The following is a 42067-nucleotide window of genomic DNA, read 5'->3' as shown; positions in this document are numbered from 1 at the left end:
ACCTCCGGCGAACACTACGGCGCGGTGCTCAATCTGGATTTCGATTATATCAACTACCTGGACGAACTGAAAACCCACGGCCTCAATCTCACGAGAACATGGACAGGTACTTACCGTGAAACCACTGCATCCTTTGAAATCACGGATAATACTCTCGCCCCCCTCCCCAACCGTTACCTCTGTCCATGGGCACGCAGTACCACACCCGGTTACTTCGATGGTGGTAACAAGTTCGACCTCACAAAATGGGATGACGGCTATTTCAAACGCCTGAAAGACTTCCTGACCCAGGCTTCAAAGCGGGGCATAGTGGTCGAACTGAACCTCTTTTGCCCTAACTACGACGATACCCTCTGGAAGGCGAATCCAATGAACGCCGCCAACAACATCAACGGGATTGGAGACTGTCCCGGCACTGAGGTCTACACGCTGAAACACAAGGACCTTGTTGCCGTCCATGAGGCGGTTACCCGGAAGATTGTGCAGGAGTTGCGCGGCTTCGACAATCTCTATTATGAAGTGTGCAATGAACCCTACTTTGGTGGAGTATCTTTGGAATGGCAACACCATATCGTGGACTTGATTGTGGAAACAGAAAAAGAATTCCCATACAAACACCTGATATCAATGAACATCGCCAATGGCCGGGCGAAGGTCATGAATCCTGACCCAAATGTTTCCATTTTCAATTTTCACTACTGTGTTCCCCCGGACGTTGTTGAAATGAACTACGGTCTGAACAGGGTTATCGGAGAAAACGAAACCGGGTTCCGGGGGAAAGCGGATGTAACCTACCGTACAGAGGGCTGGGAATTCATCATTGCCGGTGGGGGCTTGTATAATAATCTGGACTATTCCTTTACACCCAGACATGCCGACGGATCGTTCCTGGATTACAAGTCACCCGGCGGCGGCAGCCCTGAATTGCGTAACCAACTCAGTATCCTCAAGGACTTTATCAACAGTTATAATTTCATTCGCATGGCCCCAGAGAATGATGTCATTAAAGGGAGAGTCCCGGAGGAAGCATCCGTCCGGGCATTGGTTGAACCGGGTAAACAGTATGCGATCTACATCAATGGGGGCAAACAGGCTGATCTTACACTGGACCTCCCGGTGGGAACGTATGCCATCGAATGGGTGGATACCAAAACCGGAAAAATAGTCGGAAAAGAGAAGCTGCGGCATACAGGAGGAGAGACAGTAATGCGATCACCGGAATACTCCGAGGATATTGCGCTTCGAATAAAGGCGCAGCAATAATTATAATCGCACATAACCTGAGTAGCTCGACGGATACAGGGATGGCTTGAAACCACTTAAAAATATGGGGGGATAGTAATTCACTCCACGAGGCTCTCTTGACATATCAGGTTATTTTCAGTAAATTTCAATAGTCTTATTTCCGATGTTTTTTTCAGGGAGACGATACGTGGACGGTCGGTATTCAATGGGCATTTTACTCGTTATTGCCGGTCTTGTGCTTGTTTTTGCCGGACTTGTCGTGCTGTTCATCGATAAGATTCCCATAATCGGGCGACTTCCGGGAGATATCAATATTTACGGTAAAAACTGGAGTTTTCATTTCCCTGTCGTTACCGGTCTGATCATCAGTCTCATTTTAACCATCATCATCAACATCCTTTTCAGGCGATAGCTTTCCTTGAACCTTGCTGAATACGACTATAATCTCCCTGTGGAACTGATTGCCCAGAAACCGCCGGAAGTCCGGGACCAATCACGGCTCATGGTTCTGCCGGAGGGAAATCATCCCGTCCTGCACACCACATTCACCAACCTCCCGGAGTTTCTGCGAAAAGGCGATCTTCTCGTTGTCAACGATACCCGTGTTTTTCCCGCCCGTCTGGTCGGCACCAAAGAAAACACCGGCGCGGAGATAGAAATATTCCTGCTCCGTCCGTACGGAGACGGTACATGGGATGCTCTTTCCCGCCCTGCGAAACGACTCAAGGAGGGTACGGTCATAGATTTTGGTAACGGAGCTCTTCGGGCCGTAATCGTTGAAAAAGGTGCGGATGGCCGGGTACGGACAGAGCTTTCATCGGATATGGATATCGACGAGGCACTGGAAAAACTCGGAAAAACTCCTCTGCCTCCTTATATTAAACGTGAGCCGGAGGATTTCGATCGTGAACGGTACCAGACCGTATACGCGAAAGAACGCGGCGCAGTGGCTGCTCCCACGGCTGGTCTGCATTTTTCAGGGATTCTCCTCGATAAACTGGCTTCGATGGGTGTCGAAAGAGCCGCTGTGACGCTTCATGTCGGTATCGGAACATTCAAACCCTTGACCGAAGATGAGGCACGCAGCGACCGGCTCCATAGCGAGTACTGTATCGTTACGGAAACCACGGTCGATAAAATCAGGAGCTGCCGCTCCGGAAAAGGCCGCGTTGTTGTCGTGGGCACAACAACCGCACGAGCGCTTGAAACGGCATCTTCATCCGGGGCGCCGGAGTCATACGAGGGATGGACCGATCTTTTTATCAAGCCTCCTTACCGTTTCAGGTCGGTTGATGCACTGATAACGAACTTTCATCTGCCCCGATCGAGCCTCCTGGTTCTGGTGAGTGCTTTTACCGGAAGAAACCGTATTTTAAACGCCTACCGGGAGGCCGTAAGTAAACAATACCGTTTTTATTCATACGGAGATGCGATGCTGATTTTCGGAGGGAAAGCATGAAAACCGGTGCGGTCATTGTCGCCGGTGGGCGCGGAACACGCATGGGATCGGATACTCCCAAGCAGCTCCTCAACCTTGGCGGGATACCAATTCTGGAACGAACGCTCCGGCCTTTTATCAACAGCCCGGAAATAAACTGCATTGTTATAGTTGCAGAAAAGAGCATTTTTGAGCATATTAGAGGATTCATCGGAACAACTTTACCGGTTAACAAACCGGTAATGGTCGTGCAAGGAGGCCCGGAACGTCAGGATTCCGTTTTAAACGGCATACAGGCGCTCGATGAGGATACCGACATCGTGGTGATTCACGATGCGGTGAGGCCGTTTATCACCGAGGACCTCATCTCGGCCTGCATTCACGGCGCAGAATCGTACGGAGCGGTTTCTGTCATGAGACCTCTGAAAGAAACGGTGAAAGTAGTGCAAGACGGCATGGTTGTAAAAACGCCCGACCGATCGACGCTCAGGATTACCCAGACACCTCAGGCATTCAGGAAAGAACTTATTACAGAAGCGCACGCCCAGGCCGGCGAGGACGGTTTTATCGGAACCGACGATTGCATGCTTGCGGAGCGTATGGGAATTCCGGTTTATATTATCGAAGGAAACGACATGAATATTAAAATAACGACTCCGGCTGATCTTGTCATAGCGGAAGCCATGCTGAAACTGTTTGAAAACGGGGGAATATCATGCTGAGAATCGGTCATGGATATGACGCCCACCGGCTGGTCGAAGGAAGGGAGCTGATCCTGGGCGGAGTGCATATCCCCTGGCATACGGGCCTGCTGGGACATTCGGACGCCGATGTGCTTTCCCATGCAATCGGTCATGCGCTGCTCGGCGCAATGGGCCTCGGCGATCTTGGCGAGAATTTTCCCGATACCGATCCATCGCTGAAAAATATACGCTCAACAGAGATTCTGCACCGGATTGCCGGCTTGATTTATGAACATAATGCCGAAATCATTTCTATCGATTCGACAATCGTCGCCCAGGAACCAAAACTGTCGCCATACAAGAAAGAAATGATCCATAATATCGCTGTCGCCCTCGGCATCACGGAAAACCAGGTTTCGGTAAAAGCCACAACAACCGAAGAAATGGGTTTCACCGGCCGTAAAGAGGGTATTGAAGCCCATGCTGTCTGTATCGTAGAGGATATTTCATAATGAATATTGCTGTCTTTAAAGGGGGCTCGTCCAGAGAACGAGAGGTTTCCCTCATGAGCGGGGATTCGATATACGCTGCCTTGCAGCAGGCGGGACACACGGTAACGGCCTATGATGTGGCATGGGAAGGTAAAAACACCCTGCTACCCGCCATCGATGAAATAGTACGAAAGAGAATCGATGTCGTATTTCTTGCGCTTCACGGCGGTCTCGGGGAAAACGGGGGCATTCAGGGTCTCCTCGAAGCCGCAGGAATACCGTATACCGGCTCAGGAATAACTGCGAGCGCTGTCGCCATGGATAAGGATTTATCAAAAGCCATCTTCAGGTATCACGATATTCCGACAGCTCCATGGATTGCGGGAAGTCCGGAAACCATCACGCCCTCTCGCGTTTTAGCGGATATCGGTTATCCCTGTGTTGTCAAACCTGCTGATCAGGGCTCGACAATCGGCGTTGTCGTGGTTCGTGACCCGTCCCGTCTCGAAGAGGCTATCGCCACGGCATCGCCTTACACGGAAAAAGTCATGGTCGAGCAGTATATTTCGGGTAAGGAGCTTTCGGTTCCCATTCTCGGTGAAACAGCGCTGCCGGTGATCGAAATACGGCCATCGCACGAGATATACGATTACACATGCAAATACACATCCGGAATGAGCGAGTATTTTGTTCCGGCTCCCATACCTGCCAACCTTGCAGAGGAAATCACCGGATACGCATTGAAAGTGTTCGCTGTCCTTGGGCTCCGTGATATTGCCCGGATCGATTTCCGTCTCGACGCTGATGGCCGGCCTCTCTGTTTCGAGGCAAACACGCTTCCCGGAATGACAAACACAAGCCTTGTTCCCAAATCGGCGGCAAAAGCGGGAATCGACTTCCCCGGCCTTGTCACCAGAATTACTGAACAGGCTTACCAACGGAAAGGGAAAGCCGCAGATGGCGCTTAAAATATTCAATACGCTCAACCGGAAAAAAGAGGATTTTATCCCGATACACGGCAGAAGGGTCAATTTTTATGCCTGCGGTCCGACCGTATATGATTATTTCCACATCGGAAATGCGCGCCCGCTCATCATGTTCGATGTTTTCAGGCGGTATCTGGAATACCGTGGGTATGAAGTAAATTATATCGTCAACATCACCGATGTCGATGATAAAATCATCAACCGGGCTGCAAAGGAAGGTGTCAATTTCAAGGCGATAGCCCGCACCTATACGGACGCTTTTTTCGAGGGCGCAGAAAAACTCGGCGTAAGACCGGCGACTGTCCACCCGCGCGCGACCGATAACATCGACGGTATGATTCATCTTATCCGACTTCTTATCGACAACGGTCATGCATATGTGGTCGATAAGGACGTTTATTATGATATCTCGTCTTTTCCCGGTTACGGTAAACTGTCGGGCCGTGACATCGAACAGATGCAGGCCGGAGCCCGCGTCGATGTGGACGAGCGGAAACGAAATCCCCTCGATTTCGCTCTCTGGAAGGCGGCAAAACCCGATGAGCCTTCATGGGACAGTCCATGGGGACCGGGACGCCCCGGCTGGCATATCGAATGCTCGGTCATGTCCATGCGGTATGGTGACGGTACGCTCGATATTCATGGGGGAGGGCAGGACCTCATCTTCCCTCATCACGAAAATGAAATTGCACAGTCAGAAGGGGCCACAGGGAAACCGTTCGCCAAATACTGGATTCATAACGGCTTTCTCGATATAGAAGGCGAGAAGATGTCGAAATCGCTCGGCAATTTCCTCACGGTGAAGGATATACTCGTAAAATACGATCCCATGGCTATCAGGGTGTTTTTCCTGCTCAAACATTACCGTTCTCCGATCGATTTTTCGGAAGAACGTATCATGGAAGCTCAGGCGGCGCTGGAACGGTTGAGGAATGCATATCGCAGGATGAACTATATTCTGGATAAATACAGCGGCGGTGCAGCGGAAAAAAAAGAATCTCCCGAAGAAATCACCCTGCTCAGGGCCGGATTCGAGGATGCGATGGATGATGACTTCAATACGGCGCGTGCGATGGGATACCTGTTCGATATAGCAAAAGGCGTCAATTCGGTCGATGAAGCTGACACTACAGTTCCGGCTTATATGAAAGCGGCAAAGGAAGTGTTCGATACCCTCGGTACCTCAGTATTCGGGATTACCTTCTCCGAAGCCGGTGTCAATGCGGATTCTAAAGTTGATGAGCTTATCGGTCTGGCGGTCGAGATACGCCCCGGAATACAAAAGGACTACTTCGATAACCGTAGTATCGATGATATCATGAACTCCATCATTGAAACCCGCAGCGAAGCCCGTAAGCAGAAAAACTGGAAGCAGGCGGACATCATCAGAGACCGGCTCAGGGATATCGGTATCGTTCTCGATGATTACGCCGGGGGTACTTCGTGGAAATGGAGCTGATCGATTATCCGACAGATTCTCCGGAATAATCGCAGTAAAGCAAAGAAAGGGCGGCATCTGGAGGTGTCGCCTTTTTCTTTTCCGGGAATACCGAATAAAAAAGGGACGGCGTAAAAAACCGTCCCTTTGAATTTCATGGAACATGCTGATTACTTTACAGCTTTTTTCTTCTGTGTCACATGGAGGTACCACTCGCAGAGAAGCGGAGCCGCCACATAAATTGACGAATAGGTACCCGTTACGATACCGACAAGCATCGCGAACGAAAAATCATGGATCACCGCACCGCCGAACATGAAAAGTGCCAAAACGGTCAGCAGTGTTGTAAATGCTGTGATAACAGTACGGGACAGGGTTTCGTTGATCGCATTGTCAATTGTGGCAAAATAACCCTCCTGAACACCCTTGCGCAATTTCTCCCTGATTCTGTCATAAACCACAATGGTATCGTTGAGCGAGTATCCGATGATAGTCAGGATAGCCGCAACGATGGTGAGTGAAATCTCCTTCCCCAGAAGAGAGAACAGCCCGATCGTAACGAGCACATCATGAATAAGAGAAAGTATGGCGCCGATCGAGTACTTGAACTCAAACCTGATGGACATATATATGACGAGCATGATGAGTGAGAAGAAAATCGCCCATAATGCCTGTCCTTTCAACTCTGAGCCTATGCTCGGTCCGACCATCTCCTCGCGGAGAATCCAGTCCTGCATGTTCGAGGGGAGACTGTCTTTTAAAGAGGTACGGAGCGATTCCTTGACCTTTTCAGATGTTTCATGCATATCGCCTACTTTAACAATCCGTATAAGCACATCTTCTTTCTGATCGCCAAGAAATTTGATCTCGCTTGTTGAAAGATCGGTGCCTTTTACATCAACGGTCCCGAGAGCATCACGGATTGCGGCAACAGTAACCGGTTTGTCGAAATGGAGCTCAAGCAGCGAACCGCCGAGAAAATCAATGGAGTATTGGGGCCCGCCATGGGCAAAAAGCGAAATAATTCCGGCCAGTATAACAACACCCGACACTATATATGCTTTTTTCCGGAAGGACACAAACGGGAAGCTGGGTTTACTGAACAAAGCGAAAACACCAAATGTTTTTCCGGAAAAGTTAAACTTGTGGGAAAGAATATCATATATAACTTTTGTAATAAACAGACAGGTAAACACGGAAGCAACGATACCGACCATGAGCGTCAGTGCAAATCCCTTGATCGGACCGGTGCCGAAATTATAGAGGATAATACCGGTAAGAAATGTGGTGATATTCGAATCGAGAATCGTCCAGCGGGCGCGGAGAAAACCGTTATTAATCGCAACCCGCGCGGTATTTCCGAGCCGCAGTTCCTCGCGGATGCGCTCATACACAAGTACATTTGCATCAACCGCCATACCGATAGTCAGGATGATGCCTGCAATACCGGGTAGTGTAAGAGTCGCCCTGAAATACGCCAGATAAGCGATAATGAACAACATGTTGAGGATCAATGCGAAAACCGCAACTACACCCGCAAAATAGTAGTACACTATCATAAAAACAACTACAGAACCGAATCCGATAAGAAGCGCGATGCGGCTCTGACGGATCGAATCAGCTCCCAGTGATGGCCCGACAGTCCTGTCCTCGATGACATTTACGGAAGCGGGGAGAGAACCGGCACGAAGAACAATCGCAAGGTCACGGGCTTCTTCGTTGGTAAAACTGCCCGATATCGATGAGGTGCCGCCGTAGATTTTTTCACGGACGACAGGAGAGGAAAACAGGGTATTGTCGAGGACAATCCCTATCCGCTTGCCGACATTATTACCGGTAATCCGCGCCCATTCCCCGGCGCCTTCGCTCGTCGATTCCATCTGAATTTGAGGTTGACCTGCCTGAAGACCGCCACCCATGACAACACGGGCATCCGCGACCATTTCGCCGGTCATCTCATTAGCCGCATTAACCACATAAAGAGCACGCATGTCATCCTGGCGTTCATTCTCGGGTCCCCATAACAGCATTACCCCGTTTTTCTCAAGTATTTTCTGAACTTCAGGATCTTTCAGGTACGCTTCCACCCGCGGAACATTATCCATATCAACAAGGATATTAAAACTTGGAATACCGCCAATCTGCTGATATTTAAACAGACTGGTGAATTTTTTGGTTTCTGTCCCGGGCTGTTTTCCCTCTTCGAACAGACCCGTTTTGGTAGTGTCCGCAACAGCCGTCGAATCGTGTGCTCCGGAAAGGTAGAGGTCCAGCTTGTCAGTGATGAATTTGATATCTTCGTCTGACTTGAGGAGCTTGAATTCGAGCCGGGCCGTTTTCCCGATGAGATTTTTGGCACGTTCCACATCACTCATACCGGGAAGCTCGATAATTATTCGCTTTTCCCCCTGCTTCTGAACGACGGGCTCGGTCAGACCGAACTGGTCGACACGGTTGGTGATAACTGTCATGACCTTATCGACCGCATCAGGAATGTCTTTCTCTGCCAGACCGGCAGTATCGACCTCCATAACAAGATGAATCCCTCCCTGGAGGTCGAGCCCGAGATTTAACGCCTTGTTTTTCAGCTTCTCCAGTATCCCGGGATCCATTGTGCTCCATGTACTCTTGGAGGAAAAGTAACGTACTGTGGGAACAATCTCCCAGACGGAGAACAGAACAAGTGCGGCTATTATAGCCACTTTCCAGCCGATTGAATATTTCTCCTTGCGGCTTGATCTCAATTTCACGCTTCTTTGAACCATGTTGTCTCAGCCCTCTTTTCTAATTATGAAGCAGTGCCAGCATATCACGCACAGCTCTGTCCAAACCAACATATATGGCTCGCGCCATGATTGAATGACCTATATAATAACCTTTGATTTCATGAATTTTAGTAACCTTTAAGATATTCTTATAGGTAAGCCCATGACCAGCATGAACCTCAAGTCCCTGCCGTTCGGCCCGAACGGCTCCCTCTCTCAGAGCCGCAAGGTGTTTTTCCGTTTCTTCAGGATTTTTTGCAAGAGCATATTCCCCCGTATGCAACTCCACACAATCAGAGCCGACTGTCTTTGACATATCGATCTGCTTCGGATCGGGATCGATAAACATGCTCGTGACGATTCCGTGTGTTTTCAGGTGTTTAACCATCCGTGTCAGTTTTTCCCTGTTTCCGACAACATCCAGCCCTCCTTCAGTGGTGATTTCCTGCCTCTTTTCCGGCACGAATGTAACCTGATCCGGAACGATTTCAACTGCGATAGAGAGCATCTCCTCGGTGGCTGCCATTTCAAGGTTAAACGGAAGATTGACAACCTTCCTCAGGATACGGATATCACGATCGGAGATGTGACGGCGGTCTTCCCTGAGATGTGCCGTAATGCCGTGCGCACCGGCCAGTTCAACAATTCCTGCCGCAAAAACAGGATCAGGCTCATTCGTTTTCCTTGACTCACGTATAACAGCCACATAATCAATATTGACGCTTAAATGCATACCGTATCTCACCTCCGGATTTCACCACGAGTTCATTCAAATCCTCTGGTAAATCCTCTGGTATGACATGTTCAACATGTTTGCGCCGGATCACCGAACAGATCCTGGATCGCCAAAAGAACATCATCGATGGACGGGATTCCCTGTTCCCCTCCAATGACAATTCTGCCATAACGGCCACGGGGTCCATAAACCCTGAAATCACTGGCAATAAATATTCCAATGGTAGGGCGATTGAGCGCCACCGATACATGCATCGGCCCCGTATCGCCGCTTATAAACAGATCACAGTGCTCGATAACTGCGGCCATCTGACCTACGGTCACATTTTCGAGTACATCCAATGAAGTCTGCGATAACTCCCTGATTGAAACAATTGTCTTTTTATCGCCAGGTCCCCCGATAACGACAATCCTTGCCCCCGTCTGCGATACGAGCGTGTCAATAAGACCTGCAAAATTACGGGCGCCCCATTTCTTTCTGCCTCTGCCGCCGGGATGAATTATAAAAAAAGAATCAAACTCGGTAATTTCATGTTCTATCAGCCATTCTTCCGCAAAGGTGCGATCCATATCGGTAATATAATATGCCATCGAGTATTCGGGAATCCCGGGCGCAATGCCCTTTACGATCCCAAGCATCGCATCCGCCATATGAGTCCCTTCCGGGGGAGGCGGTAAAAGGATATTTAAAAACGACTCCGCATCTTTTCTGTCATATCCGAGCCTGTACCGCGCCCCGCTGAAACATGTCAAAAGCACGTTATTCAGGGAAAAATGATGCCCATCGGAAACATCGACAGCACAATCATATCTCATTTGTTTCAGTCGCCTTATCAACTTAATATAATTCAAAGGATTAATACGGGATCTTTTTTTTTCAAACAGGATAATCCGATCTACGCATGGATTGTTTTCAAGAACTTCCTCAAAGCCCTCCGATATTAAAACATCTATTCCTGCATCCGGAAATGCAGCTTTCAAACCGCTGATAAGCGGAGTCATAAGAACAAGATTACCGAGTCTTGAATCCTGTCTGACCAGCAGAATCCGGCTGATCGTTTCACGGTTGAACTCTTCCGGTTTTACAGGATTTGTGTTGATAAACAGCGCAAAGACTTTTCTTATGATGTTCTTGAAAAAAATCTCAAGACGCTTGGCGATTCTCACAGATTCACCTTATCTTTGACACCGGATGACATCACTGCTTCAACTTTACCGTTTTTTTCAAAAAATATGAGCGTTTCAACATTACCGAGACTTTCGGCAAATGCAAGACCTTTCTCAGGTCCCAGAACAAAAATTGTAGTTGAAAGAATATCCGCATCCATTGCATTCTCCGCCCAAACCGTGACAGAAATACACCCCCGTGCGGGGTAACCGTTCGATGGGTCAAGAATATGATGGTAACGAACTCCGTCCTTGATAAAGAATCGCTCATAATCACCCGACGTGGCAACCGTGGGAAACGGCATGGTATCGATCATAATTGTTCTGCTCAACCTCGGATGTCTGACACCGATGACCCAGTCGGCATTGCCGGGTTTCTTACCGAAGTAATAGATATCGCCGCCAGCATTGACAAGACCGGATTTAACACCGTTTTCCTTCAGAACGGCAACCATTCTGTCGACTGCATAACCTTTTGCAACCCCTCCAAGATCGAGCCTGGTTTCGGGATTCCCGAACCTTATATGATGATCGTTTAATTCAACATGGGAAAATCCCACCGACCTGAGTTTTTCCTGTATATCCCGCATGTCAGGAATATGTCCGTCGCCTTCAAAATCCCACAGCCATTTGACCTGGGCAATGGTCGGGTCAAACGCGCCTCCGGATAACTCGTAAAAATACCGGGACCGCTCCAGAACCCGCCATAAATCATCACCGACCGTCCATTCCGAAACGTCCTTCGAAGCGTTTATTTTCCAGAGCTCGCCGCTTCCCTTGAGCGGTTCCATAATGTGTTCGATACGGACGCCCTCGTCAAATGCTTTTTTTAGAAGACTTTCACCTTTCGTCTTGTCGGAATAAAATATCTTGATCGTGACACTCGTGTCCATGAGGAACTGAGTCGCCTCGACAAGCCGGGGTGTTGACCAGAACCATCCCCCGCTCACAATCCCCATAAACACTAAAAAAACAAACAGAAAGCATGTCACTCCTGACTTCATATTTTTAAAAGACACTATATGCATAAACCAGTTTATCATACTACGGAACCATTTCAGAAACGACGATCAATAAGAGCAGCGAGGAAATCACTCAGCTCATCCTGGGCTTTCCTGTTTTCAAACCGCAGTGAAATATCACGCGCCTTGTCAGCATAATCACGGGCACGCTGTACCGCATACTCGATACCGCCGTTGCTCCGGACAAGCGATAAAAGCTCTTTGACGGTTTTTTCGCTGCCGAAAAGCAATTTTTTGATTTTTTCCTGTTTAAAATCTCTCAGCGTATAAATAAGCGGCAGAGTCATTCGACCGGCCATGACATCCATAAGTCCCGGTTTACCCATGACATCGACATCGCCCATATAATCAAGGGTATCATCGACAATCTGAAACGCTGTTCCGACACACTCGCCGAGTTCGCGTCCCCATACACGTTCAATGCCCGATGCACCCGACAGCATGACTCCGAGCTCACCCGAAGCTGCAAACAGTGATGCTGTCTTATCGCCAACGATTGACAGGTAGGTTTCCTCATCAATTATGCCGCTTGCAAGAGAATCCCTTATTTCACCGCGGATCATGCGTTCGACTGAATTGATAACAACAGATACCGCTCCGGGAGCATCGATCTCATGAGACATCATAAGAGCCCGGATAAAAATATAATCCCCCGACAATACTGATACTTTGTCGGAATATCGTGCATTGAGCGTTTCCATGCCGCGTCTCAACCCGGAACCGTCAAGGACATCATCGTGGTGCAGGGAAGCGACATGTATAGCCTCAATAACCATCGCAGCCCTGTACAGAGATTCCCTTGACCCGCCGGCAAGAGATGCTGCATGTGCCATCAAAGCGGGTCTGGTCCCTTTTCCGTGGATTGAGAATACCTGTTCCAGTATTACATCAACATCAGGATCGGAGGAAAAGAACTCGCTTCTCATTCCCGAATACAGTTCGGGAATAATTTCCGATAAAATACCGTTACCGACACTCATTATTATATCTATTGCTAAAAGTTTGGATATTATAAGCTTATATAACCAATAAAATGGTTCGGCAATACCTTGTTTTACAAACACAGCACACAATTTGAAACTTTTAGATAAGTTTAGAAATATATGAAATATGAACATTTATGTCAAGGATTATGCACGTTGAGAGGCTTATTTCAAACGAGGGGATTTACCGGAGATATCAATAGGTTGTAACAGTCCGATCCAGTCATTCGGTATTACGAACACAATACTGAATACAGGAAATCCATGTTACCAATTTATTAATGGAATAATACACTATTTTTCACACAGCTGCTCAACAAATTCTCTGACTTTTTCCTCGTATAAAGCAAAGTTTGCGCGATTGAGTTCCTTCGCCATCAACCCGAGCGTCGCAATCGGTCTGCTGCCTGTCAATTCAGCGAAAGAGGCAAAAAACTTCTCCTGTTTTGAAAACCAGTTCGTGCAGAAAATTGCGTTCCGTTTTATCCTGCCCTCGTATTGTGTCAGATAGGTACGGATTGCCGGTGTCATGCTGCCGAAACCCCATAAGGGCGAGCCCAGAATAACCATATCGTAAATTGTGGGGTCTTTCATGGAAGGCTCGATGTCGGTAAGATTTTTTCTGATAGCGTCACGTCCCGAGATGAGGAAGTTGAAAAATCCGGACCGCTTTTTCCTGTCAACCACCCGCTCGATATCCGCACCCAGGAGTGCCGCGATATCTTCTGCCACACGCTTCGTGTTGCCACCTTGCGTTGTGTACACTACCAGCACGTTCATTCCTGTCCTTACAGGCGTTTTAACAATAATACGCCTGTTTGTCTGATTGTCCATATTTTACATTCCCCGGATATATTCCAATTTCGTCCATGATAAAAAGAACTGTATAAAACAATGCCATCGACATCAGCAACACTGCTGTTACATTCATACAACCGGTTAATTCCTGATACTCAATCATTATAGAAGTGTTTTCTTCCCCGCTATTCGTGCAACAAGAACGCTTATTTCATACAGAAACAAGAGCGGGATCGCCATGATTATCTGGCTCGCGGGATCGGGAGGCGTAAAGATTGCAGCAACAACAAATATTATAACTATGGCATATTTACGATACTTTGTCATCCATGTATATTTAATAATGCCAATTTTAGCCAGAATGAAGGTAATCAGCGGCATCTCGAAAATGACACCGAACATAATCGTAAATCTGAGCATTTTACTGATAAAGTCGCCGATGGTAAGCATAAACAGAACTTTTTCAATTTTGAACGTTTTTACAAACTTGAGAAAAAACGGAATAATGATGAAATATGCCAGCGACGCCCCGATTAAAAAACTGAGGGTTGCGATATAGACCAGGGGAAGAATCCATTTCTTTTCCCGCTTGTACAGGCCTGGCGATACGAACGACCAGATAAAATACAGCACAAACGGCAGCGCCATGACAAGACCCATAAAAAAAGCCGTCTGCAGCCGTATCATGATCGGCTCCATGATCCCCGTATATATGAGCGGAAGTTCCGCCTGCTCGGCGAGATGAGTGATTGTGGAAATGAACATATCGGATAAAAACCAGCCGAGAATCATCCCGATTGTCACTGCAAATATCGATTTGAGGAGTGCCCATCGAAACTCTTCGAGATGATCGAGAAACGGCATCTCTGTGGGATCGGGTTCTTCTTCCTTGGGTTTTTCACCATTTAAACCTCCCGATCCGCCTGAACTCCCGGAACTGACCGGTACCGTCTTCTGCGGGCTTGTTTCCAGGTGAGCGGTTCCCGGATAAGTTGTTACAAGAAGAGCATTATCAGCCGTCTGACTGTCAATGACTGCCCGGGAAGACAGGAGATGATCGGTATCGAGAGATGTCCAGTACGAATCGGTGACCCCGGGCGGTTTTTCAATATACCCGAGCGGGTGTATCGACACTCTCCTGCTGTCTGTGGCTACAGCGGCAAGCGTAACCGTTTTTCCGGCGGACTGATATGATGATGAGGGCGTCGTGTCCGGTTCGGGGAAGTTTATCTCAAAAAAACGCCGCGTATCAAAAACCGCCAGAGCACCGGGGTGTCCGTTCTTGTCTTCTTCCGCGGGAACGGAGGTTTCTTTTTTTCCGGACGTGGCGCTATAACCAGTTCCCGGTTCATAACCGGTATAATCATTGTAAGGATCATATTCATTCATGGCGGTACGATCTTGGGAAAATGTCCTCAGAAGCATTCCGGAGGCAAAAAAACAATTTAATTGTACATATCCATTCCCACATAACCCATAGCGCCGACAACCCTTATCGCTTTTTCGGGACATACCGGCAGGCAGAGGCCGCATCCGATGCATTTCAGGGGATCGATTTTATACGGTTGACCCGGCTCACCCGAAATACATCCCTTGACAGGGCATATCCCGGCGCATTTACCGTGTCCTTTGCATTTGGAATCGATCGACATATGGGGACGCTTGATTGCCTGGTCAATATAGGATTTCGTTGGACATTTATACTGTGCGAGAATAAGATTGATCGAGCTTCCATAGTCGATCGACGGCAGGTTATCCTTCAGCTCGATGGCATCACTTGCGCTGACCTTTACGCAGATACCGCATCCGATACATCCTACTGAACATACATCCTTGACCGCTTTTCCCTTTTCATGGGACGAACACGCAAGGTAGATCATCGTTGTATCGGGAAGGAGATCGAACAGGTGTTTGGGACATTCACGCACGCATGCGCCGCACGCGGTACATTTCAGCCTGTCAACTTTCGGAAGGCCATCCTCACCCATGGTGAGTGCACCAAATTTACACACAGTCACACATGAGCCATATCCGAGGCATCCGTACTCACATGCTTTTGGACCGCCTCCGAGCGCGACTGCTTTTCGGCAATCCCTGATCCCGTCATACACATACTTGTCCTTCGCCTTGTCTCTGGAGCCTGCGCAATGAAGGTACGCGACACGCCGAAGGGTTACGGTTTTCTCGAGCCCGAGCATTTCCGCGATTTTCTGGGCAACAGCCTGTCCGCCGGGAGCGCACAGAGTTGCCTGCGCACCTTTGAGAACAATCGCCTCCGCATATGCGGCACAGCCGGCATATCCGCAGCCGCCGCAGTTAGCGCCGGGGAGTGTTTCCTGAATCTTCTCGACAAGAGGATTGATTTCAACGGCAAACCGTTTTGATGCAAACGCAAGCGCGGCGCCTAAAACAAAACCGACTCCACCGAGAGTAATAAGTGTATATGATAATACCGGATTCATAGCGTCTCAGACAACTCCTACTTAAGGGACAAACCGCTGAATCCCATAAACGCAAGCGACATGATACTCGCCATGAGGAACGCAATGGGAATGCCCCTCAGCGGTTTTGGAATCTGTGCAAACTCGAGTCTTTCACGAAGTCCGGCCATAAGCACGAGCGCAAGTGTAAATCCGACACCCGAACCGAATCCCCGCACAAGGCTGTCGAGGAATGTGAATTTTTCATCTATATTCAAAACCGCAACACCAAGCACGGCGCAATTGGTCGTGATCAGGGGCAGATAAATCCCGAGCGCGTTATAAAGAAGCGGCGATGTCTTCTGGATGACCATCTCGACAAATTGCACGAGAGCGGCAATGATGATGATAAATGCTATCGTTCGCAGAAAAGTGAGATCGGTTCCTCCGATAATATTCGTTTGGGGATCGAGAAAATAGGCATATATGACCCATGTCGCGGCAGAGGCAACAGCCATGACAAAGGTAACGGCCATACCCATACCGATAGCCGAATCGAGTTTCTTGGACACGCCTATATACGGACAGATGCCGAGAAATTTGAGGAGAACGAAGTTATTGATAAAAATCGAAGCAATGATCAATATAAAGAAATGTCCGATATCCACCTCAAACTCCTAGTCACGTTTTTTACGCTGGTCAAGCCAGTTGAAAAAGCCTACCACATACCCGAGTGTCAAAAAGGCTCCCGGCGGCAGAATCATGACAAGCACCGGTTTATAAGAAGCCGGTAATACGGGGAATCCATAAAACGATCCATTCCCCAGAAATTCCCGTATCGTGGATATCAGTATAAGGCTCAGGGTAAACCCTATACCCATACCGAGACCATCGATAACTGAATAGAAAACATTGTTTTTGGATGCAAAAGCTTCAGCACGGCCGAGAATGATACAGTTCACCACGATGAGCGGAACAAAAATTCCGAGTGATTTGTGGAGCGCCGGGGCGTATGCCTGCATGAGCATTTCCACAATCGAAACAAAGGTGGCGACAATAACAATGAATATAGGGATTCGAATCTTCTTTGGCACCATGTTCCGGACAAGCGAAATGAAGAGGTTGGAGCTCACGAGCACCATCGTGGCTGCAACACCCATTCCGATGCCGTTTTCCACCGAGGTTGACACCGCAAGAGTCGGGCACATTCCGAGAACAAGCCTGAATACCGGATTTTCCTTATAGAGGCCTTTCGTAAATTCGCCGATTATGTTCATGATGCGCCTCCGACGAGTCCCATGAGTTTTTTTAATCCGGCATTAATGGAATTTGTCACTGTACGTGAAGAAATGGTCGCGCCGGTGATGGCATCGATCGTACCGCCGTCCTTAACAACCTTGAGATCATCCTGAACGGTTTTACCCTTGAACTGACGGGGAAACCATGGATCGGAATCGCCGTGCCTGATTTCAATCACCTTAGCGCCGAGACCGGGTGTTTCCTGCTGAGACAGTACTTTTACACCCACAATTTTTCCGTTCGTGTCGACGCCGACCATAGATGATATGACCGATGAATATCCCGTTCCCTGAGCTTTGAAAATATATCCGCCAATTTCCTGTTTCCCCGCATCACGGTAAGCGACCCAGTACGGAAAATCACCGTCCTTGTTCTTTTCCTCGTATCCTCCCGCCATATCGGGCAGTACTTCCGCCAGAGCATTCCGTTCTTCGGCAAGCCTGTTTTCGGTGATGAGCGGGGCTGTCTTGATACTGACATACGCCAGTGCGCCACCGGCCACGAGAGAATAAACCATGAGGATTATACCGAATTTCATGAGATCACGCACGAGCCTTCACCTCCCCGAACACTTTCGGCTGCGTATAACGGTCTATGAGCGGCACGGTAAGATTCATGAGGAGGATGGAAAAACTGACGCCCTCCGGATAGCCGCCGATAAGCCGGATGATTACCGTTATCGCACCGCACCCGGTTCCGAAAATAAGCCGTCCCATCGGGGTAACCGGGCTTGTTACCATATCGGTCGCCATAAAAAACGCCCCGAGGAAAACACCGCCCGAGAGAATGTGGAACAGCCATGGCCCGGTAAAAAATCCCTCGTAGCCGCCGAATATCCAGCTCAGCAGGGCAACCGACCCGATGAAAGAAAACGGAATTCTCCACCCGATATACCGTTTGTAGAGAAGAAATGCGGCGCCGACAAGCAGAAGCATCGCGGAGGTTTCACCCAGGCATCCGGGTACGCGGCCGATAAAAAGGTCCATCAGAGAACCCTGGATATCCGCCATTTTTTCACCGGCATTGACAATCGTATCGATATTGTTCGAAAACATATCGCTGTTCTTCAGCACCTTCATTGTTTCTTTCAGGATTCCGAGGGGTGTAGCAACCGAAACAGCATCGGGGACAGCCATACCCCGCGGGGCGGTCCATGTCGTTGTCATTTCGACCGGCCAGCTCAGGAGGAGAAAAACACGGGCGAGAAGAGCGGGATTAAGTGGGTTGTAACCGAGCCCGCCGAAAGTCATCTTGCCAACACCAATAGCAAAAACACCACCGATTACGGGAATCCACCACGGTACACCGGCGGCGAGATTGAAAGCCAGAAGTATTCCCGTAACGATTGCGCTGCCATCACGGATGGTGAGCTGTTTTCCGGTAAGTTTCCCGATTATCCACTCCGCCGCGACGCAGCTGATCACTGAAATCACGGTAATCACGAGCGCCCGGAATCCGAAAAAGTAAATACTACCGGCCAGCGCAGGCAGCAGCGACAGAATCACCGAAAACATGATTATCGGGATGGTGGTCCTGTCCCTGAGATGAGGGGAACCGCTTACGGTAAACAATCGGGTCATCTATTCAGTACTCCCACGGGGAAAAAAATACTCATGAAGATTTCACCGCTGCGTTCTGTTGTTCACGGGCTTTCTGTTCCGCCTGTTCTTTTGCCCGGATTTCAGTAAGCTTAGCTTTGCCGAATTTTATATTCTCAACGAGACGCCGTTTAGTCGGGCATATATATGTACAGCAGCCGCATTCAATACAATCAAGCGCGTGATACGCTCTGACATTTTCCCACTGCTCGAACTCAACAAATGTGGCGAGCGCCGTTGGAACAAGCTTCATGGGGCACACATCGACGCACATACCGCACGAAATACACGGTTTTTCTTCTCCCAAGTCCGCTTCGGAGTCTTCCATAACCAGAATACAGGAAGTACCCTTGACAACAGGTACATCGTCGGTATACTGGGCAATCCCCATCATCGGTCCACCCATGATGAGTTTAGCGGCTTTTTCGGTATATCCACCGGCCTGCTCTATCAGGCGGGCGAATGTGTCTCCCAGCCTTGCAAGGACATTCACCGGCTCTATGACCCCGCGCCCTGTTACGGTCACTACCCGCTGTATGAGCGGCCGTCCACATGCAACCGCTTCATATACCGCAACTGCTGTTCCAACATTCTGTACGACGCACCCCACATCCATCGGCAGACCTCCTGCAGGAACCTTGCGACCTGTTACAGCGTTAATTAGCTGCTTTTCGCCCCCCTGCGGATATTTTACCCTGAGCCCTATAACCTTGACTCCCTTGAGGTCTTTTACCGCATCACGCATTATCCTGATGGCATCCGGTTTATTCTGCTCGATTCCGATATACGCTCCCGAACAGCCAAGCACAGCCATGAGGATTTTAAGACCCCCGACAATATCAGCAGGATTCTCGATCATGAGCCGGTGGTCACATGTGGCATAAGGCTCACATTCGACACCGTTGAGAATGAGCGTATCGACAGGTTTTTCTTTTGGCGGGGATAATTTGACGTGCGTAGGGAATGCGGCGCCCCCGAGTCCGACTATACCGGCGGAACGGATAGCACTGCGCATTTCATCCGGCGACATGGAAGAGACATCACGGTTTGTATCGAGACCATCGGCCCACTCATCGCTGCCATCACCTTCGATGACCACGCTCATTATTTTTGAACCCGCCGGGGAAAGCCGCGGTTCAATTGCTGCTATCGTTCCGGAAATACTGGCATGAACGGGAGCCGACACAAATCCGCCCGCTTCAGCAACGATCTGGCCTTTTTTTACAGCCTGACCTTTTTCCACGATCACTTTCGCCGGAGCACCGAGGTGCTGTCGCACCGGCAGAACAACTGTCGGGGGTACAGGCGCTGTTTTTATAGAGCACGAACTGCTGAGTGATTTGGAGTCATCGGGATGAACTCCACCCTTGAATGTCCCTGCCATTCATTCTCCTGATATCAAAGTACAGGACGATGCAGAAGAGCTGTAGAGAGCTATTCGTAAAGTGTTAAAAATATTTAACCATTATAGTATAGTCAAGTATTTTCAGATATTCCGTATCTTTTTACCGTGTAATGGTGCAGAATTTATTGTTCCTGCGCAATCGAAAGAAAACACCAACTGGAAGAGGCTGTCAGTTATATTCTCTCTTGAGGCGCGCAGCTTTCCCATGGAGCTTTCTCAGATAAAATAATTTCGATCTTCGAATCTTTGTCGAGTGGTTCTTTTTTATTGATGCAATCATCGGTGAGTTGATAGGAAAAATCCTTTCGACACCGACACCGGCAGAAATCTTCCTGATAGTAAACGTCTCGGATACACCGGCTCCGCGACGTTGAATAACAGTACCGGAAAAAACCTGAATCCTTTCTTTATCTCCTTCCACAACACGAACATGGACATCGATATTGTCACCGGTACCGAAATCGGGAAGATCAGTTCTTACCTGATTTTTCACCGCGTCTTCAATCTGTTTCATGGTACTCCTCGCTTATAGTAAAAAATTGTATTTATGATTGCTTTCGACTCTTCAACAAGTCGGGACGACGTAATCTGGTTCGATTCAGTGATTGTTCATTTCGCCATTTTTTTATCTGGGCATGATTCCCGCTCATAAGCACTTCGGGTACTCTGATCCCCTCGAATATTTCCGGCCGCGTATACCACGGGCAATCGAGCAAACCATTCTGGAACGAATCTTCAATCCCGCTTTCAAAATCGTTCAGAACCCCCGGAATGAGGCGCACGACAGTGTCTATCACAACCATCGCCGCGGCGTCACCGCCCGATAAAACATAATCGCCCACACTCAGCTCATCGGTTACATACAGCTCCCTGAACCGTTCATCGACTGCTCTGTAGCGACCGCAGACAAGAATAATCTCATCGAGCATGCTCAGTTCATTCGCCCAGGACTGATCAAAACATCTCCCCTGGGGAGTAAGGAATATGACCGGCGGTCGCCTGCCTTCGGAAAAAGGTTCGGTCGATTTCAGGCTTGCGGCAAGAACATCGGGTTTCATTACCATCCCTGCGCCGCCGCCATAAGGCGTATCATCGACGGTGAGGTGACGGTCAAGGGCTGAATCCCTGACATTTACAACATGTATTCTGAACAGATTTTTTTCAATCGCCCGCCTGATGATGCCATACTGGACGAAGGATTCCACCATTCCGGGGAAAATTGTCAATACATGAACCGACAGTCCACGCATTTCATACTTTTCCTTTCGGATATAACGGTAATCCTTCAGGAATACGAACTGTCATTCGTTTTCCGCTCACATCGACATCGAGCACATATTCCTTGACAGCAGGTACCATTACATCACAATCCTTCATGCCGACAACGATGATATCCTGAGCCGGATACCGCTCAATACGAATCACCGTACCGATTTTCCCCCCAGCTGCATCATATACATCCATTCCTTCAAGATCGAATATATAGAAGCTGTCGTCCGATAATGGAGCCACATCATCCCGTGTGATGCAAATGAAGGCTCCCTTGAAGGTTTCTGCAGCAGTACGGTCATTTATTTCTTTCAGTTTTACGATAACCGCCGTACCGGATATTTTCGTATACTCTACTTCATAAGCGGCAACTACACCATCCCTGAACTCGATATATACAGTCCGCATATTTCCGAAACGCCCGGAAAAATCGGAAAGGGACATCACGTTCAGTTCACCCTTCAATCCCCGGGGTTTTATAATGCGGCCGACAGCCACGAGCCTGTCCGAGGATGTGAAACCTGTTTCAGGCTTCCGAACTGCCCTTTGATTCTCCGGCGCCGATGGCTTCTTCTTTCTTTCCCGCATCTGATTTGATATCCGCTTTTGAACCTGCCTTACTCATGTTAAAGGCCTGTACAATTCCTTCTCTGCGCAAGAGGCCTTCTGCCGTTTCGGACATCGTTGCACCCTTGTTAAGCCATCCGACAACCTTTTCCCGGTCAACTTTAAATTTAAACGGTTCTTCCATAGGATCATAGTAGCCGAGAATCTCAAGAAACCTGCCATCCCTCTGGTAACGTGAATCTGCTGCCACAAGTCGGTAAAAGGGACGTTTCCGTGATCCCATTCTTCTCATCCGTAACCTGACTGGCAAATTAAAACCTCCTCCGATTATTATGTGTGGTAACGCAGTACAAGACTTCAGTAATCCTGATTATTTATACTATCTTCAATATTTTCACATCAAAATATTTTATAAAAAACAAATCTGTGTAAATTCGTCCGATTCGCGTAAATTCGCGTTCATTTTTTTATTCTTCTGCAGAGATCGTGTTAAAACGGCATACGTAAACCATGTGGGGATTTCATTCTCCCACCCATGTGAGGCATCTTTTTCATCATTTTCTGCATCGAAGTAAATTGCTTGAGAAGATTGTTAACATCCTGGAGAGATGTTCCCGAACCAAGCGCTATCCGCCTCCTTCTCGAACCGTCTATGATATGGGGCCTTTTCCGTTCTTCGCTTGTCATGGACAGTATGATAGCTTCTACGCGTTTGAGTTCATTCCCCTGTAAATCTATTCCTTTCATCATCTTCCCGATACCGGGTATCATCCCCAGCAGCTGGTCTATCGGGCCCATCTTCTGAATCTGTTTCAACTGGTCGAGAAAATCATCGAGCGTCAAACCGCTTGTCCGTATTTTCTCCTGAATCTCGAGTGCCTTTTTCTCATCAACGAACGTCTGCGCCTTTTCCACAAGCGAGACAATGTCTCCCATCCCGAGAATTCGTGATGCATACCGCTCCGGGTAAAATACCTCGAATGCATCAATCCGTTCGCCTGTTCCAACAAAAAGAATCGGTTTCCCGGTGACATGACGGATCGAAAGTGCGGCGCCGCCGCGTGCATCGCTGTCCAGCTTGGTAAGAATCACTCCGTCAAACTCTATATAACGGATGAAACCTTCCACGGCATTCACCGCATCCTGTCCTGTCATTCCATCGGCAACAAATAACGTATGCTGCGGATTTAATACATTCCGTACACCGGAAAGCTCTTCCATCATCTCGTTATCAACATGGAGACGGCCGGCGGTGTCCAAAATCAACAGATCAGCGCCGGATGTATTCAATGCATCCACTGCGCCGGATGTAATCGCGACAGGATCGGTACTGTCATTTTCAAAGAACATTATCGAATTATTCCTTGCAAGAACGCGCAACTGATCAATAGCGGCGGGTCTGTGAACGTCAACACTTGCAACAAGCGGTTTACGTCCATGACTGCGGAAATAATTCGACAGTTTCGCCACGGTTGTGGTTTTTCCGGAACCCTGAAGACCACAGACCATGATAATTTCACGGGGACCTTTTATTGTCAGATGAACCGCCTGTCCTCCAAGAAGTGTAACAAGCTCATCATGAACAATTTTAACGACCATCTGTCCCGGGGTGATGCTTTCGAGAACCTCTCTCCCCATGGCTTTTGATTCGACGATCTGAATGAAATGCTTGGCGACCTTGAAATTTACATCCGCTTCGAGCAACGCCCGACGAATATCACGAAGAGCATCCCCGATGTTCTTTTCAGTGAGCTTTCCCTGTCCCCGAAGAGACCTGAAAATCGACTCAAGCTTCTCTGTAAGGTCGTTGAACATTTAAATCCCTGTGAAACAAAACCTGTATCCGTTAATAATAACACAGTCTTTTAATATACTTAATTATTATTTCAAAGGCAATAATATTTTAGACCAAATCTGATTTTCACATCGATTTTTATCGAAGTCATTATCTTCCGCCCGATAAAAAAGAGGGCATATGGAAATGCCCTCTTTTTTCAACAGACGTTGTTTTTCGATGTATACGGACTATTTATTCTTCAACATACACCGAGAATGTAAGCGGGTAAGTTACATTGACTGGTTTGGCAGGTCCCTTTACAATGTTAGTACCCTCATTCGGCATATCCTGAATCGTATCAAATTTCAATGTTTTAATAACATCGAGAATACAATTCATGAAATTCTCACTGTTGATACCCGTTACTTCAAGAACATTCTGCGATGTTACCCTGCCGCTTGGGTCTATAGTGAACGATAACATCATCTGACCAGGATTGACTTCACCTCGTCTGTACCGTGTAAGAAAACAGGTTTCCATCGGAGAGACGTTATCCTCAAGGGCTTTATCAATTGCTCGAGCGTTCCTGGAACTGTCATTGACACGGTTCCCGACGAGCTGCTGAGGACCTGTCATTCTGATACGTACTTTTTCACGCTCAAGCTCTTTCTGCTTCATTTCACGTGTTACAACGACTTTGTCAACTTTCCTGTCAAGGTTGAACGAAACATCGACAACATCGGCAGGCCTGTTAAACGCGTCGAAACGGTAGACGACATCATGGAGATCAAGTCTGCATTTTTTAACTTCGGGACGTAACGGATCAAATGCGATGAGTCCGGTATAGCTGTCTCCACGGAATATGATTTCGTCCAAACCATAATTTTTACCGCGAACCATACCGAGGCGCATCTCATAACGGTAGAACTCATTTCCCGACTGTCCGAGAATCGACTTAAAATAGTTCTCGAAACTATTTCCATACCGGGCGGCAGCAATACTTACCGTATAGGAATGGAACGTTTCACCCAAATCGGTAATAAGAACGGCTTCAACAGGATCGAGTCTCATTTTTGCAAACGTTCTGTTAACAATGGTAACGCCGAATACCGTGAAACGGTTCGGAGTATACCCGAGATCCGGATCGATCCAGTTTCCATACGAATACGGATTTGTGGAATATAAACCATGAGCTGATTCTTCGGGGAACAACTCATTCAGTTCCGCATCCGTCATATACTTAACGACAATACTGGAACCGCCGAGGTCATAAACAACACCACCTGTATCCTTTTCAATGGAGTACGCCGGATCATTGCTTTCCATATTGGGTACAAGATACGAGCTGTAGCGTATTTCTGGAGGGTATAAAAAACAACTCACTGCCAGAAGAAACGGCAACGCCAGTATCAACGATACAATAATTTTTCGTTTTACGGCTATTGTCATTTTCTTTCCACCTCACATTAACAGTTTACAATTCTATTGAACAGCGGAGAAGAAATCCATTTTCTGCTGTGCTATTCCACCAGCCTGTGTTAAAGCGAATACCACAAAATTCACACCTATCTTGAGCTGTGGTTCATTATTTGACAATTCTTTCCATTTCTTTGCATATCCCTTGTCAGAATAAATTGCCACAAGCCGTTCATCAAGCCATATTCCCTCAAGATAGTGAACCGCTTTCGCCATCGATGAATTTCGGGCTGTTTCACCTTGTGCCCCGGTTGTAGTAGTCTGCACCATCTCTATCTCTGATCCCTGTGGAGGGCCGTCATTAAAATCAAAGAAACAATGATACAGCGGATGTTCATTCGGAATCGGGAGAAACTGTGCATCGGCGCCCAACGAATCTTTCATCATCTGCCGAAGTGAAGCTTCCGCCTGCCCGAACTCGTATTCCGGAGTCCCGTTATCAACGACTGCAAATCCACCTTTCCGTAAATAACTACCAAAATTTTTACGTTCGATTTCAGTTAATTCATAAGCTTTGTCTGAAACGACGTAAACAAACGGGGTGTCGAAAATCTTACGTGAATCGAGATATAAATGACTATCAACCTTCGCATTGATGTTCGTATAGCGGTTCACTGCTTCAACAAGATTGATAACCGCTCGTTTCAACTTGTCAGGCGGTTTTAATTGTGCACCCCATGCGGTGGAAATATACACGAAACCTTTGATGCTCTGTTTGTTGTTGGGATCCTGAATAACCATAGCCTTATACTGGCCAGTATCCAGGTCCTCGAGGGAGATCATTTCTTCTTTCATCGATATCTGTTTTTCCGGTTCACGGGTCGATGTCATTTCAATATCGATACCTTCAGGAATGAAAACCTCGGAATCCAAGTCAGTCTTCATCTCGTTAGAATATTCAAACGACGCTACATTACCCATGAGATCGACGGTTGATATCGATTTTGTCTGAATATCAGCGGTCGGTTTCCTCTCAACAACTTTTTTGCGTTCCATGGTTCGAGTTTTAACTCTTTTTTTCTTGAACTCAAATGCTTTCGTCATCCTCGGACGTCTGATCACTAGTTCCATTGTCGCAGGTCTGACAACCTTCACTTCAGTCTTTTTAAACATGAAGTATGAACCGACAGCAGCATGGAGAGAGATTGCAACAAGAAGGCCAAGAAAAAAAAGCTTCTGAGTTTCTTTCTCCAGTCTTTCCAGATCGATAGCATCTGACGGACCTTTAAATCTTGATGATTGATACTTTTCCGCCATGAATGATCTCCTAAACTTATCAATTGCAAAAAAATTTAAATATTTACTTCTTCGTTTCTTCCTGATCATTTAAATCATTAACTGCCATAGCAATTGTTTCAATCTGCTGAGCTCGCGCCATTTTCATAAGTTTCAGAACATCACCGTGCCGCGTGTTGATATCAGCGCGGATCAATAAGGTGTTATTACCTGACTTATGTTTTTCCTGAGCTAAATACGCTTCAAAAGAATCAAAAGTGACATTAACACCATTGATAGCGATATTGCCTTCGGAATCCATTTCGGCAACAAGCTGTTTTTTATCGAGTTTTGACGGATATGATGCATCTGGCAGTGTGAGTTTTAACTGAGCAGGGTTCTTGAATACCGTTGTAACCATAAAGAAAATCAGCAAAAGAAAAACCGCATCAATCAAGGGTGTTAAATTGATTGCATCGGATTCAAGAACTGACCCTCTTTTTCGTATGACTGACATTTAAACCTCACCCTTTTCTTTTCGGAGCGTTGTTATTGTTGGCCAGAATCCTGTTCGATTGCAAATGCCATACCCTCAGCGCCGACACTGTATGCCATGTCCATAACATACACGATATCTTTGTGCTTTGATTCAGGATCGCCCTGGATTATAACATTTCTGTTATTGTTTATATCCATTGCTCCTTTAATAGCACTGGCCAAACCTGATGCAGGGACTTTTTCTCCGCTAACGGTAAATTCTCCTGCCGCAGAAACATGGATGTTTACATCCTTTTTCTGTTGCTGCTCTTCCTGTTGATCAGCCGCGCCAGGTAAATCAACGGCAAGACCCTTCACCTGAATGAACACAGTGGTGAGCATAAAAAATATCAGCAGAAGGAATACACAGTCAATGAGCGGTGTTAAATCTATTTCTCCCTCACCGATCAGACCAGTCCGTTCTCTCTTCTTTTTCATAGATTATCACACTCCACTCGGTAAATTACTGGCGCTCCAGTAATGCAAGCAATGTATTTGAAAACGACATTGCATATACTTCAACGCTGTTACGCGAAGCATCTGCCTTAGCTCCAAGATAACGGTAAAAAACAACCGCCGGAATTGCGATAAACAGACCTGCAGCAGTGGTAAGGAGCGCTTCAGAAATACCAGCAGCAACGACTTTCGGATCGCCTGTTCCTGAAGCTGCAATCGATTCGAAAGCCTTGATCATACCGGTAATCGTTCCGAGAAGTCCAAGGAGAGGTGAAATATTACTTACGGTATTGAGCACCGCCAGAAACCGTGTCACATAACTTCTCGACGCATCATCAATCGTCAGAAGTAACTCATCCCTGAATTCGGTAAGCTCTGATTGAGCCACGAGAAACTTAGTAACACCATCAGTCGCTTCGGCTCCACCGCCAACTTCTTTTCTACGGAGTGCCAACTCTTTCTTTTCCATCACCAGGGTATCATAACGTTTGAGTAAACGGGCGAAAATGTAATTGAGAACCCCTTTACCCTTTGATATCTTTTTTGCAGCACCTTCAAGACCGCTTTCATTAATTGCCTGCTCAACATCTGTCAGCTGTTTTTCTGCCGCTTTAGCGGATGGCATACGATGCAGAACCACGAATCTTTCAAAAATAACAGCTACACCGATTAGTGCCGAGAGCAATAAGGGATACATCATTGGCCCACCGGCTTTAAACATCTCTACCATCTCGTACCTTCTCCTTTCAGCAACTTTTTTTGTTATTCTTCTATTATTTACTCTTTACATTACCGCAAAATAAGAACACTGTCGACTTCAGCTCTTGGACCAATAAAATAATTAAAATCTTTGTTGTTATATACTGCGGAAACGGTAAAATAGACAATAAACGAATCAATATCAGCCGCTTTATAATATTCCATCTTTTTCAACACATCGTTCGTGTCCAGGCTGATCTCTGTCTTTAAACTAACATCTTCAGGCAATTTTACGAACTGGTCGTACGTTTTACCATAATCAAAAACATTGGAATCCGACCAGGCTACGAGATAATTTGCCACATCTTCAGTGTTCTCCATTGACCAACTTACTTTTATAAGGTCACCTCCCTTATCATAAGTTGCTAAAACATTGACAGGTGAAGATGTACTATCATATAAGCTGAACGTCGGCGATGAATGATCTTTACTACATCCATACATGATTGCCAGTAATAAAACTGGAGCCATGAAGATGAATATCTTTTTCACAGGAATATTCTCCTTCCACTAAAATCTTTTTGTCAGCATTATACCAGGTGTCCTGTCAACCATGGACGAAGTAACTTCAATCCTGTTTTTTGTACCCTCGGCCTTACGGCTTTCACTTGATGAAGGGGCAAAAAATATCGCATCAACAAGATTATATGCATAAACTCCCGCCGCAACGATTATTGCGGTATTTCTGATTGAATGGAGATCATCGAGGTCTTTGCTCTGATCCTTTAAATCTTTAAACTGCTTTTCCGCTGTCATATAACTGCCTCTTCCGACAGTCGCAATCGCCTCGAAGTCTTTAAGGTCTTTATCATAAGTGGTTTTTTTTGTACTGTAATTTTCATGAGCATTAACAAACAATACAAGCGAAGCAGCTTCGGCAAGGAAAAATGAAACACCCTTAACCTTTTGCCCTGTGGTCATTTGTCCCAACCCGGGAAACAGCGCCGAAAGCACAATGGCATCCCGTTTTGAAATCACTGACACTCGTACAAAGCTCTCTTCATCCTGCGCGAATGTTAATCCTACAGAACTGAAAACAATAAGAAAAGAGAGCCCTGCTATTAAGACAGCCTTCCCCATATTCAACATTGCCTCCCTCTTGATTATGTTAAAATCTGTTTGCAACGATATAATCTTTATGCATTCTTGCAAAAGTGTATGCTTCCTGACCTACCGCCGCACCTTCTTCATATCTTTTCATAACCTGATCATATGCATCAGCCGCCTTCTGCCATTCGCCGATGGCTTCGTAACAAATACCCATGTTTGAATAGGCGCCGATTTCACTTTCAGTATACGGATATTGAGTCACAACATTGTTGAATATTTCTGCTGCCTGACGATAGAGATTCATATCATTGAGTTCTCGAGCTTGCGTAAACAGGTTCCATCCTTTCTCATACTCGATATATGCGATTGTTTCCTTTAAATCCTTAATTGTTTCTGGAACCTTTACCGCAACCTCGCTGTTTGGATATTTATCCAAAACCTGCTGATATGTACTCAGTGCTTCCGGATAATTTTGCTGATTATAATAGAAGTCAGCAATACTGAACAAAGAACTCGGGGCATACTGGCTTTCGGGATATTTATCGATAAGCAGCCGTAATGACTTCATGGCCTCTTCTTCCCTCCCGAGGTCCAGCAAAGCCCAGGCTTTTGTATACAGTGCTTCAACAGAACGAGGATGATTTGGATACCTGTTGATTACCATATCGAAGCCCTGAATACAATCTTCCAGATTACCCAGATTGTAACTGCTGTCCGAATAGTAGTAGTATGCTTCAGGTGTAAACTCTGAGTTCGGATATTTCTGCGTAAACGATTTGAATGTAGAATATGCCATATCAAATCGCCGTCCGTTATAATAACAGAATCCGAGATAATAATGTGCCATCTCGGTATTCGTCGTATTGGGGAACGCCTTTATATACTTTTCAAAATACTCACCTGCCAGATCAAGCGCATCAGGTTCTGTATTCAGCTTTGTAAGATATATAACACCGATTTTTAAAAGCATATCGCTTGAAAAATATGAACTCGGGAATTTCTGATAACCCGTTAAAAGATAATCGATTGCCTTATGGTAATCTTCTCGGGTTTCAGCGGTGGTCGCAAGGAAATAATAAGCCTCTTCCTTATAGAAGAAATCCGCATTCTCCGGTTTTTTCCCTTCAGCGATATCAGAATCAAGCATCATGTGGGCATATTTTTCAATACCATTCCAATCCTCGGCTTGCGCACTCAACTGAACGAGGTTTCTTAAAAAACCGAGTTTTTCAATGGGATCGGTTGTTGAATTATATAGACCCAGATACGTTTCAATTGCCTGTGCACTCTTGTTCTGACGCACACTGATGATAGCAAGACGAATCTGAGCATCACGCCTGATCTGCTCATTCGAGCTGTTCATCAGTTCTTTCAGATCTTTCTCTGCCCTGGCAAACTGATTCTGTTCGATATATACACCGGCGCGATACACCGACGCCATCTCCTGAGTCTCCGGCTGATTAAGATCATATGCCTTTGTATAATCTTCAATTGACTGATCAAAATTACCGAGAGATTTATTGGCAGTCCCGCGCATGATATATAACTGTGACAAACGATACGTACTTTCAATCATACTCGTATCTTCGACTGCATATGTCACAATATCAACCACTTCCTGCCATTTGCTTTCCTTGCTCAAGGTCTGAGCAACCAGAAGACGGGCACTCGTAAAGAGACTCTTGTTATTACGGGTGACCTTAAGCAGAGGTTGAACAGCATCAACATCCTTCCCCTGACTCCTGAAAGCGAGAGCCATTTCAAACCAGGAATTTTCAACCTGGGGATCATCCGGGAATTCATTAATAATCTGCTGATACTGTGCAATCGCCTCATCGTATTTCTTCAGACCCTGATACGCCCGTGCTGTCTGAAAATAACAGGCAATCTTGTATGGAGAATCCGGAAATTCGGTAAGAAGTTTCTTGTAATTATCGATTGCCTTCGGGAGATATTCCTGGCTTCCATTCCGCTGATACGCCAAGGCCAGATGGAAATATACTCTCATCTTCAATGTAGTATCAGGAAACTCTTTCAGAACACGCTCATGAGTTGTAATAGCCTGCTCGATATTGTCGAGGCCGGCCTGCTGTTCATTAGCTTTCAACATTTCATTACCAAGCTCATAATATGAACGTGCCAGATTATAGAAAGCCTCATCAAGATCGAAGCCTGCACGAAAAGCAACATCGCTGTATGCGCTTATGTAATTGTTATACTCTCTGACAGCTTCAGCAAAATGATTGTGTTCGAAATATCTCTGACAAATAAGAACCTGCATTTTCGCTGAAAATATCTTGTTCGGAACCTCATCTATTGCGTCACGGTATGCTTGAATCGAGGCTTCAAAATCACCTTTTTCCATATACATATCGGCAAGACGCTTGTATGCTTCAGAAATAAGGTTCTGGTCAAACCGGAACAACACGGCAACACGTTTATACGCCGTAGCTGCACCGTCGTAATCACCGATATTCGCAAAACACGCGCCTACCTTGAGCTGAGCTTTCGCCGCAAGGTCAAGCGCCGTTTCATCAGTCAGGCCTGCGAGCTTTTCACGCTGAATTTTCTGGATTTCCTGTTCAGTCAATTCATTAATACGCTGTTTCTCGACAAGACGCTGATAAAACGGAATAGCCTCTGAAAATTTCGATTGATCAAAGAATGATTCACCGATCTGATACATTGCCCTGTCAGATTTCGGACCGGTCGGGAACTGAGCTATAAGCTCCTCAAACGTCTGAATACTCTCCATATACTGCTTTTTATCATAATAAGCCCATCCGATGTTATACATTGCATCCAGTACATCAGGACTTTTAGGATACCTTTCTATGAGAGTTTTCCCTTCTTCAATAACACGGTCATAATCAGGAATAAGATACCAGGTCGAAATGATACGGTTCTGCGCAAGAGACTGTAACTCAATATTTTTCGTGCGGTCCTGAGTTTTATCAAAAAAATCGGTTGCACTCACCGCATATTCGAGAGACAGTTTCTTCGCTTTTTCTTTCTCAGCATCATCCTTTGTTTCACGGGCTTTCTGATTTTCCTGCTCAATCATTTTATAATACGAATTTCCCGATTGATACAGGGTAGCATCTTTGATAGGTATTCTCATCGTGCCATACTCGACGATTACCTTATCTTCATCAAGAAAGCGACTTTCAACTTCGTTAATCTGGCCATACTTTTCGATAGCCTGATCATATGCGCCTGATGTATAAAACTTCTGAGCGGCATCAAAATCAGCTATCATTTCATCCGGTGTCGGAACACCGGAGACAAAATATGCCATACCTACCATTACCACTAAAAACGCATAACCAATATTCATTACCTCATCACAACCTTTCGAACAAAATTTGAAGTGGTTTATCTCGCTTGGTCATGATACAGGCTCCATACCTACAACAAGCCTGATAAAAATAATTTTATTTGTTGTACTGAATGGGGCACGCATTTCGCCTTTTAGTTTTTGCCAACTGAGCTGATATCCGAAATTCAAACTGAAATCATACCCATTATAGAGTGATTTGTTGGTAACCATCAAAAGATAATCGCGCGTATCATAATCAAGCTGATTATTCACAAGATTCCTGACAGTGCTGTTAAGCCCGGGGAATCCTTGAGCGCCAGCTTTTAAGGTCGTGTTGATCGTCAGAGGATACTCCACCCTGATAATCGGATAGAAATACTCCTCATGATAGGGCAGAACATATCTACTTGAATTTGTTGTTTTACGCGACAGGAATTTAACCTGGGGCTGAAGCAAAAGATCCTTCAAATAGTATTTATATTCCGCCTTTATAACCTGAGTACGATCAATTATATCATTCTTATCCTGAATCGATGTTTTATTCTGGTGATTCAAATCATATTTAAATTTGAAGTTTAATGTTAAATTTGGTATTCTGAAAAGTTTGGTCTCGAAAAATGACGTACTTACATAACTGTCTTTGTAATCAAGCGGATCATAGAACTTTTCATGCTGAATACCTTCACGAGAATAAAATATATTGTCAACAAATGTCAAAGAATCTCTCAGCGTAGCAGCCGCCAGCTGACGTGTCTGCCTGAAAACATTATCCTGAATCGTGTCTTCAGCTTTCTTTAACTGGGTTGCCAGGCTGATATTAGCAAAAAACGGTATAAATTTATTGTATTCAACTTTACCATACCGAACGTCAGTTGATCCTCCACCTGCTATCTGCTCATAATTAATATATCCTATTGAATATTTCCAACCGAGATCGGCACCGTACGATGTGAATAAATGATATCCCTTCGTATCTTTATTATAAGGATAATCAGGTCTGTCATCATCTTCACGTGAATCGATCACACCGTTCTGGTTAAAATCATCGCCATACTCATATTCATCAGGATCGACATTGTAGAGGAAAAATGGTTCCATATAATCCGGGATAAGATTCTCATTCTCATTGGTATCAGGCCTGCTGTCACCATTTTTATCAAGTCCCGGATAAATTCCATCCTTGTCACGAACATCTGAAAACATGTGAAAATCAGGGAAACGATCTTTATCATCATTATCATCCACCGTCTCGAGAACCATCGTATTGTTCATGTACTCTCCGGCACTCGCAGATATATTAGGCGATGGACTACCACCACGTAAACCGACATCAGCATCAAACTCATTCTGCCATGATGAGAACGGCAGGGTGTTCATATAGTAGTATGCCGGATCCATGTTCTCGAATGTAGTGGTATAATTGGGTGAGATCATGAAATATTCAGTACCGACTGAAAATTTACCGAACTCCTTTTTTACATTTATATAATAGGCTTCGGCATCTTTACGATATTTACTCGCATCAGGGCTCGGATACTGGCGGAAATTAAAATTCTTGTTAAATTCGGCAACCAGATCAAATCCCTTCACATGAGCATCAACCCTCAAACCCATGAGTATATCGGCAGTCTGCTGTCCATATCTGAACCGGACTTCTTTCAGGTTAGACATGTCCTGAACATTACCTTCAGCCTCTAACGCTGTGTAATAATAGGTCGCGCCTTTTTTACCCAGCTTCGGCTGATTCTGGTCCTGATATATTTCGGATATACTGAATTTATAATCATTTCCAACAACGGATCTGAATTCAACGTCATCGACCGGAACTTCCGATGTTGTACCCGCATCATCTACGACAGTTTTCTTAGGAATCTGGAACCAGAAAAGAAGGTAATCCTCGTTGTCGCAATTGAGATATCTTTTCCCGTCATCCGTCAGCTCTCCGTAGTTTTTAATCAGGGGATCGTTTGTCGTCATTCGACGGTATACAACATTTTCGGGCAGATTTTTCGGGTCATGCTGATCAAAAACCACAAACTGAGGTACACGCCGCGGCTCAAGCATATATCGGTTTTCATAAAAATCCACTGCCGGATTGTTAAAAAGGCGCCGTACATCAGTAAAATCTTCCCGCCAGTTTCCTTTGGTAATACCCATAAGCAGTTCTGGACGTTCAACTCCGTCAACAACGGGTGTCAATGAATAAATTCGTGGCCCGTTACCGTCAAAACGGCTGCCATCCTCAAGTTTAACCACGAGCATCAACACATCTTCGGGATCATAAGAAATCTGGCCTGTAATTGAATCCCGCAAATCAGAAGCAATCGTCTTGTTGGAAAAATGACGCGGCTGGGTACTGTCAGTTTTGTATTGGTTGACATAATTAGCCGCAACATTAAAGATTCCAAACTTTCTTTCATAATGGCCACCGGTAAGATATACCGGTACCTGACGGAAACGGTCCTCGTCATTCACAAAGTCTCTTGAGAACCAGAGCGGCATGTCAGCTCTTGAACTGACAAACGTGAGATTGTTTTCGTAAAAATTCATATCCCACCGTACACCATTCAGAGCCGCCATATCAAGTGTTAACGGTGAAAACTTAGCACGGACTTCATTACCGACAATGAAACGTGTCGAAAATGTCTTTGTTGTTTCATGGACGACAACGAGATTATTCAGGTACTGCCTGAAATACTCACCCTCATCAATAGGGTTCGTTTTATACATTTTACTGAATTTCTCGTTTCTTTCAACGTGCTTCGAATTGATCTTTTCCTCATTCCACTCAAAAATCCGCACGCCATCCATGATATAGTTCCCGAAGTTGTCATACTTCGGGTTTGCAGACCTGTTTACAATCGATCGGCCGTACCTGTGATACCCCTCTCGACCGTAAAACTCCCGCTCCATCTCCGGTTTAAAAAGCAACTGACCGACAGCGCTTTCAACAGAACCGAACAATAGTACGCATGACAGCAGGAGCATCCACCGGTTCAGTCTTTTCCCTATATCCATTCTCTTTTCCTGATTAAGAGTAAACATTATCTTGAAGCCTCAGACCTGATGGAGATGAAATACTCTGTTGTACCGGGTTGTTTTCGTCCAAAACTTTCAACCCATTCTTCTTTTTCTCTCCGAACACCGAGCATAACCAACAGATTAAATCCCTGATAAAGGCTTCTGTTTTCAAAAGCGATTATCATCCTTCTGCTGTTGGAATCATGAAGTCTATCACCAGTATTTCTTCTCATTTCAGGAAAACCAGGAAATCCCTGGAATCCGCAACGCAACAAGGTATTAGGAGCAACCTGGTAATCAAATCTCAGAATTGGATATACTGTCCAGCTGCGGCCACCATAATAATTATATTGCAGATCTTTCGTAAAATAAGAATGAACAAATTTAATCATTGGCTGTAATTTAAATTCTTTAATTCTTCTTTCTTTCATAAGACGGAAACCGCGCCAGTACATTTCGGGCAGAATACGGGCATCGGCAATACGTAATGTATAATCAGCCTTATGAATAAATGATGCATCGATGATATCCTGAGGAGCCCTTCTGCGCTGCTGGTCCACAGTACCGTAAAAATCGGTATCGACACGATTGATTACATCATACTTTGCATCATTGATAATATTGAAGCTGGGTATAAATGTCAGGCGTGTATGCAACATGGATGAATTGTACCATGCATTTTTAAACGCCAGGTTGTTAAAGTAGCCCGAAGCGCCCCTGTTATCATAGGTATATTGTGTATAATACTGATTCGACTTGTAATCATCCTGGACACGTTCCATACGGTGGAATACACCGAACTCACCGATCGAACTCAACGACTGAATATGCTCTAATTTTACATAATCAGTCAAATTACGTCCCTTGAAGTATTCCTGTTTGATATCGTAATGACCCAGAGATATTTTGGTCAATTCACGGGGTGATATTTTAACGAAATAATGCTGACCCCTGGAATCACGTTCATAGGGAAGGTCGTCCTGGTCGTCATTCTCACGCTCATCGATGATGCCGTTATGATTGAAATCATCACCGAAAGAAATGGAATCAAAATAATAGAGAATGTACGGTTCTCCGCGCCATGTTGTATCGACAGTCCTGTCAAAATCCACATCGAGACCCGGATACTCAGAACCGCCGACATACTGATCATCGTCATCGTTATCATCAACCGTCGACCATGAGCTGTATTGCATGTATTGACGGGGGTAGTTGAATACTTCACCACCCAGACTCCATTTTCCGAATGTCTTTTCAGCATTCACAAACCATGCCTGTGAATGCAATTCATTACTGGAAGCTCCCGGCCATTTATCGGGGAGCGGATACGACCTGTATTCATTATACTGATTGAATTCAGCGCGGACAAACAAACCACGCCAGTTCAACTCCATGTTCAGGCCATAGACACTCATACCGGTTATACGGTCATAACGAACCGAAACCCACTCCATATTGGAAAGATCCTTAACATTACCCGGAGCATTCACACAGTGCTTTTTATCATAATAAATGCTCCATTTTCCGTTCCATGCTGGAGTGAAAGGCTTGTCTGCCCAGTCTGCTTCACCTTCCTGAGTGATCCTGTACATCGTTGAAACAATATCGATGCAGTAATCGTTTGCAGCAAGAACCTCGAATTCGAGGTCTCGAGCCGCGTAGGGAACCAGAAACTCGTAGATAACAATATCAGTTCCCGATGCCTCAAGAAATCCTTTTGATGTATCTGCGGCAAACTGCCTGCTCTGAGGATCGTCAGAACCGGCAACAGGAAGATTCACATAGCCAAAATAGTTAATGGCGTCTGTCTTGGAAAACATGTCATTCAGGGTATTATCATTAAGCATATCCAGAACCCACGATTGCTGATTATATGCCACAGCCTCAACTTTCTGAGGAACAAACGGAAGACTCGAACTCCGCGGAAAAACGAACTGTTTCTGGAAGTCCTTGTTATAATAACGTTTGCTGTTAAGGAGATCGGGGATTCTGAACGCTCTCTGAGGAACATTCTTGGTGATATCCTCATTGTTTGATCTTACTTTTATCCCATAGACACGTGGACCGTTATCAGCGTCCTCGGGAGAATCATCACTCACGATCACATAAACATACCGGGGGCCTGTTCTGATGGCAGTATCGATATCCTGATGGGAATCAGAAATCGTTCCGCGTTGTTTCGAAACGTATGATCCGCCAATCTTGAGGATATCACCAAGAATACTCTGCCAGTGAACACCGTAAATCGGGTTTGTTCCCGGTGATGCGACCAGGGTTACATTGTTTTTTCGTGATGATGCATCCCAACGAATACCATTAAAACGGGTTATTTTCATCGTTGATGGTGTAAAATAAGCCCGTAATGTAGAACCAATCAGGAATTTCGTCTGCCAGTTGGAGAACTCATCAGATGCAATCATCAGGTTGTTGAAAACACTGTTGTAATACTGGGTAGAACTTGCATCTGTCGTTGCAGAGGCTCCAATCCTCGATTGATCCCATTTCATATAGTAAATATCGCCACCAGGCAAGAGGAAATTACCAAACTGATCATAGGTAACAGGCGACAGGTACTGTCTGCCTGTCGATGGCTCCTGATAATAGTCGGGATATTTCCTCAAATCATACTGGCCGAAATTTTCATACGGTTGGTACCAGCGCGGTCTATATTCCCGTGAGATGAAATCCTGACTGTACGATGATACGGCCAGAGCCATCATCGTTACAGAAAATATGACAGCGCGGACTACCCTACTTTTATTTTCGTATCGTCTTTTCATAGGTACCGTCTATCCCATTGATGACCTTATTAGAAAGAAATTCCGAAAGATATAAAGTGCCTGCCTCCTGTTTCCTTGAACGCCAACGGCAAATTATAGGCATAATCGAAGATAACCGATTTGAAATTGTAGCCGAGCCCCAGATCAATATCAGTCTGCTCGGTATCATCTTCAAAATCGCTGCCATAAATAAATCCGGCTCTGAGTTTCAGATCCGATCCGGTAATTCCGGATTCGGTTCCCAACCGGAAAAACGTATTGCCGTCACACACCGCCACATCACCTTCAACAGTATAAATATCTTTCTGGACCATAAGACCGATCCCGGCTTCTATGGGCAGTTTACCTCCGTCATCGCCTGATTCGGAAATATTCGGCATAATGGCGTTTTTCACATAGACACCCGTGGAAAACTGACCGATACCGAATAATTCACCAATGCCATATGTCGCATTGAGATCAAGCGAGAACGAAACTTTGGAAAGATCGTCATCCTTGCCGCCATGATACAGATCATCCTGACCCTCAACAGCCCATCTCAGCATCCTGACGTTGCCGCCAAGAGCAAATTTCTCGCCGAAAGATTTTCCATAGGCACCATTGATAACCATTTCCGATGCCCCATCGGCACCAAGACCGGAAATTCCGACCCCAAAGCCGCCAAACACAACATTAAGATTATAAGTCATCAGGTCAGAAGCAATCGATGGATTGATAACCCCATATGATAGACCAACCATCCTGCCCGGATTATGTGCAAGACCGGCAGGATTATACCAGAAACTGTTCGCGTCTCCGGTGGAAGCCAAAAATACTTCTCCCATTCCCATGGGTCGCGCACTCTGGCCGGCTGTATCAAAAAATGCTCCAAAAGCTAGCGTGGTGGAAAGAAACACACCCACAGCGCATACAGCCAAAATGCATTTCAGCTTTCGACCGAGACCTCGTCTTCTTACAACATTCCAGTTTGTACTCGCCATATCCTATTTACCCGTCCGTTGTACAGTTGCGATCATGTGTTACTCATTACTCCTACGAATATACGCACATTAATACGCTACAACTACAGTACCGCCCTTGATCTTCTCTCCTGAATCGGTATCAACAACCACCTGGTACAGGTAAACGCCGGGAGGTACAAGATCACCGTCATCATCGGTGCCATCCCAGTAACCGGGCAGTTTTTCTGCAAGTGCAGCATTATTGAGCTTTTCATCAAGATAATACTTCTTGGCCATTAAAACTCCACAATCCTTCGTTGTTACGAGCCTGCCTTTTGTATCGAAAATCTTGATTTTAACATCAGATTCAACCTTTGCGAGCTCGAACTCGATGACGGTGAAATCGTTGATATTATCTTTAGGATCTGGAGTAAACACTTTCGGTACCGCAGCAACCTTGCCTAAAACACTGTCGAGTATGGTGGATGTGGAAACCGTCCACGATTTATCGGCCCGCTGCCATACCTTAACACCACCCGCACCGTCATTGTTGAATTCGTTAAAAACGTACGAATTGAATTCGTGAATGTTGGTGAGGAGTTCGGTCTTGAAGTAGATCTTCAGTTCATCCATAGTACCTGCTGCATCGGCTACTTTATTGGTAACCGGCGTCGCAAAGGTAACATACAGAGTATCAGGAGTTGATTTGGTCAATGTTTCATCTATCGATACGAGCGCATCTGCATCCGAACTGTACACAGAATCAACAAACGATTCTCCGGGTACAAAGATCGCAACCGTTTTGATATTCTGTCCCGGGTTGAGATTGTACTGAATGGTATATTCAAAATCGGTCATCTCACCCATCGGAACTGAATTCGGCAGTACATATGCCTGTGCCCGTGATACCGGCTGATTTGTATCGGAATATGTTACCATAATTTCCTGAAACTCAGGAGTAACATCGATATCCTGTGTGGAGAGCGATACACGATACTTGAATGCGTAGGCCGGTTCAGGGGAGTCAAATTTGAATGGTGAGGTTGTATGCTCCGGACTCCAGTCACTCTCGACCGGAGTACCGTCCGGCAGCTCAAATTTCGTCTTGGTCTGCAGGACTATTTTCGTTCCCTCGGGAGTTTTTCCGAACCATGTAATCATATCATAGTTCTTCAGGCTCGAGGGATTGTCGAAGGTAAACCAATCGGATTCGTATACACCGCTGTAAACATACCCTACACCGTATACCATCATTTCACCGATGTTGGGGTAGAAAATTCTCGGCTCGGTAATCTTGAAGCGCAGGTAGCGAGCCCATTCTTCAGGGAATTTAATCGCATACCAGTCATATCCGCCCTCATCGGCGTTACTGATACCGATTTCATGAAGAACACCGACTTCTTCGTACCTGAACTCATCAAGAGAGATTTCTACCGAATATCCGCGAACCGAATCTCTGTTCCAAGTATCGGGGTTCGTTCCACCGGTGTACAAAACCATTTTATTCACACGACGGATGACTTCAAGATCAACGTATTTTGTAATATTAACCGGATCCTGATTGAAAGCGTATCCATTCGCCAGATCACCATCGGACAGTTTCTCTTCCTGGGCAGGTTTCCCCAGTGCGAGGTTTTCACCTTCCACTCGTCTGAGCCGGATACCGCCGACTTTTGTCAGCCCGTCGGTAGCAATACCGCGATCAACTGCTTCAGCACGGCTGATGATGGATGCTGCACCATCTTCAACTATTTTAAAATTATCCGCTGTTCCGATATCGATATTCTGCGGATAGCCCGTCACAATTTCGATGTGATTGTCGGGATTGTATTTGAGATCCCCCATCGTGCCAAGCATCGCATATTTAAAACCATACTTGGTTATTTCCTGGAAGAAGTCGACTTTGGGATCATACCATTTATCACCGATTTTAGCAACCACATCTCCTGCATAATAATACCATGCACAACCATAAAGGAGCCGCTGTTCATTTACAATATGACTGCGGCGTTTCATGGTGGTTGTTCCCAGCCAGTCTGAATTGGCTTTGATATCAACCAGCAGACCGTTACCGTTACCAAGACCGTTATTCTTGACCGCCACACCGACAATCACATTAGGACCAGAAATATTGACCTGATAGGATTCGACTGTTGACCAGTCGTTGTCGGAACCGATCTCTTTGCCGTTGATATAGAGGGTGTACTCATCAACAGCGGTAATATAAACGGTAACATCATCATAGGGACTGTCAGGTCCCTGTAAAAGAGCTAAATAATAGATGGTGCTTGGCCATGTATTCCATGACTTTTCAACCACCGCATCCACCGCTGCGGTGGAAACACTCGCAAAAGCCACAAGCAGAATCACTGCAGCAATCACAGGCGTTATACAATATTTAATACATCTCCGCAATGTAACCTCCAC

General features: G+C 46.0%; 37 protein-coding genes. 7 read left to right on the top strand and 30 right to left on the bottom strand.

Annotation, left to right across the window (positions count from 1 at the left end; all coding sequences use genetic code 11):
- The 7 genes from LLG96_19470 to cysS all read left to right on the top strand — a co-directional run.
- Positions 1-1263 (top strand): DUF6298 domain-containing protein (locus LLG96_19470; protein MCE5252386.1); only part of this gene is annotated, 1263 nt, incomplete at its 5' end.
- A gap of 169 nt (positions 1264-1432) precedes the next feature.
- Entirely contained in the window at positions 1433-1657 is a 225-nt protein-coding gene (locus LLG96_19465; GenBank protein ID MCE5252385.1) for a DUF2905 domain-containing protein, read from the top strand.
- Positions 1658-1663: 6 nt separating this feature from the next.
- Positions 1664-2704: a tRNA preQ1(34) S-adenosylmethionine ribosyltransferase-isomerase QueA gene (queA, locus tag LLG96_19460; GenBank protein MCE5252384.1), complete on the top strand. Its 1041-nt coding sequence runs from the start codon at positions 1664-1666 to the stop codon at positions 2702-2704.
- A complete protein-coding gene (gene ispD / locus LLG96_19455; GenBank protein ID MCE5252383.1) occupies positions 2701-3405 on the top strand; it encodes a 2-C-methyl-D-erythritol 4-phosphate cytidylyltransferase in 705 nt (234 codons plus the stop codon). Before queA ends, ispD begins: the two co-directional genes overlap by 4 nt.
- Positions 3402-3878 carry a 2-C-methyl-D-erythritol 2,4-cyclodiphosphate synthase gene (gene ispF, locus LLG96_19450; GenBank protein ID MCE5252382.1) on the top strand — a complete coding sequence of 159 codons (477 nt, stop codon included), beginning with the start codon at positions 3402-3404 and terminating at the stop codon, positions 3876-3878. The genes ispD and ispF overlap by 4 nt, the downstream gene beginning before the upstream one ends.
- On the top strand, positions 3878-4825 hold the full coding sequence (locus tag LLG96_19445; protein MCE5252381.1) for a D-alanine--D-alanine ligase: 948 nt from the start codon (positions 3878-3880) through the stop codon (positions 4823-4825). Before ispF ends, LLG96_19445 begins: the two co-directional genes overlap by 1 nt.
- On the top strand, positions 4815-6302 hold the full coding sequence (gene cysS / locus LLG96_19440) for a cysteine--tRNA ligase (protein MCE5252380.1): 1488 nt from the start codon (positions 4815-4817) through the stop codon (positions 6300-6302). The genes LLG96_19445 and cysS overlap by 11 nt, the downstream gene beginning before the upstream one ends.
- Positions 6303-6451: 149 nt before the next feature.
- Here cysS and secD read toward each other — a convergent pair whose 3' ends face one another.
- From secD to LLG96_19290, 30 genes are all read right to left on the bottom strand, one after another.
- A complete protein-coding gene (gene secD, locus LLG96_19435) occupies positions 6452-9046 on the bottom strand; it encodes a protein translocase subunit SecD (GenBank protein MCE5252379.1) in 2595 nt (864 codons plus the stop codon).
- 19 nt (positions 9047-9065) lie between these two features.
- Positions 9066-9779, bottom strand: coding sequence for a pyridoxine 5'-phosphate synthase (locus tag LLG96_19430; protein ID MCE5252378.1), 714 nt, complete (start codon positions 9777-9779; stop codon positions 9066-9068).
- Positions 9780-9850: 71 nt separating this feature from the next.
- Positions 9851-10783, bottom strand: coding sequence for a glycosyltransferase family 9 protein (locus LLG96_19425; protein ID MCE5252377.1), 933 nt, complete (start codon positions 10781-10783; stop codon positions 9851-9853).
- Between the two features lie 161 nt (positions 10784-10944).
- Positions 10945-11940, bottom strand: a complete 996-nt coding sequence (locus LLG96_19420; GenBank protein ID MCE5252376.1) for an FAD:protein FMN transferase — start codon at positions 11938-11940, stop codon at positions 10945-10947.
- Between the two features lie 65 nt (positions 11941-12005).
- Positions 12006-12950: a polyprenyl synthetase family protein gene (locus LLG96_19415; protein MCE5252375.1), complete on the bottom strand. Its 945-nt coding sequence runs from the start codon at positions 12948-12950 to the stop codon at positions 12006-12008.
- 297 nt (positions 12951-13247) lie between these two features.
- Entirely contained in the window at positions 13248-13787 is a 540-nt protein-coding gene (locus LLG96_19410; protein MCE5252374.1) for a hypothetical protein, read from the bottom strand.
- 126 nt (positions 13788-13913) lie between these two features.
- Entirely contained in the window at positions 13914-15140 is a 1227-nt protein-coding gene (gene tatC / locus LLG96_19405; protein MCE5252373.1) for a twin-arginine translocase subunit TatC, read from the bottom strand.
- A gap of 56 nt (positions 15141-15196) precedes the next feature.
- Complete coding sequence (locus tag LLG96_19400; GenBank protein ID MCE5252372.1) at positions 15197-16213, bottom strand: RnfABCDGE type electron transport complex subunit B; 1017 nt, start codon at positions 16211-16213, stop codon at positions 15197-15199.
- Between the two features lie 17 nt (positions 16214-16230).
- Positions 16231-16839 carry an electron transport complex subunit RsxA gene (gene rsxA / locus LLG96_19395; GenBank protein MCE5252371.1) on the bottom strand — a complete coding sequence of 203 codons (609 nt, stop codon included), beginning with the start codon at positions 16837-16839 and terminating at the stop codon, positions 16231-16233.
- 9 nt (positions 16840-16848) lie between these two features.
- Complete coding sequence (locus LLG96_19390) at positions 16849-17448, bottom strand: electron transport complex subunit E (protein MCE5252370.1); 600 nt, start codon at positions 17446-17448, stop codon at positions 16849-16851.
- A complete protein-coding gene (locus tag LLG96_19385; GenBank protein ID MCE5252369.1) occupies positions 17445-18020 on the bottom strand; it encodes an RnfABCDGE type electron transport complex subunit G in 576 nt (191 codons plus the stop codon). The genes LLG96_19390 and LLG96_19385 overlap by 4 nt, the downstream gene beginning before the upstream one ends.
- Positions 18013-19050 carry an RnfABCDGE type electron transport complex subunit D gene (locus LLG96_19380; protein MCE5252368.1) on the bottom strand — a complete coding sequence of 346 codons (1038 nt, stop codon included), beginning with the start codon at positions 19048-19050 and terminating at the stop codon, positions 18013-18015. The genes LLG96_19385 and LLG96_19380 overlap by 8 nt, the downstream gene beginning before the upstream one ends.
- A gap of 31 nt (positions 19051-19081) precedes the next feature.
- Positions 19082-20452: an electron transport complex subunit RsxC gene (rsxC, locus tag LLG96_19375; protein MCE5252367.1), complete on the bottom strand. Its 1371-nt coding sequence runs from the start codon at positions 20450-20452 to the stop codon at positions 19082-19084.
- Positions 20453-20642: 190 nt separating this feature from the next.
- Positions 20643-20987, bottom strand: a complete 345-nt coding sequence (rplS, locus tag LLG96_19370; protein MCE5252366.1) for a 50S ribosomal protein L19 — start codon at positions 20985-20987, stop codon at positions 20643-20645.
- Positions 20988-21018: 31 nt separating this feature from the next.
- Positions 21019-21723: a tRNA (guanosine(37)-N1)-methyltransferase TrmD gene (trmD, locus tag LLG96_19365; GenBank protein MCE5252365.1), complete on the bottom strand. Its 705-nt coding sequence runs from the start codon at positions 21721-21723 to the stop codon at positions 21019-21021.
- 1 nt (position 21724) lies between these two features.
- Positions 21725-22330, bottom strand: coding sequence for a ribosome maturation factor RimM (gene rimM, locus LLG96_19360; GenBank protein ID MCE5252364.1), 606 nt, complete (start codon positions 22328-22330; stop codon positions 21725-21727).
- Complete coding sequence (rpsP, locus tag LLG96_19355; GenBank protein ID MCE5252363.1) at positions 22269-22601, bottom strand: 30S ribosomal protein S16; 333 nt, start codon at positions 22599-22601, stop codon at positions 22269-22271. The genes rimM and rpsP overlap by 62 nt, the downstream gene beginning before the upstream one ends.
- 197 nt (positions 22602-22798) lie before the next feature.
- A complete protein-coding gene (gene ffh / locus LLG96_19350) occupies positions 22799-24124 on the bottom strand; it encodes a signal recognition particle protein (GenBank protein MCE5252362.1) in 1326 nt (441 codons plus the stop codon).
- Positions 24125-24338: 214 nt separating this feature from the next.
- Positions 24339-25535, bottom strand: coding sequence for an AgmX/PglI C-terminal domain-containing protein (locus LLG96_19345; protein ID MCE5252361.1), 1197 nt, complete (start codon positions 25533-25535; stop codon positions 24339-24341).
- A gap of 33 nt (positions 25536-25568) precedes the next feature.
- Positions 25569-26819, bottom strand: a complete 1251-nt coding sequence (locus LLG96_19340) for a DUF4159 domain-containing protein (GenBank protein MCE5252360.1) — start codon at positions 26817-26819, stop codon at positions 25569-25571.
- 43 nt (positions 26820-26862) lie between these two features.
- The gene (locus tag LLG96_19335) at positions 26863-27294 is read right to left on the bottom strand and encodes a biopolymer transporter ExbD (protein MCE5252359.1); all 432 of its coding nucleotides are present in this window, start codon (positions 27292-27294) and stop codon (positions 26863-26865) included.
- Positions 27295-27326: 32 nt separating this feature from the next.
- Positions 27327-27752, bottom strand: a complete 426-nt coding sequence (locus tag LLG96_19330; GenBank protein MCE5252358.1) for a biopolymer transporter ExbD — start codon at positions 27750-27752, stop codon at positions 27327-27329.
- 25 nt (positions 27753-27777) lie between these two features.
- Positions 27778-28500 (bottom strand): MotA/TolQ/ExbB proton channel family protein, encoded by a 723-nt coding sequence (locus LLG96_19325; GenBank protein MCE5252357.1) that lies wholly within the window; start codon positions 28498-28500, stop codon positions 27778-27780.
- Between the two features lie 59 nt (positions 28501-28559).
- Entirely contained in the window at positions 28560-29021 is a 462-nt protein-coding gene (locus LLG96_19320; GenBank protein ID MCE5252356.1) for a hypothetical protein, read from the bottom strand.
- An 18-nt stretch (positions 29022-29039) separates the two neighbouring features.
- On the bottom strand, positions 29040-29609 hold the full coding sequence (locus LLG96_19315) for a DUF5683 domain-containing protein (protein MCE5252355.1): 570 nt from the start codon (positions 29607-29609) through the stop codon (positions 29040-29042).
- 28 nt (positions 29610-29637) lie between these two features.
- Positions 29638-32916, bottom strand: a complete 3279-nt coding sequence (locus LLG96_19310) for a tetratricopeptide repeat protein (GenBank protein ID MCE5252354.1) — start codon at positions 32914-32916, stop codon at positions 29638-29640.
- 51 nt (positions 32917-32967) lie between these two features.
- Entirely contained in the window at positions 32968-35916 is a 2949-nt protein-coding gene (locus LLG96_19305; GenBank protein MCE5252353.1) for a hypothetical protein, read from the bottom strand.
- A 26-nt stretch (positions 35917-35942) separates the two neighbouring features.
- A complete protein-coding gene (locus LLG96_19300; GenBank protein ID MCE5252352.1) occupies positions 35943-38699 on the bottom strand; it encodes a hypothetical protein in 2757 nt (918 codons plus the stop codon).
- Between the two features lie 29 nt (positions 38700-38728).
- Positions 38729-39679, bottom strand: coding sequence for a hypothetical protein (locus tag LLG96_19295; GenBank protein ID MCE5252351.1), 951 nt, complete (start codon positions 39677-39679; stop codon positions 38729-38731).
- A gap of 69 nt (positions 39680-39748) precedes the next feature.
- A partial coding sequence (locus LLG96_19290) for a gliding motility-associated C-terminal domain-containing protein (GenBank protein ID MCE5252350.1) occupies positions 39749-42067 on the bottom strand: 2319 nt, incomplete at its 5' end.

The organism is bacterium (assembly GCA_021372535.1).
Taxonomy (GTDB): domain Bacteria; phylum Latescibacterota; class Latescibacteria; order Latescibacterales; family Latescibacteraceae; genus JAFGMP01.
Note: the sequence above shows the minus strand (reverse complement) of the source record. Positions and strands in the feature narration are given on the sequence as shown.

Coding starts and splice junctions, on each gene's coding strand:
- LLG96_19325 (MCE5252357.1), bottom strand. CDS start 28,500: ATGGTAGAGATGTTTAAAGCCGGTGGGCCAATGATGTATCCCTTATTG.
- LLG96_19345 (MCE5252361.1), bottom strand. CDS start 25,535: ATGACAATAGCCGTAAAACGAAAAATTATTGTATCGTTGATACTGGCG.
- ffh (MCE5252362.1), bottom strand. CDS start 24,124: ATGTTCAACGACCTTACAGAGAAGCTTGAGTCGATTTTCAGGTCTCTT.
- LLG96_19335 (MCE5252359.1), bottom strand. CDS start 27,294: ATGTCAGTCATACGAAAAAGAGGGTCAGTTCTTGAATCCGATGCAATC.
- LLG96_19330 (MCE5252358.1), bottom strand. CDS start 27,752: ATGAAAAAGAAGAGAGAACGGACTGGTCTGATCGGTGAGGGAGAAATA.
- LLG96_19340 (MCE5252360.1), bottom strand. CDS start 26,819: ATGGCGGAAAAGTATCAATCATCAAGATTTAAAGGTCCGTCAGATGCT.
- ispD (MCE5252383.1), top strand. CDS start 2,701: ATGAAAACCGGTGCGGTCATTGTCGCCGGTGGGCGCGGAACACGCATG.
- rpsP (MCE5252363.1), bottom strand. CDS start 22,601: ATGAGAAGAATGGGATCACGGAAACGTCCCTTTTACCGACTTGTGGCA.
- rsxC (MCE5252367.1), bottom strand. CDS start 20,452: ATGGCAGGGACATTCAAGGGTGGAGTTCATCCCGATGACTCCAAATCA.
- LLG96_19315 (MCE5252355.1), bottom strand. CDS start 29,609: ATGGGGAAGGCTGTCTTAATAGCAGGGCTCTCTTTTCTTATTGTTTTC.
- tatC (MCE5252373.1), bottom strand. CDS start 15,140: ATGAATGAATATGATCCTTACAATGATTATACCGGTTATGAACCGGGA.
- LLG96_19380 (MCE5252368.1), bottom strand. CDS start 19,050: ATGACCCGATTGTTTACCGTAAGCGGTTCCCCTCATCTCAGGGACAGG.
- rimM (MCE5252364.1), bottom strand. CDS start 22,330: ATGCGGGAAAGAAAGAAGAAGCCATCGGCGCCGGAGAATCAAAGGGCA.
- trmD (MCE5252365.1), bottom strand. CDS start 21,723: ATGCGTGGACTGTCGGTTCATGTATTGACAATTTTCCCCGGAATGGTG.
- LLG96_19425 (MCE5252377.1), bottom strand. CDS start 10,783: ATGACTCCGCTTATCAGCGGTTTGAAAGCTGCATTTCCGGATGCAGGA.
- secD (MCE5252379.1), bottom strand. CDS start 9,046: ATGGTTCAAAGAAGCGTGAAATTGAGATCAAGCCGCAAGGAGAAATAT.
- LLG96_19445 (MCE5252381.1), top strand. CDS start 3,878: ATGAATATTGCTGTCTTTAAAGGGGGCTCGTCCAGAGAACGAGAGGTT.
- LLG96_19400 (MCE5252372.1), bottom strand. CDS start 16,213: ATGAATCCGGTATTATCATATACACTTATTACTCTCGGTGGAGTCGGT.
- rplS (MCE5252366.1), bottom strand. CDS start 20,987: ATGAAACAGATTGAAGACGCGGTGAAAAATCAGGTAAGAACTGATCTT.
- LLG96_19295 (MCE5252351.1), bottom strand. CDS start 39,679: ATGGCGAGTACAAACTGGAATGTTGTAAGAAGACGAGGTCTCGGTCGA.
- LLG96_19310 (MCE5252354.1), bottom strand. CDS start 32,916: ATGAATATTGGTTATGCGTTTTTAGTGGTAATGGTAGGTATGGCATAT.
- LLG96_19305 (MCE5252353.1), bottom strand. CDS start 35,916: ATGGATATAGGGAAAAGACTGAACCGGTGGATGCTCCTGCTGTCATGC.
- LLG96_19430 (MCE5252378.1), bottom strand. CDS start 9,779: ATGCATTTAAGCGTCAATATTGATTATGTGGCTGTTATACGTGAGTCA.
- cysS (MCE5252380.1), top strand. CDS start 4,815: ATGGCGCTTAAAATATTCAATACGCTCAACCGGAAAAAAGAGGATTTT.
- LLG96_19390 (MCE5252370.1), bottom strand. CDS start 17,448: ATGAACATAATCGGCGAATTTACGAAAGGCCTCTATAAGGAAAATCCG.
- LLG96_19300 (MCE5252352.1), bottom strand. CDS start 38,699: ATGAAAAGACGATACGAAAATAAAAGTAGGGTAGTCCGCGCTGTCATA.
- LLG96_19410 (MCE5252374.1), bottom strand. CDS start 13,787: ATGGACAATCAGACAAACAGGCGTATTATTGTTAAAACGCCTGTAAGG.
- LLG96_19415 (MCE5252375.1), bottom strand. CDS start 12,950: ATGAGTGTCGGTAACGGTATTTTATCGGAAATTATTCCCGAACTGTAT.